Genomic DNA, 57307 nt, shown 5'->3' with positions numbered 1-57307 from the left:
TGTACGCGCTTGCGGATCAGCTTGTGATAGTCACGACCCAGGGCATAGCGCGAGATATAGGCTTTTTCCGGTTGGGCCAGCAATTGCGCCATCTGCGTGTCGCCGGGCAGGTAGTCCATGCGCAGCGAGACCACGCGCAAGGTGCCCGGTACCAGCTCGTCCGGGTGGGAGCGCTTGCTGCCATGGGCGCCCATGTACTCCATCTCGCCGTGATAACCCGCGGCGAGCCAGCGTTGCAGGTGCTGTTCATGCTCGGCCAGGTCCAGGCCGCTGATGCCGACTTGTTGAAAGCCCAGTTCGCGGCCCCAGTCTTTGATCGATTGGGCGAGGGCGGGCAGATCGGAGGTAATAGCAGGCATGAGACACGGGAAACCACGGGTGAGATGCGTATAATTCTGCCAGACATCGGAGCTTGAAGACGCATGCCGCAGACAAAACACGAAATAACCGACGTTCAGCCTTTGTTGCCCGGCCATTTGCCGCAACTGGCTGCGCGTCCTCCGCAGGCCCATAAAGGCTTGTTCGGCCACCTGCTGGTCATTGGCGGTGACCACTGCTTTGGCGGTGCTGCGCTGCTGAGTACCGAAAGCGCCTTGCGCAGTGGTGCCGGCATGGTGTCCCTGGCGACGCGGGCGGAGCATGTGCCGGCGGCGCTGGCGCGCTTGCCGGAGGTCATGACCGTCGGCGTCAGTTCGGCTAACCAATTGATGGGGTTGCTGGAAAAAATCTCGGTGATTGTCATTGGCCCTGGCCTGGGTGAGGCATCCTGGGGCAAAAGCCTGCTGTCGGCTGCCGCCAACGCCCGGCAGCCGCAAGTCTGGGATGCGGATGCGTTGAATCAACTGGCCAAGGGCGGTGTCAGTTTGCCGGTTGGCTCGGTCATCACCCCGCACCCTGGCGAAGCGGCGCGTTTGTTGGGGCTCACGACAGCCGAGGTTCAGGCCGAGCGTCTTAAGGTGGCGCGCGCTTTAAGCCAGAAATTCAATGCAGTCGCTATCCTCAAGGGGGCTGGCAGTTTGATTGCCAGCCCGGACGGTCGGGTTTCCCGCTGTGATCGTGGTCATCCGGCGATGGCCACGGCGGGGCTGGGTGATGTCCTGGCGGGCTTGGTCGGCGCCCTGCTGGCTCAAGGTATGCCGGCCTATGAGGCGGGCTGTCTGGCCGTGTGGCTGCACGCCGCGGCGGGAGAGCGCCAAGGTACCCTGGGTCGCGGGCTGGCTGCCAGTGACCTGATTCCTGCCATTCGTCAATTGCTGGAGGAGCAATCGCCGTGTCTGAAGTAACCCTGTTTCTGGCAGATGAAGACGCAATGGTCGCATTCGGCCATCGCATCGCCCAAGTGACGGCGGGCACCGGGCTGATTTTTCTTGAGGGTGACCTGGGGGCGGGCAAAACCACGCTCTCGCGCGGCATCATTCGTGGCTTGGGCCACACGGGCGCGGTTAAAAGCCCAACGTTCACGCTGGTAGAGCCCTACGAAATTGGCCAGGTGCGAGCTTTCCATTTCGACCTTTATCGCCTGGTCGATCCCGAAGAGCTGGAGTACATGGGCATCCGGGATTATTTCGACGAAGACGCGTTGTGCCTGATCGAGTGGCCAGATAAAGGCACAGGCTTTTTGCCAAAGCCGGACCTGACCATTACCATTACGCCGCATGAATCAGGACGTCAGTTGAAGTTGTTGCCCCAAAGCGTGCGCGGCCAGTCCTGGTGCGCCGCTTTGGCATTGGAATTCAAATAATTGGTGGGGTTAGGTATGCGCTTTCGCGCGTTGGTTGCTGTCGTAGGGGTATTGCTTGCGGCAATGACTGTCAATGCTCTGGCTGCTTCGCAGGTGAAAAGTGTTCGCCTGTGGCGAGCGCCGGATAACACGCGACTGGTGTTCGACCTGTCTGGCCCGGTCCAGCACAGTGTCTTTACCCTGACGGCGCCCGATCGCCTGGTGATCGACATCAATGGTGCGTCCCTAGCCGCGCCGCTCAAGGTGTCCACCGCCAACACCCCGATTACCGCCATGCGCTCGGCCCAGCGTACGCCGACCGATCTGCGTGTGGTCATCGACCTGAAAAAGGCCGTGACCCCGAAAAGCTTCTCCCTGGCGCCGAATGCCCAGTACGGCAACCGGCTGGTGGTCGATCTGTTCGACAATGCCTCCGATGCCAACCCGACGCCCGTGCCGACCCCGAGTGTTGCCACGGTACCGGCCGTGCCGGTTAACCCGTCGCAGCCGCAGGTCAAGTTGCCGCCACCCCCACCGGCCCCGCCGGGCAAGCGTGACATTATTGTGGTGATCGATGCCGGCCATGGTGGCGAAGACCCGGGCGCATCCGGCTCGCGCGGCCAGCATGAAAAAGACGTAGTGTTGGCCATCGCCCGTGAGCTGCAGCGCCAGGTCAATGCGATGAAAGGCTATCGCGCCGAGCTGACCCGTACCGGTGACTACTTCATTCCATTGCGCGGCCGTACGGAAATCGCCCGCAAGAAAGGCGCCGACCTGTTTGTGTCGATCCACGCCGACGCCGCACCCTCGTCCGCCGCCTTCGGCGCCTCGGTGTTCGCCCTGTCCGATCGCGGCGCGACTTCCGAGACTGCCCGTTGGCTGGCCGACAGCGAAAACCGTTCCGACTTGATCGGCGGGGCCGGCAACGTGTCTCTGGATGACAAGGACAAAATGCTCGCCGGCGTGCTGCTCGACCTGTCGATGACCGCTTCGCTGACCTCCAGCCTGAATGTCGGCCAGAAAGTGCTGAGCAATATCGGCCGGGTCACTTCGCTGCACAAGCAGCGTGTCGAGCAGGCTGGGTTCATGGTGTTGAAGTCGCCGGATATCCCGTCGATCCTGGTGGAAACCGGCTTTATCTCCAACTCCAACGAAGCCTCCAAGCTGGCCAGTACCAGCCACCAGCAGGCGCTGGCGCGTTCGATCAGCGCCGGTATCCGCCAGTTCTTCCAGCAGAACCCGCCGCCGGGCACTTACATTGCCTGGCTGCGCGACTCCGGGAAAATCGCCCAAGGCCCCCGTGACCACCGCGTGCAGCCCGGCGACACCCTGGCCATGCTGGCCGTGCGTTTCCAGGTTTCGCCTGCCACGTTGCGCAGTGCCAATGGCCTGAAAACCGATGAATTGAAAGTCGGCCAGGTATTGACCATTCCCGGCACTGAATTGGCGGCGCAGTAATGAGCGAATCACAGTTGAACAGCGGCGCACGCATCGAACTGCTCAGCCCGCGCCTGGCCAACCAGATTGCCGCGGGCGAGGTGGTTGAGCGTCCGGCGTCGGTGATCAAGGAGCTGCTGGAGAACAGTATCGACTCTGGCGCCAAGCGCATTGATGTCGATGTGGAGCAGGGCGGCGTCAAGCTCCTGCGCGTGCGCGACGACGGTAGCGGCATCTCCTCCGATGACCTGCCGCTGGCTCTGGCGCGTCACGCCACCAGCAAGATTCGCGACCTGGAAGACCTTGAGCGGGTGATGAGCCTGGGTTTTCGCGGTGAGGCCTTGGCCTCCATCAGCTCCGTGGCCCGCCTGACCCTGACCTCGCGGACCCGTAGTGCCGACCAGGCCTGGCAGGTAGAAACCGAAGGCCGTGACATGGCGCCTCGAGTCCAGCCGGCTGCGCACCCGGTGGGCACTTCGGTGGAAGTGCGCGACTTGTTCTTCAATACCCCGGCGCGCCGCAAGTTCCTCAAGGCTGAAAAAACCGAATTCGATCACCTGCAGGAAGTCATCAAGCGCTTGGCGTTGGCGCGTTTCGACGTGGCTTTTCATCTGCGCCACAACGGCAAGACCATCCTCAGCCTGCATGAAGCCAATGACGACGCTGCCCGTGCACGGCGTGTGGCCGCTGTTTGCGGGGCGGGTTTCCTGGAGCAGGCACTGCCGATTGAGATCGAGCGCAATGGCTTGCGCCTGTGGGGCTGGGTCGGATTGCCGACGTTCTCCCGTAGTCAGGCGGACCTGCAGTATTTCTTCGTGAATGGTCGTGCAGTACGCGATAAGTTAGTGGCCCATGCGGTGCGCCAGGCGTATCGCGACGTTCTGTTCAATGGGCGGCACCCCACGTTTGTGCTGTTTTTCGAGGTCGACCCGTCGGTGGTCGACGTCAACGTGCATCCGACCAAGCATGAAGTGCGTTTTCGTGACGGGCGCATGGTGCATGACTTCCTCTATGGCACGTTGCACCGTGCCTTGGGCGATGTGCGGCCGGATGATCAGTTGTCTGCGCCGATCGTGACGGCGGTGGTACGGCCGAGCGGTCCGGAGGCCGGCGAGTTCGGCCCACAGGGCGAAATGAGCCTGGCGGCCAATTTGTTGCAATCGCCGCAACCACAGCCGTCATACACCGCGCCGGGTTCCGGTTCGGGCGCGGGTTATCAGTACCAATACACCCCGCGTCCGCAATCGACAGTGCCGGTGGCGGAAGCCAAGGCGGCCTATCGCGAGTTTTTTGCGCCATTGCCGGGGGCCGAGCCGGGCGCCGTTGCATTGCCGGAGGGTGGGGGGGATATTCCACCGTTGGGTTATGCGTTGGCGCAACTCAAAGGCATCTACATCCTGGCGGAAAACGCCCACGGCCTGGTACTGGTCGATATGCATGCCGCCCATGAGCGGATCATGTACGAGCGCTTGAAGATCGCCATGGCCAGCGAAGGTCTCAGCGGTCAGCCGCTGTTGGTGCCCGAATCCCTGGCGGTCAGCCAGCGGGAGGCCGATTGCGCCGAAGAGCATCACGGCGTGTTCCAGAAACTGGGCTTCGAATTGCAGCGCCTTGGGCCGGAAACCCTGGCGATCCGCCAGATTCCTGCGCTGCTCAAGCAGGCTGAAGCCAACCGCCTGGTCGCTGATGTGCTGGCGGACCTGATGGAGTACGGCACCAGCGATCGTATCCAGGCGCACATCAATGAGCTGCTTGGCACCATGGCCTGTCATGGCGCCATCCGCGCCAATCGCCGCCTGGCCCTGCCGGAAATGAACGGGCTGCTGCGCGACATGGAAAACACCGAGCGCAGCGGGCAATGCAACCATGGCCGACCGACCTGGACCCAGATGGGCCTGGACGATCTGGACAAACTGTTCCTGCGCGGCCGTTGATGAGTGCCTTGCCCCCCGCCATCTTCCTGATGGGCCCCACGGCCGCCGGCAAGACCGACCTGGCCATCGAGCTGACCAAAGTGTTGCCGTGCGAGCTGATCAGTGTCGACTCTGCCCTGGTTTACCGGGACATGGACATCGGTACGGCCAAGCCCTCAAAAGCGCTATTGGCCCAATATCCGCACCGGTTGATCGACATTATCGACCCGGCCGAAAGCTATTCTGCGGCGGATTTCCGTACCGACGCTCTGGCTGCCATGGCTGAGATCACCGCGCGGGGCAATATTCCGCTGCTGGTGGGCGGTACGATGCTCTACTACAAGGCTTTGCAGGAAGGCCTGGCGGATATGCCGCCGGCTGATGCCCAGGTGCGCGCCGAGCTTGAAGAGGAGGCTGCACGCCTTGGTTGGCAAGCGCTGCACGATCAGTTGGCGGCGGTTGACCCGGTCTCTGCCGCGCGCATTCACCCCAATGACCCCCAGCGCCTCACACGCGCCCTGGAAGTCTGGCGTGTCAGCGGCCAGACCATGACTGAACACAGGCTGAAACAAACTGCGCAAAGTGCTGATGCAGACGCATCTGGACAGTCACAATTGCCCTATACTGTGGCGAATCTGGCGATTGCTCCGGCAAATCGCCAGGTGCTGCATGAACGAATTGCACAAAGATTCACAATTATGTTGGAACAGGGGTTTGTGGACGAGGTCGTAGCACTGCGTTCAAGAGGTGACCTGCATCCCGGGCTACCTTCCATACGTGCTGTAGGCTATCGCCAAGTCTGGGATCACCTGGATGGCAAGCTGACGTGGGCCGAAATGCAGGAGCGCGGCATCATCGCCACGCGCCAATTGGCCAAACGCCAGTTCACCTGGCTGCGCAGCTGGAGCGATTTGCACTGGTTGGACAGCCTGGACAGCGACAATCTGTCACGCGCCTTGAAATACTTGGGAACGGTCTCCATATTGAGCTGAGTCCTTGCAATTGCCGTCTATCCTTGGGGGTGTGACGGCCATAAGCTATCTATTTTCCGCTTTTTTATTATTGATCCTTATAGGAGTGCGACACATGTCAAAAGGGCATTCGCTACAAGACCCTTACTTGAATACTTTACGTAAAGAGAAAGTGGGGGTTTCCATCTACCTGGTGAACGGTATCAAACTGCAAGGTACGATCGAATCGTTCGACCAGTTCGTGATCCTGCTGAAGAACACCGTCAGCCAGATGGTCTACAAGCACGCTATCTCGACAGTTGTTCCAGTTCGTCCAATCCGTCTGCCTAGCGCAGCAGGTGACGATGCAGCTGACGCTGAGCCAGGTAACGCCTGATAGGAGTCTCCTTTGTTCTTTGAGCGCCACGGTGGTGGTGAGCGAGTCATTCTCGTTCACTTGGATGGACAGGACCCTGAGGCGCGCGAAGATCCGCAGGAGTTTCAGGAGTTGGCAAATTCGGCCGGCGCCGAGACCGTTGCGTTTTTTAACGTGCCGCGTCATCGGCCAACCGCCAAATTCCTGATTGGCAGCGGCAAGGTCGAGGAACTGCGCGACCTGGTGCACGCCGAAGAAGCCGATCTGGTGATCTTCAATCACGTCCTCACACCCAGTCAGGAACGTAACCTCGAACGTGTCTTCGAGTGTCGCGTGATCGACCGTACCGGTCTGATTCTCGATATCTTCGCCCAGCGCGCCCGTACCCATGAAGGCAAGCTCCAGGTTGAACTGGCCCAGCTTGACCACATGAGCACCCGGCTGGTTCGCGGCTGGACTCACCTTGAGCGCCAGGGTGGTGGTATCGGTATGCGCGGCCCGGGTGAAACCCAGCTTGAAACCGACCGACGCCTGTTGCGGGTTCGCCTGCGCCAGATCAAGGGCCGCCTGGAAAAAGTGCGTAGCCAGCGCGAACAGTCACGCCGTGGCCGTTCCCGTGCCGATATTCCTACCGTTTCCCTGGTGGGCTACACCAACGCCGGTAAATCCACGCTGTTCAATAACGTGACGAAGTCCGACGTATACGCGGCCGACCAACTGTTCGCCACCCTCGACCCGACCTTGCGCCGTCTGGACCTGGATGACCTGGGGCCGATTGTCCTGGCGGATACGGTGGGCTTTATTCGTCACTTGCCCCACAAGCTGGTCGAAGCGTTTCGGTCTACGCTCGAAGAGTCGAGCAACTCGGATCTGTTGTTGCACGTGATCGATGCGGCCGAACCGGATCGCATGTTGCAGATTGAACAGGTGATGTTGGTGCTGGGCGAGATTGGTGCACAGGACTTGCCGATCCTCGAGGTCTATAACAAACTCGATTTGCTTGAAGGCGTAGAGCCACAAATTCAACGCGACGAGAACGGCAAGCCCCAGCGGGTATGGCTGTCAGCGCGTGATGGCAGTGGTTTGGAATTGCTCGAGCAAGCCATTGCCGAGCTGTTGGGCAGCGATTTGTTTATCGGCACCTTGCGCTTGCCGCAGCGTTTTGCTCGACTGCGTGCACAGTTTTTCGAGTTGGGCGCAGTGCAGAAAGAAGAACATGACGACGAAGGTGTCAGCTTGCTGGCCGTTCGATTGCCGCGCTCGGAACTGAATCGGCTGGTCAGCCGTGAAGGCGTCGTACCGGCGGAGTTCATCGAACAACACACTTTGCAATAAAAGCCTGAGAAAGCGGTTGTGTCGCAGTAGCAGGCATTCTGTAGCATTGGTCGGCGCGCCGTGGGCGCGTCTTTGCTTTATCAGATGGAGAGCGCTATGGCTTGGAATGAGCCGGGTGGCAACTCGAATAATCAGGATCCTTGGGGTGGTAAGCGCCGCAATAACGGCGACCGCAAGGGGCCGCCGGATCTCGACGAGGCCTTCCGAAAGCTGCAGGAAAGCCTGAATGGGTTGTTCGGTGGTGGGAAAAAAAGTGGTGGTGACGACGGCGGTCGCGCAAGCAAGGGTGGCGGCTATGGCCTGCTGGGCCTGGGTCTTGTCGTGCTGGCGGCCGTATGGCTGTACAGCGCGGTCTACGTAGTCGACGAGCAGGAGCAGGCTGTCGTGCTGCGCTTCGGCAAGTACTACGAGACGGTAGGGCCGGGCCTGAACATCTACTTCCCGCCGATTGACAAGAAGTACATGGAAAACGTCACGCGTGAGCGTGCCTACACCAAGCAGGGCCAGATGCTGACCGAAGACGAGAACATCGTCGAAGTGCCGCTGACCGTGCAGTACAAGATCAGCAACCTGCAGGACTTCGTGCTGAACGTCGACCAGCCTGAGATCAGCCTGCAGCACGCAACCGAAAGCGCCCTGCGCCATGTGGTGGGGTCCACTGCGATGGACCAGGTGCTGACCGAAGGGCGTGAGTTGATGGCCAGCGAAATCAAGGAGCGCCTGCAACGGTTCCTCGATACCTATCGCACCGGTATCACCGTCACTCAGGTGAACGTGCAGAGCGCAGCGGCACCACGTGAAGTGCAGGAAGCCTTTGACGACGTTATCCGCGCCCGTGAAGACGAGCAGCGTTCGCGCAACCAGGCTGAAACCTATGCCAACGGCGTCGTGCCGGAAGCCCGTGGTCAGGCCCAGCGTATCCTTGAGGATGCCAACGGTTACCGTGACGAAGTGGTTTCCCGCGCCAAGGGTGAGGCAGATCGCTTTACCAAGCTGGTTGCCGAGTACCGCAAGGCTCCGGAAGTCACGCGTGAGCGTCTGTACCTGGACACCATGCAGGAAGTCTTCAGCAACACCAGCAAGGTTCTCGTGACCGGCAACAAAGGTGGGCAGAACAACCTGTTGTACCTGCCGCTGGACAAGATGATCGAAGGTGGCCGTAGCGGCACCAACGCGCCGTCTACCGGTTCGACGGCTGCTGCCAACGAAGCGAGCGCCCGTTCGGCCGCTGACTTGCTGCAACAGCAAACACGTACCAGGGAGAGTCGTTGATGAGCAATAAATCGCTGACCGCCCTGATTGTGGGCGTCGTCGTGGTCATCGCTGCCTGGAACTGCTTCTACATCGTGTCTCAGACCGAGCGTGCGGTGTTGCTGCAATTCGGTCGCGTGGTGCAGGCGGACGTCCAGCCAGGCCTGCATGTGAAGGTTCCTTACGTCAACCAGGTGCGCAAGTTCGACGCCCGCCTGATGACCCTGGATGCACCGACGCAACGCTTCCTGACCTTGGAAAAGAAAGCCGTGATGGTTGACGCCTATGCCAAGTGGCGCGTCAAGGATGCCGAGCGTTTCTACACTGCGACCTCCGGCCTCAAGCAGATTGCCGACGAGCGTTTGTCGCGCCGCCTGGAATCGGGCCTGCGTGACCAGTTTGGTAAGCGCACCCTGCACGAGGTGGTGTCCGGTGAACGTGATGCGCTGATGGCTGATATCACGCGCTCGTTGAACACGATGGCGGAAAAAGAGCTGGGCATTGAAGTGATCGATGTTCGGGTCAAGGCCATCGATCTGCCGAAGGAAGTGAACCGCAGCGTGTTCGAGCGCATGAGCACCGAGCGTGAGCGTGAAGCCCGCGAGCACCGTGCCAAGGGTAACGAGTTGGCCGAAGGTATCCGTGCGGATGCCGACCGTCAGCGCCGTGTACTGTTGGCGGAAGCCTATCGCGAGTCTGAAGAGGCCCGTGGTGATGGCGACGCTCAAGCCGCGGCGATCTACGCCAAGGCCTATGGGCAGGACCAGGAGTTCTACGCGTTCTACCGTAGCCTGCGTGCCTACCGTGAAAGCTTCGCAAACAAAACCGACGTCATGGTGCTGGACCCAAGTAGCGAGTTCTTCCGCTACCTGGAAAAAGCCAAGTAATCAGCGCGTTGCTGTGTAGGACTTACTCCGTCGGGCGGCTAAAACGCCTGGCGGGGTGATCCTTTCAGAAAACGGGTGTATGATGCGGCAGCCGGGAAATTCCCGGCTTTTTTGCGTCTGCATGTTTGATTCGGCAGGCGTGACAGGTTTTTCGAGGAAAGTGCCCGACGAGGCCGCTGGCAGGCCGATCGTCACGTCGCTCTTGCGCGTGGTTTATGCAGGCGGCGGGTATTTTCTGCTTCACTCAAGGCTCGGCCGAGGGCTGGCCGCCCGGATCATAGGGGAATGGCGTAATGGCAACGGTAGACCGCTGGCTGCTGCCAGATGGCATCGAAGAAGTACTGCCACCGGAAGCTGCGCGCATTGAAGTAGCGCGTCGCCAGGTGTTGGATCTGTTCCAGAGCTGGGGTTACGAGTTTGTCGTCACCCCTCATATCGAGTACCTGGAATCCCTGCTGACCGGCGCGGGCCAGGACCTGGATTTGCGCACCTTCAAGGTCATCGACCCGCAATCAGGCCGGCAAATGGGTTTCCGTGCCGACATCACGCCGCAAGTGGCGCGTATCGATGCGCACACCCTGCGTCGCGAAGGCCCGAGCCGTCTGTGTTACGCCGGTAGCGTGCTGCACGCGCAGCCTCGTGCCTTGTCGTCTTCCCGCAGCCCGATCCAGCTGGGGGCCGAGTTGTACGGCGATGCCAGCCCAAGCAGCGACGTTGAAGTGATCAGCTTGATGCTGGCCATGCTGCAACTGGCTGATGTGCCGGATGTCCACATGGACCTGGGGCATGTCGGTATCTACCGTGGCCTGGCCCGTGCGGCCGGTTTGTCCGGTGAAGTGGAACAACAGTTGTTCGATGCCCTGCAACGCAAGGCTATCGATGAAGTCATTGCCCTGACCGCTGGCGTGCCTGCCGACCTGGCCGACATGCTGCGTGCGCTGGTGAACCTGTGCGGTGGCCGTGAAGTGCTGGTGGCTGCGCGTGAGCGCCTGGCCAATGCGCCGGCGCCCGTACTGGCTGCGCTGGACGACGTGCTGGCAATTGCCGAGCAGTTGTCGGCGCGCTTCCCGGAGTTGCCGTTGTACTTCGACCTGGGTGAATTGCGCGGCTACCACTACCACACCGGTGTAGTGTTCGCCGTATTTGTCCCGGGTGTTGGCCAGGCCATCGCCCAGGGCGGTCGTTATGACGATATTGGCGCCGACTTCGGTCGCGCCCGCCCGGCGACTGGCTTTTCCACCGATTTGAAAACCCTGGTGACCCTGGGGCGTGCTGAGGTCGAGCTGCCGTCTGGTGGCATCTGGATGCCCGACAGTACGGACGCAGCACTCTGGCAGCAGGTTTGCCAGTTGCGCGGTGAGGGTCAGCGTGTCGTCCGGGCGTTGCCTGGGCAGCCATTGGCCGCCGCCCGTGAAGCGGACTGTGACCGGCAATTGATTCTGCAGAACGGGCTTTGGCAAGTATCGCCACTGGCTTCTTGAGTTTTCCTGCCGGCTATTGCCGGCACCAAGTTTGCGCGAATGAGGACAAGTGTTATGGGTAAGAATGTCGTAGTCCTGGGCACCCAGTGGGGTGATGAGGGCAAAGGCAAGATCGTTGATCTGCTGACCGAACATGCTGCCGCCGTAGTGCGCTACCAAGGTGGTCACAACGCTGGCCACACTCTGGTCATCGATGGCGAAAAAACCGTCTTGCACCTGATCCCGTCGGGCGTGCTGCGCGAAGGCGTGCAGTGCCTGATCGGCAATGGTGTGGTGGTTGCACCTGACGCCTTGCTGCGTGAGATCACCAAGCTGGAAGAGAAAGGCGTACCGGTGCGCGAGCGCCTGCGTATCAGCCCGTCCTGCCCGCTGATCCTGTCCTTCCATGTTGCGTTGGACCAGGCTCGTGAAAAGGCGCGTGGCGAGCTGAAGATCGGTACCACCGGTCGCGGTATCGGCCCGGCCTATGAAGACAAGGTCGCACGCCGTGGCCTGCGTGTGGGCGACCTGCTCAACATGCCGCGCTTTGAAGACAAGCTGCGTGAGCTGGTGGATTACCACAACTTCATGCTGGTGGGTTACTACAAAGAGCCGGCGATCGAGTTCGACAAGACCCTGGCTGAGTGCAAGGAATACGCCGAGCTGCTCAAGCCGTTGATGCTGGACGTGACTGCCGAGCTGCACGAGCTGCGTCGCGCCGGTAAAGACATCATGTTCGAAGGCGCCCAGGGTTCGCTGCTGGACATCGACCACGGTACCTATCCGTACGTGACCAGTTCCAACACCACCGCAGGTGGCGTTGCAACGGGTTCGGGCGTGGGGCCTATGTTCCTGGACTACATCCTGGGCATCACCAAGGCCTACACCACGCGTGTCGGTTCGGGTCCGTTCCCGACTGAGCTGTTCGACGAAGTCGGTGCACACCTGGCCAAGCAAGGTCACGAGTTCGGTGCGACCACCGGGCGTGCCCGTCGTTGCGGCTGGTTCGATGCCGTTATCCTGCGTCGCGCTATCGACGTGAACAGCATCTCGGGCATCTGCCTGACCAAGCTGGACGTACTCGATGGTCTGGAAACCATCAATATCTGCGTTGGCTACAAAGATGCAGATGGCAATAGCGTTGCCCCGACTGACGCCGACAGCTATGTGGGCCTGCAGCCGGTGTACGAAGAAGTGCCGGGCTGGACCGAATCGACCGTGGGTGCCAAGACCCTGGAAGAGCTGCCGGCCAATGCCCGCGCTTACATCAAGCGCGTGGAAGAGCTGATTGGCGCACCGATCGACATTATTTCGACGGGCCCTGACCGCAACGAAACCATCGTTCTGCGTCATCCGTTCGCTTAATAAGCTGTTGATGTAAAAAGCAAAGGGCTCCTTCGGGAGCCCTTTGTCGTTTGTGACGGGCGAACGGCACGGCCCTTGCTTCGCTTCTTCCTTTCGCGGCGCCATCAGATTAATGGCACCCAGGGTGGAGGGATTCTCGATGTCTGCCGTTCTCTCATTGTTACAAAGCCGTCTGTTGCGGCCGGTGTTCGTTACTCTTGGTATCGCTCTTTTGGTGCAAGTGCTGGTGGCCGTCGCTCTGACGCGGAGCACCGTCACTGCGCTTGAGGCTGATTTGGGCAATCGGCTGGGGGTCGATAGCCAGAAGCTGTCTGGCGAGTTGGCCCAGGCCGGTAAGGAAGTCACGTCCAGCCTGGACAGCTTGTCGACCAATACCCGTCAGCGCCTGACAGTGGGGCTTTCAACCCGACTGCAGGAAGAGCAGAAGCAGCTGCGTGCGACTCTGGAAAAAGACCTGAAGGACTCCGCCAATGACATGGCGCAACTGCTGGCCTCGGTGGCGCCCCGCGCCATGTGGGACAGTGACGTGCCGACGCTGTCGGAGTTCGCCCGGCGTGCCCAGCGCAATCCCAACGTACTGTTCGTGGTCTATGACGACGCGGCGGGCGAGCATTTGACCCGCTACCTCAATCGCGAAAACCCGATCAACCAGGCGCTGCTGGAAAAGGGCAAGGGTGAGCGCGCGCTGGATAAAGTGCTGGATGCGGCGAAAGATGATCCGTCAGTGTTCTATGTCGAAGCGTCCATCAGCCCCAACGGTGTGGAAATCGGCAAGGTGCGCATGGGGGTTTCCACCGCTGCAGTGGAGGCGGATCTGGCTGCGCTGGATAAGCGCTTCGCAGCCCTGATCGCCAGTGGCGACCAGTTGGTGGGCGACAGTCTCAAGGGGGCGGCGGCTGACAGCGCTGCCGCCATGGGGGCCCGCTTGCAATCCGCGCAAGCCACGGCCACCCAGATGAGCGCCAACACCGCCAGCGTTGTGCAGGACACCGCCGGCACCTTGCGCTGGCGCATCGGCATGGGCTTGGCGCTGGTTGGTTTCGGCGTGTTGCTGCTGATCGCTATCGTGCTGGGGCGTCGTGTGGTCAATCGCTTGAAGTTGCTGATTGCGGCCATGGATGACTTGGCGGCGGGCGAGGGGGATCTTACCAAACGTGTGCAAATCAATAGCCAGGACGAAATCGGCGCCATGGCCTCGGCGGTCAATCGCTTTGTCGACAAGTTGCAGCCGATTGTGCGCGAGGCGGGCGATGTGGCTCAGCGAACCGGCGTGGAAATCGGGGCCATGACCCAGCGCAATGCCGGTGCTGATGCGGCGGCTGGTTTGCAGCGCGACGAAGTGGCCGAGAGCTTGCGCGCGCTGTCGCAGATGGCGGACGAGGCTCAGGCCGAAAGCCATGCGATGCAAGCGGCGTTGCAGCAGGTAGTGGATATTCGTCAGGCCACGGATGAGAACTCGCGGACTTCCGCGCAAGTCGGCAACTTGATCGAGGCCTTGGCGGGGCAAGTGCAGGCCGGTTCCCAGGTGATCGAGCGGTTGGCGCAGCAGAGTGAGCAGATTGAGGTGGTGCTGACGGTGATCCACGGGATCGCCGAGCAGACCAATCTGTTGGCGCTCAACGCCGCAATCGAGGCGGCGCGGGCCGGAGAGACCGGACGCGGCTTTGCGGTCGTGGCAGATGAGGTGCGGGCATTGGCCAGTAAAACCCAAAGCTCCACCGGTGACATCCAGGCCCATATCGTGGCGTTGCAGCAGGGGGCGCGTGAGGCGGTGGAAACCATCGGCAAGGCCGGGCGCCAGGCCAGCGAAGGGCTGCTGGTGTTGCGCGACAGTGTGCGCTTGCAGCAGACCGTACAGGTGTCGGTTGAGCAGGTGCATGCGGCGATCGGTTTGGCGACGCGTGCGGCCGAGCACCAGGCCCAGGGTGCTCATGCGGTACGGGGGCGGGTCGAGGTGATCCATGCGCAGGCGGAGCGTGCCGCGCAGGCAGTGGTAGAAACCACCGCCAGCGGCAAGGTGCTGGACGGGTTGGCGGCGCAATTGAAGGCGAGCCTGGGGCAGTTCCGGGCCTAGTGGCTCAGGTGCATCCGGGGCGTCAGCGCAGGTGCTGGCACCCCGGCACTGGAGAATGAGCTGTTGGGAATATTTTCGAGCGTCAGAAACGAAAAAACCCGCTTTCGCGGGTTTGATCTGAATTTGGTGCCCAGGAGAAGACTCGAACTTCCACGACCGTAAGGTCACCAGCACCTGAAGCTGGCGTGTCTACCAATTTCACCACCTGGGCATTATCAGCAGCGCTTGCGCTGTTGATGGAGCGAACTATACGGAGGGCTTTTTGATCTGTAAACCCCTGATAACAAAAATATAAATCAATATTCCCGTTAAAAATCAAAGACCTGAAACGAAAAAACCCGCTTTCGCGGGTTTGATCTGAATTTGGTGCCCAGGAGAAGACTCGAACTTCCACGACCTTGCGATCACCAGCACCTGAAGCTGGCGTGTCTACCAATTTCACCACCTGGGCAGCATCAACAACGTTGCCGTCGTCGATGGCGCGCACTATACGGAGCGATTTTTTGGCTGTAAACCCCTGCGATGAAAAAAACCTGGAAAATTTCGCCAATGGTCGTGCAAGGTAGCCGTCAGGGGCTGCAAAAGGCTTTTAAACGCTTGTTGAAACCTGAAATTTCCCGTTTCAATACGCGTATGCCAAACTAACCCTCATATAGACAAGGTGAAAACTCTCTAATGGCCGATTGGCAGTCCCTCGATCCCGAGGCCGCTCGTGAAGCGGAAAAATATGAAAACCCTATTCCTAGCCGCGAACTGATCCTGGCGCATCTCGCCGATCGGGGTTCGCCTGCTAGCCGCGAGCAATTGGTTGAAGAGTTCGGTCTGACCACCGAAGACCAACTCGAAGCGCTGCGCCGCCGCCTGCGTGCCATGGAGCGCGACGCACAACTGATCTACACCCGCCGTGGTACTTACGCGCCGGTGGACAAGCTCGACCTGATCCTGGGCCGTATTGCCGGCCACCGTGACGGTTTCGGCTTTCTGATCCCGGATGACGGCAGCGACGACCTGTTCATGAGCCCGGCGCAAATGCGTCTGGTATTCGATGGCGACCGTGCCCTGGCGCGCGTGTCCGGCCTGGACCGTCGCGGTCGCCGTGAAGGCGTGATCGTCGAGGTCGTATCGCGTGCCCACGAGTCCATCGTCGGCCGTTATTTCGAAGAAGGCGGTATCGGCTTCGTTGTACCGGATAACCCGAAGGTTCAGCAGGAAGTGCTGATTACCCCGGGCCGCAATGGCGCCGCCAAGGTCGGTCAGTTCGTTGAGGTGAAAATCACCCACTGGCCAACGGCGCGCTTCCAGCCGCAGGGCGATATCGTTGAAGTGGTCGGCAACTACATGGCGCCGGGCATGGAAATCGATGTCGCGCTGCGTACCTACGATATTCCTCACGTCTGGCCTGAGGCTGTGCTCAAGGAAGCCGGCAAGCTCAAGCCTGAAGTGGAAGAAAAGGACAAAGAGAAACGCATCGATCTGCGCCATCTGCCGTTCGTGACCATCGACGGCGAAGATGCCCGCGACTTCGACGATGCGGTCTACTGCGAAGCCAAGCCCGGCAAGCTGCGTCTGTTCTCCGGCGGCTGGAAGTTGTACGTGGCGATTGCCGACGTATCCAGCTATGTGAAGATCGGCTCGGCGCTGGACAATGAAGCCCAGGTGCGCGGCAACTCGGTGTACTTCCCCGAGCGCGTGATCCCGATGCTGCCTGAGCAGCTGTCCAACGGCCTGTGCTCGCTGAATCCGAAAGTCGACCGTTTGGCCATGGTGTGCGAGATGACTATCTCGAAAACCGGCGAAATGACCGATTACCAGTTCTACGAAGCGGTGATCCATTCCCAGGCGCGCCTGACCTACAACAAGGTCAGCACCATCCTGGAAACACCGAAGACCAGCGAAGCCAAGGCCCTGCGTGCCGAATACGCTGGCGTGGTGCCGCACCTCAAGCAGCTGTATGCGCTGTACAAGGTGTTGCTGGGTGCACGTCATACCCGTGGCGCGATCGATTTTGAAACCCAGGAAACCCGGATTGTCTTCGGTTCCGAGCGCAAGATCGCCGCAATCACCCCGACCACGCGTAACGATGCGCACAAGCTGATCGAGGAATGCATGCTGGCGGCCAACGTGGCCACCGCCGAATTCCTGAAAAAGCATGAAATCCCTGCGTTGTACCGTGTGCACGATGGCCCGCCACCTGAGCGACTGGAAAAACTGCGCGCGTTCCTCGGTGAGCTAGGCCTGTCCCTGCATAAAGGCAAGGACGGCCCGACGCCGAAGGATTACCAGGCTTTGCTGGCCGGCATCAAAGATCGTCCGGATTACCATGTGATCCAGACCGTCATGCTGCGCTCGCTGAGTCAGGCGGTGTACAGCGCCGACAACCAGGGGCACTTCGGTCTGAATTACGAGGCGTACACCCACTTCACCTCGCCGATCCGCCGTTACCCGGACCTGCTGACGCACCGGGCGATCCGCAGCGTGATCCACTCCAAGCAGAACACCCCGCACGTCAAGCGCGCCGGTGCGATGACCATTCCGAAGGCGCGCATCTATCCGTACGACGAAGCGGCCCTGGAACAGTTGGGCGAGCAGTGTTCCATGAGCGAGCGTCGTGCCGATGAAGCGACCCGCGACGTGGTGAACTGGCTCAAGTGCGAGTTCATGAAGGATCGCGTTGGCGAGTCGTTCCCTGGCGTGATCACGGCCGTGACCGGTTTTGGTTTGTTCGTCGAGCTGACCGACATCTATGTCGAGGGCCTGGTGCACGTGACTGCCTTGCCGGGTGACTACTATCACTTCGATCCTGTGCATCACCGCCTGGCGGGTGAGCGTACCGGTCGCAGTTTCCGTCTGGGTGACACCGTGGAAGTGCAGGTCATGCGCGTTGATCTCGACGAGCGCAAGATCGACTTCGGCATGTCTGACAAACCCGCCGAATCACCGGGCAGTCGCAAAAAACGTGGGGGTGATACCCCGGCGCCAGCCTCCAAAGGCAAAAGTGCTCCTGCGAAAGCCGCCGAGCCTGAGTCCGCCAAGGCCGGCCGTCGTTCTTCCAGCAAGGACAAGGTCTCCGAAGCCTACCGCCCAAGCGATGCCGCGGCTAAAAACGCTGAGGTACGCAAGAGTCGCGAGTTGAAGCAGCAGTTGCTCAACGAAGCCAAAAGCGGTGGTAAACCGGCGTCGGGCGGTAAGTCGCGTGGGCCGGAAAGCTCGTCGAGCAAGACCAGTAAACATCGTAAAGGCCCGTCCAAGACGGGTTCGGCTCCTGCAAAGAACAGTGGGTCGCGCAAACCTAAGGCCAAGTCATGAGTCTGGAAAAAATCTACGGCGTGCACGCCGTAGAAGCATTGCTGCGTCACCATCCCAAGCGCGTCAAACAAGTGTGGCTGGCCGAAGGCCGCAGTGAGCCGCGTGTGCAAACGCTGGTCGAGTTGGCCAACGAAAACCGCGTCGCCATCGGCCAGGCTGAGCGTCGTGAGATGGATGCGTGGGTGGAAGGTGTGCACCAGGGTGTGGTCGCGGACGTCAGTCCGAGCCAGGTCTGGGGCGAAGCGATGCTGGATGAACTGCTCGACCGCACCGAAGGTGCGCCGCTGCTGCTGGTGCTGGACGGTGTGACCGACCCGCACAACCTCGGCGCTTGCCTGCGCTCGGCAGATGCCGCCGGTGCGCTGGCGGTGATCGTGCCTAAGGACAAGTCGGCTACCTTGACGCCGGTCGTGCGTAAAGTCGCCTGTGGCGCGGCGGAAGTTATTCCGCTGGTGGCCGTGACCAACCTGGCGCGTACCCTGGAAAAACTCCAGCAGCGTGGCCTGTGGGTGGTGGGTACGGCAGGGGAGGCCGAGGTCAGTATTTATGACCAGGACCTCACCGGCCCGACCATCTTGATCATGGGCGCCGAAGGCAAGGGCATGCGCCGCCTGACCCGTGAGCATTGCGATTACCTGGTGCATTTGCCGATGGCCGGTAGCGTCAGCAGTCTTAACGTGTCGGTCGCGACGGGTGTGTGCCTGTTCGAGGTCCAGCGTCAGCGTGGCGCGAAGGCTAAAACCAAGAAGTAATCTCGAGCCGGGCCTGGATCCAAACTGTGGGAGGGGGCTTGCTCCCCTCCTAGAGCTATTCTGGGGTGTATGGAAGATTGTTCAAATAATCACCAATCACCTTGCGCGCTTTCTCCCCCTTCTCTACAATTGCGCCCCTTGCCTTCCTGGCAGGCACCGATGTGCCTCCGTGCGGCAAGATCCATAAGTGTCATTCACTCCTTGTCTGACCGTTTTTGAGCGGCAGGCTACAACCCGTAAGGAGCATTCATGCGTCATTACGAAATCATCTTTTTGGTCCACCCGGATCAAAGCGAGCAAGTCGGCGGCATGGTTGAGCGTTACACCAAGCTGATCGAAGAAGACGGCGGCAAAATCCACCGTCTGGAAGATTGGGGCCGTCGTCAACTGGCCTACGCAATCAACAATGTTCACAAGGCTCACTACGTGATGCTGAACGTTGAGTGCACCGGCAAGGCCCTGGCCGAGCTGGAAGACAACTTCCGCTACAACGATGCAGTGATCCGTAACCTGGTCATCCGTCGCGAAGAAGCCGTTACCGGCCAATCCGAGATGCTCAAGGCTGAAGAAAACCGCAGTGAGCGCCGTGAGCGTCGCGACCGTCCTGAGCACGAAGGCGCTGATAGCGCTGACAGTGATGACAGCGACAACAGCGATAACGCTGACGAGTAATCCACGGACCTTTTAAGGAGCCTATCAAATGGCACGTTTCTTCCGTCGTCGTAAATTCTGCCGCTTCACCGCTGAAGACGTGAAAGAGATCGATTACAAAGATCTCAACACTCTGAAAGCCTACGTATCCGAGACCGGCAAAATCGTTCCAAGCCGTATCACCGGTACCAAAGCTCGTTATCAGCGTCAGCTGGCCACCGCTATCAAGCGCGCCCGCTTCCTGGCCCTGCTGGCCTACACCGACAGCCACGGCCGCTGAGACCGGGCAGTCGACAAGTAGTAAGGGATTGAATGCATGCGCGCCTTAGCTGAGTTCATCATGCGCGGCCGTGTGCAGGCCACTCTGGTAGTGGCTGGCTTTGCGGCATTGCCGTTGTTTTATTGGTTGGGTGCTGCTGCAGGCTGCCTTGTGCTCCTGCGGCGCGGTTTGAAGGACGCCGTTGGCGTTCTTGCCCTGGGATTGTTGCCGGCCTTGATCTGGTGGCTGCAATTGGGTGATCCACGGGTACTTCTGGTACTGCTGGGGTCATCGAGCCTTGCGTTGGTTTTGCGCGCAAGTGAGTCCTGGGTCCGTACGCTGCTGGTCAGCGTGGCATTGGGTTTGGTGTATTCGGTGATGCTTGGCGCGGCTTTCCGCCCACAGATCGAGGCGCTGGCACAAGAGATCGTCAAGATCCTGCCGCTGGCCCTCGGGGATATCTACCAGCAATTGTCGGTAGATGAGCGAGCGCGGTTTGTGTCACTGATTGCCCCGGTCCTGACCGGCCTGATTGCGGCATTGTTGCAGGTTGTCAGCGTTATGAGCCTGATTCTTGGGCGTTACTGGCAGGCGTTGTTGTACAACCTGGGTGGTTTTGGTCGCGAATTTCGCAGTATCAGAATCCCGACGGGGCCGGCGATGTTGCTGCTGGCGTGCATGGTTGTCGGACCGAACTTCGGTCCTCAGATGGCCTTGCTGGCGCCGATTTGCAGCGTACCGCTGGTGTTTGCCGGACTGGCCCTGATTCATGGGCTTGTTGCGCGAAAGCGCCTGGCCAGGTTCTGGCTGGTGGGGTTGTACGTCACGCTGTTGCTGTTCATGCAGCTGATCTATCCGTTACTCGTGGTCTTGGCCATTGTCGACGGCCTGATTGATTTTCGCGGTCGTCTGGCGCCGAAAGACGCCGATAACGCGAACGGTGAAGGTTAAAAGTTAGAGGATTTTCACATGCAACTGATCCTTCTGGAAAAAGTCGCCAACCTGGGCAACCTGGGCGACAAAGTGAACGTTAAGGCCGGCTACGGTCGTAACTACCTGCTGCCATACGGCAAAGCCACCGCTGCGACCGCTGCCAACCTGGCTGCGTTTGAAGAGCGTCGTGCTGAGCTGGAAAAAGCAGCAGCAGACAAAAAAGCTTCGGCTGAAACTCGCGCTGCCCAACTGGCTGAGCTGGAAGTGACTATCACTGCCACCGCCGGTGACGAAGGCAAGCTGTTCGGTTCGATCGGCACCCACGACATCGCTGATGCACTGACCGCTTCGGGCGTTGAAGTGCAGAAGAGCGAAGTTCGTCTGCCGAACGGCACCATCCGCAACGTAGGCGAATTCGACGTAGCCGTGCACCTGCACGCTGAAGTTGAAGCCACCGTACGCGTTGTCGTGGTAGCAGCTTAAGTCGCACCTAACTGGCTGGCACCTCGTGTGCCGGGCGGTTAACATCGGGCACGATCCTGTTTACAGGTCGTGCCTTTTGTTTTTCTACAGACCCCCAATTCCAAGTGGCCATGAACGATATTTCAGCTCCTGAGCAATACGATCTGCAAACCGCTGCCCTGAAGGTGCCGCCGCATTCCATCGAGGCCGAACAGGCCGTGCTCGGTGGCTTGATGCTGGACAACAACGCCTGGGAACGCGTGCTGGATCAAGTCTCGGACGGTGATTTCTATCGGCATGACCACCGCTTGATCTTCCGCGCCATCGCCAAACTGGCCGATCAGAACTCGCCGATCGACGTGGTGACCCTGGCCGAACAACTCGACAAGGAAGGCCAGACCTCCCAGGTCGGCGGCCTCGGTTACCTGGGTGAGCTGGCGAAAAACACGCCGTCCGTCGCCAACATCAAGGCCTATGCCCAGATCGTTCGCCAGCGGGCCACTCTGCGTCAATTGATCGGTATCAGCACCGAAATCGCCGACAGTGCGTTCAACCCCGAAGGGCGTACCGCCGAAGAGATCCTGGATGAGGCCGAGCGCCAGATCTTCCAGATTGCTGAGGCGCGCCCCAAGACCGGCGGCCCGGTAGGCGTCAACGAGCTGTTGACCAAGGCCATCGATCGCATCGACACCCTGTTCAACACCGATGCCGCCATTACCGGTATTTCCACCGGCTACACCGACCTCGACGAGAAAACCAGCGGCCTGCAACCGGCCGACTTGATCATCGTCGCCGGCCGTCCGTCCATGGGTAAGACCACCTTTGCGATGAACCTGGTGGAAAACGCCGTGTTGCGCAGCGACAAGACCGTCCTGGTGTATTCCCTGGAGATGCCAGGCGAATCGCTGGTCATGCGGATGCTCTCGTCGCTGGGGCGTATCGACCAGACCAAGGTACGTTCCGGCCAGCTGGAAGATGACGATTGGCCACGCCTCACCTCGGCGGTCAACCTGCTCAACGATCGCAAGCTGTTCATCGACGACACCGCGGGCATCAGCCCCTCCGAGATGCGTGCGCGTACGCGGCGCCTGGTGCGTGAACACGGTGACATCGCCCTGATCATGATCGACTACCTGCAGTTGATGCAGATCCCAGGCTCCAGCGGCGACAACCGTACCAATGAGATTTCTGAAATCTCCCGGTCCTTGAAAGCCCTGGCCAAGGAATTCAACTGCCCGGTGGTGGCGCTGTCCCAGCTCAACCGCTCCCTGGAGCAACGTCCCAACAAGCGTCCGGTGAACTCCGACTTGCGCGAATCCGGAGCGATCGAGCAGGACGCCGACGTGATCATGTTCGTCTACCGCGACGAGGTGTATCACCCGGAAACCGAGCACAAGGGCATTGCCGAGATCATCATCGGCAAGCAGCGGAACGGTCCTATCGGATTTATCCGCCTGGCGTTTATCGGCAAATACACCCGCTTCGAGAACCTCGCGCCGGGTAGCTACAATTTCGACGACGACGAATAAGCCATCTGCTCAATTCCGACCGTTATCGTCGGAATTGGTCAAAATTTGTGCTATATTTCGCGCCCGCGATTTTTCATCGCAGTTTTTTCATCTCAACACCGGTCACCGTCATGCAAACAGCCAAGCCGTTATTTGACTATCCCAAGTACTGGGCCGAGTGTTTCGGTCCAGCGCCGTTCCTGCCGATGAGCAGGGAGGAGATGGATCAGCTTGGCTGGGATTCCTGCGACATCATCATCGTCACCGGTGATGCCTACGTTGACCATCCGTCGTTCGGCATGGCGATCATCGGCCGGCTGCTGGAGTCCCAGGGCTTTCGCGTCGGGATCATTGCCCAGCCGAACTGGCAGTCCAAAGACGACTTCATGAAGCTCGGCGAGCCGAACCTGTTCTTCGGCGTCGCGGCCGGCAACATGGACTCCATGATCAACCGCTACACCGCCGACAAGAAAATCCGCTCCGACGACGCCTACACTCCCGGCGGCATGGCCGGCAAGCGCCCGGACCGTGCAAGCCTGGTGTACAGCCAGCGTTGCAAGGAAGCCTATAAGCACGTGCCGATCGTGCTCGGCGGCATTGAAGCGTCCCTGCGCCGCATCGCCCACTATGACTACTGGCAGGACCGTGTGCGCAACTCGATCCTGATCGACGCCAGCGCCGATATCCTGCTGTACGGCAACGCCGAGCGGGCGATCGTCGAGGTTGCCCAGCGCCTGTCGTGGGGCCACAAGATCGAAGACATCACCGACGTACGCGGCACCGCATTCATACGCCGTGATACACCGGCGGGCTGGTACGAAGTGGACTCCACCCGTATCGACCGTCCGGGCAAGATCGACAAGATCATCAACCCGTACGTGAACACCCAGGACACCCAGGCTTGCGCCATCGAGCAGGAAAAGGGGCCGGTTGAGGATCCGACGGAGGCCAAGGTTGTGCAGATCCTGGCCAGCCCGAAGATGACCCGCGACAAGACCGTGATCCGCCTGCCCTCGGTGGAAAAGGTGCGCAACGACGCCGTGCTCTACGCCCACGCCAACCGCGTGCTGCACCTGGAGACCAACCCGGGCAACGCCCGCGCCCTGGTGCAGAAGCACGGTGAAGTGGACGTGTGGTTCAACCCGCCGCCCATCCCGATGACCACCGAAGAAATGGACTACGTGTTCGGCATGCCTTACGCACGTATCCCGCACCCGGCGTATGGCAAGGAAAAAATCCCGGCCTACGACATGATCCGTTTCTCGGTGAACATCATGCGTGGCTGCTTCGGCGGCTGCACGTTCTGCTCGATCACCGAGCACGAAGGTCGCATCATCCAGAACCGTTCCGAAGAGTCGATCATTCGCGAGATCGAAGAGATCCGCGACAAGGTTCCCGGCTTTACCGGAGTGATCTCCGACCTCGGCGGCCCGACCGCGAACATGTACCGCATCGCCTGCAAGAGCCCGGAAATCGAATCTGCGTGCCGCAAGCCATCGTGTGTGTTCCCGGGCATCTGCCCGAACCTGAACACCGACCATTCGTCGTTGATCCAGCTGTACCGCAGCGCCCGTGCATTGCCGGGTGTGAAGAAGATCCTGATCGCCTCCGGCCTGCGTTACGACCTGGCCGTCGAGTCGCCGGAGTACGTCAAGGAGTTGGTCACCCATCACGTCGGTGGCTACCTCAAGATCGCCCCGGAGCATACCGAGGAAGGTCCGCTCAACCAGATGATGAAGCCGGGCATTGGCAGCTATGACAAGTTCAAGCGCATGTTCGAGAAGTACACCAAGGAAGCGGGCAAGGAGCAGTACCTGATTCCTTACTTCATCGCGGCTCACCCTGGCACCACCGATGAAGACATGATGAACCTGGCCCTGTGGCTCAAGGGCAACGGCTTCCGCGCCGACCAGGTGCAGGCGTTCTACCCGTCACCGATGGCCACGGCCACGGCGATGTACCACTCGGGCAAGAACCCGCTGCGCAAGGTTACCTACAAGAGCGACGCGGTGACCATCGTCAAGAGCGAGGAGCAGCGCCGCCTGCACAAGGCGTTCCTGCGTTATCACGACCCGAAAGGCTGGCCGATGCTGCGTGAGGCATTGACCCGCATGGGCCGTGCCGACCTGATCGGGCCGGGCAAGGACCAACTGATCCCGCTGCATCAACCGGCTACCGACAGCTACCAGAGCGCCCGTCGCAAGAACTCGACACCGGCAGGCAGCCACAAGGTCGCCAAGGACACCACCACCAGGGTCCTGACCCAGCACACCGGCCTGCCACCGCGTGGCAGCGACGGCAGCAACCCGTGGGACAAGCGCGAGCAAGCCAAGGCCGCAGCCCAGGCGCGCAACAAGCAAGCCGCCAAGGAGCGCACCGATGCGGCCAAGGGCAAAGGCAAGAAGCCTGCCCGCAAGCCGGTCGTGCCGCGTTGATCGCAGCTTGAAACGCAAAACGCCAGCCTCGTGCTGGCGTTTTGCTTTCTAGGCGTTGGGTAGCCTGTTTGTTAAGGTGTCGCCCATTGAGCCGTCATCGGGGGCAAGCCCCCTCCCACATTGGATCGGGTTCACACATCAAAGGGTGGGAGGGGGCTTGCCCCCGATAGCGTCAGTCCAGTCACCCCCCTCTTTTCAAGGAAGAACACCCATGGGCAACCCCCTGGCCAGCATCGGCATGGACTTCAACCGCTCCCAGTTCATGGCCCGCCAGCGCATCGAAAGCCAGATCAACCTGCCGCGCCTGTTTGCGGCCATTGACGCCGACCCCGGCATTGTCGGCGCGGGTGTCGTGTACATCGACGCCGACTTTAATGTCGTGACCCTGCGTGAATTCAAGCCCATCTGCAGCATCAAGCCCAAGCGCGTCATTATCCGTGAGGCGCAGAAGTACATCGCGCCAGCTCAGTTTGTCGAGCAGGTGAAGACCGACCCGCGAGAAGAGCGCCTGAGGAAGGAGGTGTTCGACATGGGCTTGTCCTGCGGCGCCGCCGTGATCGGCTGGATTGTGGTGTTCAGCGGTAGCGTTGCGGTGCCGTTCACGGCCGGTGCCAGCGCTTTTGTGGTCGGCATTGGCGTGACGGCGGCGCTGGCCGGCAGTGCGCAATGTGGGTTCGGTGTAGCGCGCACCTACAACGAGATTCTTGACCCCGACGCTAACGATCGCTTGGACGATACCGAGTGGTACAACGCCGTTTCCCCCGTGCTCGATGCGGTCTCATTGGTGGGTATCGGGACCGGCGCGCTCACAACCGTGAAACTGCTCAAGGCCAACAAGGCCGCCGCGCTTGGCAAGAGTTGGTACCAGTTGCTCAAGGGCTTGAGCCGTCAGGAGCGTAAAAAGCTGACCAAGGAGCTGTTAAGCCTGCGCGATCCCAGCCTCACGCCCAAGTTGCTCAAGTTGCAGCAGCGCGCGGGCAAATTGACCAAGAGCTATACGTCCACCGAAATTCGTCACGCCACCCTCACCCAGATGAAGGATGCGCTGGGCGGCCTGCTGGGTATCGTGGGCAGCTATCGCAGCGGTAACGTGGGCACCGCCAGTACCCTGGCGATCGGCTTGTACGAGGACCTGACGGAATGAGCGGCTTTCCCGACATGGCGGCCTTCCTGCGCCGCTATTTTCCGGTTTTCATGGGCACGATCTTCATGGCGATCTTTTCCGGTTCGTCTGCTGTGTCCATGGCAGGGGTGACTTATTGGCGCGACGCTGATCCGGCGCTCAAGTCCAGCTACTCCGGGCTGCTGATCCTGCTGCTGGTAGTCGTGATCGTATTCAGCAACGTCATGATTGCGCGCGGACGCACCTGGGCCACTGGCCTGGTGGCGGTTTACCTGGGCGGCTGTCTGCTGTTTGTATTGCCGATGATTCAGTATCACCTTCATGCGCTGGCTTACGGCTCGGGAGTGTTTTTCCCGCTGATGGGGTTGTTATTGCTCAACAGCAAGCGCCACCGTGAAATGCGCCAGAAGCTGGTCGAGGTCCGTCACCTGCGTGAAACCATGATCGCTCAACGCAAAACCCATTGACTGGGTAGATTCGCCACCTGTCTTCGCAGGTTCGCCACAATTATGTGCGAGCCTCGCACCACGGCACTCACCTGGGCGCCGTTTTGGTGCTGTACTGCACCGGGTCCTACGATAAAGCGCAATGACCGCTGCTCTGGCATAAGTCTTGCGCGCTTTGTTTCCATGCCCTGGCTCGCAGGAGGCCGCCGTGTCGATTCATGTCGCGTTGCACCACGTCACCCATTACCGCTACGACCGTGCGGTAGAACTCGGCCCGCAGATCGTGCGTTTGCGTCCGGCGGCCCATAGCCGCACGCGGATACTCTCCTACGCGCTGAAAGTGCTGCCCGAGCAGCATTTCATCAATTGGCAGCAAGACCCCCAGGGCAATTACCTGGCGCGGCTGGTGTTCCCGGAAAAAACTGACGAGCTGCGTATCGAAGTCGACCTGGTCGCCGAGATGGCAGTGTTCAACCCGTTCGACTTTTTCCTTGAGCCCTATGCCGAAAAAATCCCTTTCAGCTACGCCGCCGACGAGCAGCGCGAGTTGGCGCCATACCTGGAAACCCTGCCGCTGACGCCGACGTTTGCCGCCTACCTGGCCGGCATCGACCGTACGCCGCTGCCGGCGGTGGACTTCCTGGTGGCGCTCAATCAGCGGTTGGCTAGCGACATCGCTTACCTGATCCGTATGGAGCCCGGTGTGCAAACCCCGGAGTTCACCCTGGAAAACGCTTCCGGTTCGTGCCGCGACTCGGCCTGGCTGCTGGTGCAATTGCTGCGCAACCTCGGGCTGGCGGCACGATTTGTGTCCGGCTACCTGATCCAACTGACCGCCGACGTCAAAGCCCTCGACGGCCCGTCCGGCACCGACGTGGACTTCACCGACCTGCATGCTTGGTGCGAAGTGTATTTGCCCGGTGCAGGATGGATCGGCCTGGATGCCACTTCCGGGTTGTTCGCCGGTGAAGGTCATATTCCTTTGGCTTGTAGTCCCGACCCATCCTCTGCCGCGCCGATCAGTGGGCTGGTGGAACCGTGCGAGTGCGAATTCACCCATGAAATGTCGGTGGAGCGCATTTGGGAAGCGCCACGGGTGACCAAGCCCTACACCGAAGAGCAGTGGCTGGCGATCCAGGCGCTGGGCCGTCAGATCGACAGTGATCTGCTCAAGGATGACGTGCGCCTGACCATGGGCGGCGAGCCGACCTTCGTCTCTATCGACGACCCCGACGGTGCCGAGTGGAACACCGCCGCGCTGGGGCCGAATAAGCGGCGCCTGTCTGCCGAGCTGTTCCAGCGCATGCGCAAGCACTACGCGCCGACGGGGCTGGTGCACTTCGGGCAGGGCAAGTGGTACCCCGGCGAGCAACTGCCGCGCTGGTCACTCAACTGTTACTGGCGCCGCGACGGTGTGCCGATCTGGCACAACCCTGCGCTGATCGCCGATGAACAGCAGGACTACGGCGCCGACGACGCGCTGGCCGGACGCTTCCTGGCCAGCGTCGCCGAGCGCCTCAAGCTGCCTGCGCGTTTCGTGTTCCCGGCCTTTGAAGACAACTTCTATTACCTGTGGCGCGAGGGCGCGCTGCCGCAAAACGTCACCGCCCAGGATCCGCGCCTGAGCGATGAGCTGGAGCGCGAACGCCTGCGCAAAGTCTTCAGCCAGGGCCTGGATAAAGTCATCGGCCACGTGCTGCCGCTGGCGCGCACGGCGGCCAATGATCGTTGGCAGAGCGGGCGCTGGTACTTGCGCGATAACCACTGTCGGCTGGTGCCGGGGGATTCGCCGCTCGGCTACCGCCTGCCATTGGCGTCGCAGCCATGGGTGAGCGCGGCGGAGTATCCCTTCGTGCATCCGGTTGACCCCAATCAGGATCAACCGGAGCTGCCGACGCCTGCGCAACTGAAGAGTCACGGCGAGCCCGCGCCTGGCGACGAGCGCGTGCCCACAGTGGATGAGTCCGCCGATTGGCTGACCCGTACCGCGCTGTGTGCTGAAGCGCGGGGCGGGCGCCTGTACCTGTTCATGCCGCCGCTGGAGCGCGTCGAGGATTACCTGGAGCTGGTGGCCGCCATCGAAGCCACCGCCGAAGAGTTGCATTGCCCCGTACTGCTGGAAGGTTACGAGCCGCCGTTTGACATGCGCCTGAGCAACTTTCGCGTCACGCCGGACCCGGGTGTGATCGAGGTCAACGTGCAACCTTCCGCCACCTGGGACGAGTTGGTGGAGCGCACCGAATTCCTCTACGAAGAGGCGCGACAAACCCGCCTGACCACCGAAAAATTCATGATCGACGGGCGCCACACCGGCACCGGTGGCGGTAACCACTTTGTCATGGGCGGCGCAACGCCCAAGGATTCACCGTTCCTGCGCCGGCCGGATCTGCTGCGCAGCCTGATCAGCTACTGGCACAACCACCCTTCGCTGTCCTACCTGTTTTCCGGGTTGTTCATCGGCCCGACCTCCCAGGCACCGCGGGTCGACGAGGCGCGTAACGACGCGCTGTACGAGCTGGAAATCGCTTTCGCCCAAATGCCGGCGCCCGGCGAAGAGTGCGCGCCGTGGCTGGTCGATCGCCTGCTGCGCAACCTGCTGATCGACGTGACGGGTAACACCCACCGCGCGGAATTCTGCATCGACAAACTTTACTCGCCCGACGGTGCCACTGGCCGCCTGGGCCTGCTGGAGCTGCGCGCTTTTGAGATGCCGCCCCATGCGCGCATGAGCTTGACTCAGCAACTGCTGCTGCGCGCCTTGGTCGCGCGTTTCTGGCGCGAACCTTATGCGCCGCCGAAACTTGCGCGCTGGGGTACCGAGCTGCATGACCGTTTCCTGCTGCCGCACTTTATCGAGCAGGACTTTGCCGATGTGATCGTCGAGCTGAATGCCGCCGGTTATCCGCTGCGTGCCGAATGGTTTGCGGCGCATCTGGCGTTTCGTTTCCCCAAGGTCGGCGACTACGCGGTCGGTGGCATCGAGCTGGAACTGCGCCAGGCCCTCGAACCCTGGCACGTGCTGGGCGAAGAGGGCGCGGCGGGCGGTACGGTGCGCTATGTGGATTCGTCGCTGGAACGCCTGCAAGTGAAACTCACCGGGTTGGCGCCGCAACGCTACCTGCTGACCTGCAACGGTATTGCGGTGCCGCTGCAAGCCACCGGGCGTGTCGGTGAATTTGTCGCCGGCGTGCGTTACCGCGCCTGGCAACCGGCCAACTGCCTGCAACCGACCATTCCGGTGCATGCGCCGCTGGTGTTCGACCTGCTCGACACCTGGATGCAACGCTCCCTCGGCGGCTGCCAATACCATGTGGCCCACCCGGGAGGGCGGAATTACGACAGCTTGCCGGTGAACGCCAACGAAGCCGAGAGCCGGCGCATGGCGCGGTTTTTCCGTCTTGGCCATAGTCCGGGCAAGCTCCCTGTACCTCCGGTGGTCATCAACGATGAGTTACCGATGACCCTGGATTTGCGGCGTTTTCCCAATAAAAATGACTGACGCGGATCAACTATGAGACGGCGCTTGTGTGGCGAGGGAGCTTGCTCCCGCTGGAGTGCGAAGCGCTCCCGGGATCTCCGGGGCCGCTACGCAGCCCAGCGTGAGCAAGCTCCCTCGCCACACAAACCCTGTCCACATTAGACTGCGGTGACTTTGACCCCCTTTGCCCTGCCGAGCGTTCCATGTCCGACTTGCTCGACCGTTACCCGCTGACTGCGGGCACTTATCACGAACTGCTGGATGACAGCGGCGCGGTGCGTGCCCATTGGCAGCGCCTGCTCGACCACTTGCAACGCAGCACGCCTGCGCAACTGGCCCAGCGTCAGGCCCTGTTGACCCGGCAGATCCAGGAAAACGGCGTGACCTACAACGTCTACGCCGACCCCAAGGGCGCCGACCGCCCGTGGGAACTGGATCTGCTGCCCCATGTGCTGGCTGCCGATGAATGGCAGCACCTCGCTGCGGGGATCGCCCAGCGTGCACGCCTGCTCAATGCCGTGCTGGCCGATCTCTACGGCCCGCAACGCTTGATCAAGGAAGGCTTGCTGCCGGCCGAGCTGGTGTTCGGGCATAACAACTTCCTATGGCCGTGCCAGGGTATCCAGCCGCCGCAGGGGACGTTCCTGCACCTGTATGCGGTGGACCTGGCGCGTACGCCGGATGGCCGCTGGTGGGTCACCGCCGACCGCACCCAGGCGCCGTCGGGTGCGGGTTATGCCTTGGAAAACCGCACTATCGTGTCGCGTGCGTTCCCGGACCTGTACCGCGATCTGCAAGTGCAGCACCTCACCGGTTTCTTCCGCACCCTGCAGGAAACCCTGGCTCGCCAGGCGCCTGGCGATGACCAGCCGCCGCTGATTGTGTTGCTCACGCCGGGGCGCTTCAACGAAAGTTATTTCGAACATCTCTACCTTGCGCGCCAGCTGGGTTACCCGCTGGTGGAGGGCGGTGATCTCACCGTGCGTGACAGCACGGTGTTCCTCAAAACCCTCAGTGGCCTGCGCCGGGTGCACGCCATCATGCGCCGGCTGGATGACGACTTCTGCGACCCGCTGGAATTGCGCACCGACTCGGCCCTCGGCGTGCCCGGCCTGCTGGATGCGGCGCGCCAGGGCAACGTATTGGTGGCCAATGCGTTGGGCAGCGGTGTGTTGGAGTCCCCGGGCCTGCTCGGCTTCTTGCCGAAGATCAACGAGTTTTTATTTGGCGAAGCATTGATCCTGCCGTCCATCGCCACCTGGTGGTGCGGCGAGGGGCCGGTGCTCGCAAAAGCCTTGGAGAAACTCCCGGAACTGTTGATCAAACCGGCGTTTCCTTCGCAAAGTTTCACCCCGGTCTTCGGGCGTGATTTGAACGACGAACAACGCGAGGCCCTGGCCGAACGCATGCGTGCGCGACCCTATGCGTATGTCGCCCAGGAGTTGGCGCAACTGTCCCAGGCTCCGGTGTGGCATACCGTGGATGACCACCTGCAACACCGCGCCATTGGCATGCGCGTCTACGCCGTGGCGAGTGAGGAAGGTTATCGCGTGCTGCCGGGCGGGCTGACCCGCGTGGCGGCCGAGGCGGATGCCGAAGTGGTGTCGATGCAGCGCGGTGGCGCGAGCAAAGACACCTGGGTGCTCGGCGAACGCGCCGCCGGGGGCGAGCATTGGCGCGCACAGCGTGCGATCGGTGTGCATGACCTGGTGCGCCGCGATCCTTATCTGCCGTCGCGGGTGGTGGAGAACCTGTTCTGGTTTGGTCGTTATTGCGAGCGCTGTGATAACAGCGCGCGCTGGCTGCGCATCGTGTTGGCGCGCTATGTCGACGGTGACGATCCGCAGGCGTTGCAGGCGGCGGTCGAGCTGGGTGACAGCCTGCACTTGTTGCCGGAGGAGGGCGAGTTGCCTGAACGCCTGTTGGCGGCCTTGCTGGGCGATGACTGGCCGTCGAGCCTGCGCGCCAATCTGCAGCGTTTGCAGTGGGCGGCGTCCCAGGTGCGCGGTAAGTTGTCGCGGGAAAACTGGCAGGCGTTGGTGGAGCTGCAACGCGAAGCGCTGGAGTTGGAAAGCGAAGTGCCGGACTTTGGCGAGCTGCTGGACTTCCTCAACCGTTTGGTGATGTCGCTGGCGGCGCTGTCCGGGTTTGCCCTGGACGATATGACTCGCGACGAAGGCTGGCGCTTCTTGATGATGGGGCGGCGCATCGAGCGCCTGCAATTTCTGAGCAGCAGCCTCGCGGCGTTCCTGCGCGGTATGGCGGTGTTCGATCAGGCGGGGCTGGAATGGTTGCTGGAGTTGGGTAACAGCAGCATCACCTATCGCTCTCGCTACCTGGCGGTGCCGCAATTGATTCCGGTGCTCGACTTGTTGCTGCTGGATGAGCAGAACCCCCATGCCGTGCTGTTCCAGCTCAAATTGGTGAGCCGTACCCTGCGCCGTCTCAACGATGACTTCGGGGTGCCACGGGAAACCGGGCTCGGGCCTCTGGTGGAGCGCCTGACTCGTTTTGACCTGGGCTGCCTGGAGAACCCGCTGTTCGGCGAGTCCAGCGTACGCGCCGCATTGGACGGCCTGGCCGACCTGCTGCAGGCGGTGGCCGATGAGAGTGGGCAGGTGTCGGATCGCCTGGCGTTGCGTCACTTTGCCCATGTGGATGATGTCAGCCAACAAACGGTGTCGGTGTGATGAGTGCGCGCTACCAGATTTTCCATGATACGCATTACCACTATGACAGCCCGGTGTCCCTGGCCCAGCAATTGGCACACTTGTGGCCCAGGCCCTGCGCCTGGCAGCGCTGCAGTTCGCAGCAACTGGATATCAGCCCGCAGCCGTCTTCGCGGCGGGATGAGCTGGACGTGTTCGGCAACCCGATCACCCGTCTCGCATTCGAGCGGCCTCATGATGAATTGCTGGTGAATGCCGGGCTGACCGTGGAGGTGCTGGCGCGGCCGGCGCTGGACTTTGAGCAGTCACCCGCCTGGGATCAGACCCGTGACAGCCTGACCTACAGCAGCCAGCCGATGTCAGCGCCACTGATCGAAGCCTGCCGCTATCGCTTTGAATCGCCTTACGTGCACTTGAAGAAAACCTTCGTTGAGTTCTCCGAAAGCTGTTTCCCACCAGGTATGCCGTTGCTGCTGGGGACGCGAGCGTTGATGGAGAAGATCTTCAGTGAATTCACGTTCGATGCCGAAGCCACCCAGGTCGCCACGCCCCTGGTGGAAGTGCTGGAGCGCCGCCGCGGCGTCTGCCAGGACTTTGCCCACCTGATGCTCGCCTGCCTGCGCTCGCGGGGCCTGGCGGCGCGCTACATCAGCGGCTACCTGCTGACCCAGCCACCGCCGGGGCAGCCGCGTCTGATCGGCGCGGACGCGTCCCATGCCTGGGTTTCGGTGTATTGCCCGGTGTCGGGCTGGGTGGATTTCGATCCGACGAACAATGTGCAGCCGGCACTGGAGCACATCACCCTGGCCTGGGGCCGGGATTTCTCGGATGTATCGCCGTTGCGAGGGGTGATTCTGGGAGGGGGGAGCCATGACCCGGAGGTGCGGGTGACGGTGATGCCGCTGCAATGACCCTGGATTGTGGTGAGCCGGTCGGGCCTGCTCACCACAAAGCAATTTATTGCGCCGGATCCTTTGGTGTTTCAGCCTCGTCGTTCGTCTCTTCACCATCCACATCATGGTTCAGCGCGTTCGCTTCTCCTTCTGCGGCGGCTTTCTTGCGTTGCAGTTTTTCCTCTTTCTTCTGCTCCTTGGCCAAGTCTCTCTGACGTTTGGCGAAGGAGTAATTAGGTTTGGCCATGGGCGATCCTCTAGGGTCGAAGGTGAGGGTGGCGGCGCTCGGCTGCCTTGGGCTGCCATGGTAGCAGCTTAGCCGCGCGCTTGGCCTTCACTTACCGCAGGCGTAGGCCGCGAACAGGCCTTTGAACAATTGATTGAGGTGCATGGCTCGGACTCCGTTGGGTGATGGGCCGATCATAGACAGGTCGTAGTACTTTGGCTGGTAGATTGTGTTGATACGGCTGATAGCCTAAAGTTGTATACAATCTGTTGATTCAGATCATAAGAATTCCTGCCTGCTTGAGGCACCCTTGTCGCAATCCGCGTTTTTTAAACCCTGCCTTGGAGATTCACATGTTTGCCAAACTCGTTGCTGTTTCCCTGCTGACTCTGGCGAGCGGCCAGTTGCTTGCTGCAGAGTGCAAGGTCACCGTCGACTCCACTGATCAAATGTCCTTTAACACCAAGGCCATTGAAATCGACAAAAGCTGCAAGACATTCACCGTCGAGCTGACCCACTCCGGCAGCTTGCCGAAAAACGTCATGGGCCATAACTGGGTGCTGAGTTCCGCTGCCGACATGCCAGGTATCGCCAGCGACGGCATGGCCGCCGGTCTCGACAAGAACTACCTGAAAGACGGCGACACCCGCATCATCGCCCACACCAAGATCATCGGTGCCGGCGAGAAAGACTCGGTGACCTTCGATGTGTCGAAGCTGGCAGCGGGTACCGACTATGCGTTCTTCTGCTCGTTCCCGGGCCACATCTCGATGATGAAAGGCACTGTGACCGTCAAGTAAGACCGCGTCATCGTTCATCGGGGGCAAGCCCCTCCCACAGGTTGGAATGCATTCCAAGTGTGGGAGGGGGCTTGCCCCCGATGACATTCTGCAAATCAACCCAACACTATCGAGTTCGCCTCAAGGCGCAAACGGCATCACCCGCTTGTGCTCGGTCTTGCGATACGTATCGCAAATGATCTTGAACGCTTCCTCACGTACCGGCTCGCCGTGCAGGAACGCATCGATCTCGGCATAGGTCACGCCGTGGGACGCCTCGTCCGGCTTGCCCGGTGACAGGTCTTCCAGGTCGGCCGTCGGCACCTTCTCCACCAACGACTCCGGCGCGCCAAAGTGCCGCGCAATCGCTCGCACCTGATGCTTTACCAGCCCGCTCAGCGGTGCCAGGTCACAGGCCCCGTCACCGAACTTGGTGAAAAAGCCCATGACCGCTTCCGCCGCATGGTCAGTGCCGATTACCAGCCCACCCGTAGCCCCCGCGATGGTGTATTGCGCGACCATGCGCATGCGCGCCTTGGTGTTGCCCAGTACGAAATCGCGGGAGACTGCCGCCTTGCCTTCAAACGCCGCCACTTCATTGGCCAGGGATTTCACTGCCGGGCCGATGTTCACGGTGTGGCGCTCGTCCGGCTCGATAAAGTCCACCGAAGCCTGGGCATCGTGTTCGTCGAACTGGGTTTCGTAAGGCAGGCGCACGGCGATAAAGCGGTAGGCTTGGTCACCGGTGGTGGCGCGCAGCTCCTTCATCGCGCGCTGGGCCAGGAGGCCCGCGGTCAGCGAGTCGACGCCGCCGCTGATGCCCAGCACCAACGTCTTGAGCCCGGAATTGCGCAGGCAATCCTGGATAAAAGCCACGCGGCGAGCCACTTCGGCCTCAAGGGCGGCCGGGTCTTTGAACGGCGCTTGGACCTTGAGCTGCTGCGCAATCTCACGCTGTACGGCTTGCATGATTCACTCCTTGCTGGATAGGGCAGGTACTTTGAAAACGTGACGCAAATAGGCGACGAAATTCGGGTCGGTGCAATGGGTCTTGCCCGCCTCATCAGAGATCTTCGCCACCGGCTGGCCATTGCAGGCCGTCATTTTAAGCACGATGCTCATCGGCTCAACCCCTGGGATATCACAGGTCAGGTTGGTGCCGATGCCGAAGCTCACATTGATCCGACCGCGCAGCGCACGGAATATCTCCAGGGCCTTGGGCAGTGTCAGGCTGTCGGAGAACACCAGGGTCTTGCTCATCGGCTCGATACCGAGCTTGTGGTAGTGGGCGATGGCTTTCTCGGCCCACTGCACGGGGTCGCCGGAGTCGTGGCGCAGGCCGTCGAACAGCTTGGCGAAGTACAAATCGAAGTCGCCGAGGAACGCGTCGGTGGTGATGCAATCGGTCAGGGCAATGCCCAGCAGGCCACGGTATTCGCGGACCCAGCAGTCGAGCGCGGCGATCTGGCTGTCGATCAGGCGCGGGCCGAGCTGCTGATGCGCCATGATCCACTCGTGGGCCATGGTGCCCAGGGGTTTCATGCCCAGCTCGCGGGCCAGGTGCACGTTGCTGGTGCCGACGAATCGCCCGGGGAAGTCATGCTTGAGCACATTGACCACTTCTTCCTGCACCCGGTACGAGAAGCGTCGACGCGTGCCGAAGTCGGCCACCTGCAACTCCGACAGCTCGTCGCTGCTGGCGTTGTCGGTGAGCCAGTCGAACTTGCGATACAGCTGCTCGCGGGCCTGTTCCAGGATCACGGTCTGGTAGCGGTAGCGGTTACGCACTTCGCTGACGATGGCCAGCATCGGCACTTCAAACAGGATCACATGCAGCCACGGCCCGCGCAGGCGGATGAACAACTCGCCGTTCTCGATGCCGGTTTGCACGTAACGCAGGTTGAAGCGGAACAACCCGAGAAAACGCAGGAAGTCCGGCTTCATGAAGCTGATGCGCTCCAGAAAACTCAGTTGGTCAGCGCTCAGGCTCAGTTCGGCGAGACGCTCGATCTGGTAGCGGATTTCCGCCAGGTACGGGCGCAGGTCTTCGCTGTTACGGCAACGGAATTCCCATTCAACTTCCACGTTGGGGTAGTTGTGCAGCACCGCCTGCATCATGGTCAGCTTGTAGAAGTCGGTGTCGAGCAGGTTCTGCACGATGCGATCGGCAAACACACTCTCGCTCATTATGGGAATCTCCAGACGGGTCGGCGAGGGGCGCCGGCCTTTACGCACGATTAAGGAATGGCGCTAGTGGCGCATAGACCCATGGGGTTTTGCCAGTGATTTTTTCGGGTGTGACGACTGGCCTCATCGGGAGCAAGCCCCCTTCCACAGGTTGGAATGCATTCCAAGTGTGGTAGGGGGCTTGCTCCCGATTGCGGTATCCCGGGTACTAAGCCACTTGCTCCATCATCCATTTCACGAATTCGCGCACCTTGGGCACCTCTGCCGAGTGCTCGGGATAAGCCAGGTAATACGCGTCCTGGCTTGGCATCGCATGCTGCCAGGGAATCACCAGCTTGCCCTCGGCCAGCTCTTCCTCCACCAGAAACCGCGGCAGCAGCGCCACGCCACAGCCCACCTGTGCCGCACGAATGCACATATAGAAGGTGTCGAAACGCGGACCGTGGTAGCTGTGTTCGGTCTGGTAGCCTTGGCTCGCGAACCAGTCGTGCCAGCCTTGGGGGCGTGAGGCGTTTTGCAGCAGTACCAGCTCGCTCAGTTGGGTCGGATCACTGAACGGCTTGGCCGGCAGGCTCTCCGGCGCGCACACCGGCACCAATTCCTCGCTGAACAGTTTCAGGCTCTCGGTGCCGGCGCGTGAGCCCTGGCCGAAGTAAAAGGCCATGTCCGCCTTGCCTTGCAGCAGTTCATCGGGGGCCTGCTCGTTGCACAGGTCGAGGTGGATTTGCGGGTGACGCAAACGCCAGCCCTTGAGGCGTGGCACCAGCCAGCGTGCGCCAAAGGTGTACGGCGTGGACACGCGCAATACCTCGGTCTCGCCGCCGTAGGAGCGCAGGTAATGGGTGGACATCTCCACCTGCGTGAGGATCTTGCGCACTTCCACCAGGTACAGATCCCCTGCCGGCGTCATCTGCAGGCGGCGGCGTACTCGGCGGAACAGCAGGTGTTGCAGCAGTTCTTCCAGTTGCGCCACTTGCTTGCTCACCGCGCTCTGCGTGAGGTTCAACTCCTCGGCGGCGCGGGTGAAGCTCAAATGGCGGGTGGCGGCTTCGAAACACTGCAGGGCGGTGATCGAGGGCAAATGTCTTTTGTTCAGCACGGCACGCCTCTTCTGATGCTTTGCATGAATAAACGGAATGATATCTCGCCTAATCGTCGTTTGTTGGCAAGTCTTGGGCCAGCTACAAATAAGCTCTGGATCGCCGTGCTGGGTGCGGCGCGAATTTTCTGTCTGCAGATTGAAGGAGCGACCCATGGTTGCCGCATTGCTTGATCGCCTCGGGGTAGACCCGGCGTTGTACCAGTCGGGTAAACAACCCGTGCATTCGCCGATTGATGGCAGCCGGCTCGGCAGCGTGCATTGGCAAGGTGCCGCCGAGGTGGAGCAACAGGTCAGTCGCGCCGAGCATGCATTCGAAGCCTGGCGCAAGGTGCCGGCCCCGCGTCGCGGCGAGCTGGTGCGCCAGTTCGGCGACGTGCTGCGCGAATACAAGGCCGACCTGGGCGAACTGGTGTCCTGGGAAGCGGGCAAGATCACCCAGGAAGGCTTGGGTGAAGTACAGGAAATGATCGACATCTGCGATTTCGCCGTCGGCCTGTCCCGCCAGCTGTACGGCTTGACCATTGCCTCCGAGCGCCCCGGCCACCACATGCGTGAAACCTGGCACCCGCTGGGTGTGGTCGGAGTGATCAGCGCGTTCAACTTCCCGGTGGCGGTGTGGGCGTGGAACACGGCCCTGGCGTTGGTGTGCGGTAACGCGGTGATCTGGAAACCATCAGAAAAGACCCCGCTCACCGCCCTGGCCTGCCAGGCGCTGTTCGAGCGCGTCCTGAAGCATTTCAACGATGCGCCGCCGTACCTGAGCCAAGTCATCATCGGTGGCCGCGATGCTGGCGCCGCGTTGGTGGATGACCCGCGCGTGGCTCTGATCAGCGCTACCGGCAGCACCCGCATGGGCCGCGAAGTGGCGCCCAAAGTCGCCGCACGCTTTGCCCGCAGCATTCTCGAACTGGGCGGCAACAACGCGATGATCCTCGGCCCGAGCGCCGACCTGGACATGGCCGTGCGCGCCATTCTGTTCAGTGCGGTCGGCACCGCCGGCCAGCGTTGCACCACCTTGCGCCGCCTGATCGCCCATGAGTCGGTCAAGGAAGAAATCGTCACCCGCCTCAAGGCGGCCTATGCCAAAGTGCGCATCGGCCACCCGCTGGAAGGCAACCTGATCGGCCCGCTGATTGATAAACACAGCTTTGAAAATATGCAGGACGCGCTCGAGCAGGCCCTGAGCGAGGGCGGCAAGGTGTTCGGCGGCAAGCGTCAGTTGGAGGACAAGTTCCCCAACGCCTATTACGTATCGCCTGCCATCGTGGAAATGCCCGAGCAGAGCGACGTGGTGTGCAGCGAAACCTTTGCGCCAATCCTGTACGTGATCGGCTACAGCGACTTCAACGAGGCCCTGCGCCTGAACAACGCCGTGCCGCAAGGGTTGTCGTCGTGCATCTTCACCACGGATGTGCGTGAAGCCGAACAGTTCATGTCGGCGGTGGGCAGTGATTGCGGGATCGCCAACGTCAACATCGGCCCGAGCGGCGCGGAAATCGGCGGCGCGTTTGGCGGTGAGAAAGAAACCGGCGGCGGGCGTGAGTCGGGTTCGGATGCGTGGCGCGGCTATATGCGTCGCCAGACCAACACCGTGAACTACTCGCTGGAATTGCCGTTGGCACAGGGCATCACCTTCGACTGATGATGATCGTTCCCACGCTCCGCGTGGGAATGCATCCTGTGACGCTCCGCGTCACGACCTGAAGCGGGCGCGCAGCGCCCAGGGCTACATTCCCACGCAGAGCGTGGGAACGAGCGGTGGTGAATTCATCCCGGAGTCTGGCAATGGCACTACGCGAAACATGTTTATGGGAATACCTCACCCCCGGCCGGCCGGATCGTGCCGCGCTCAAGGGCGAGGTCAAGGTGGATGTGTGTGTGATCGGCGCCGGGATCACCGGTTTGTCGGCCGCCATTCACTTGCTGGAACAGGGTAAGAGCGTTGCCGTGCTGGAGGCCCATCGCACCGGCCATGGTGGTTCGGGGCGTAACGTCGGGCTGGTCAACGCCGGTTTGTGGATTCCTCCGGACGAAATCGAAGCCGGTTTCGGCGAAGCGGTAGGCAGCCAGCTCAACCGCATGCTGGGCGCAGCACCGTCCCTGGTGTTCAGCCTGGTCGACAAATACAACATCGATTGCCAATTGCGCCGCGAGGGCACCTTGCACATGGCGCACAACGCGCGTGGCGAGGCGGATTTGCGCAGTCGTGAAGAACAATGGAAGCGCCGTGGCGCGCCGGTTGAGCTGCTCACCGGGCAGGCGTGCGAGCGCGCCACGGGCACCCGCAAGATTGCCGCCGCGCTGCTGGATCGGCGTGCCGGCACCTTGAATCCAATGGCCTATACCACCGGATTGGCGAATGCCGCGGTTGGCCTGGGTGGGCAGTTGTTCGACCATTCGCCGGTCACCCAGCTCGAGCGCCAAGGTTCACACTGGTCGGTACAGACCGCGCAGGGCTCTGTGCAGGCTGCACAGGTGGTGATCGCCTCCAATGCCTACACCGAAGGTGAGTGGACTGAGCTGCGGCGCAATTTTTTCCCCGGCTACTACTATCAGGTCGCCTCCGCGCCGCTGACCGACGCCGCTGCCGAGCAGATTCTGCCCGGTGGGCAAGGTTCATGGGACACCCGCCAGGTGTTGAGCAGTATCCGCCGCGACGCCGACGGCCGCCTGTTGCTCGGCAGCCTGGGCAACGGCAATCAGAAGCCGGCGTGGTTCCTCACGGCGTGGGCCGATCGGGTGCAGCAGCATTACTTCCCGTACCTCAAATCGGTGCAGTGGGAATACACCTGGACTGGCTGCATTGCCTTCACCCCGGACCATTTGATGCGCCTGTTCGAGCCTGCGCCGGGCCTGGTGGCCGTCACGGGTTATAACGGGCGTGGCGTGACCACCGGTAGCGTGGTCGGCAAGGCGTTCGCCGACTATTTATGTCACCAGGATCCCCAGGCGTTGCCGATTCCTTTTGCGCCGATGCAGCCGTTGGTCGGGGTGGGCCTGCGCAGTTGCCTGTATGAGGCCGGATTCTCGCTGTATCACGCGGGGCAGTGCCTGCGGATCGTGATCTGATCGGCGAGATACCTGTCAAAAGCCTGCATTTTCTTAGCCTGCTACTAATCTGTATTGGTGCAAGTCGTAGCAATCGCGCACTGTAAATGTGCAGTTCCGTTACGCACGTTGTTACAGGTGTAGGAACTGTCGTTTATCCGTCTGGTTGCAGGTGCGACCTGCTCGGGTTGTACTTTTTGCGGTGAAAGGTTGCACCTCCTGACGCTAGACGGTTGCACGTCCTGGCGAAAGGCGGCGAAACGCCCGTGATAACAATGACACCGTGTCTTTTTGAAGAATAAAAACGTAATGGCACGCGCCTTGCTCTGGGCTTTCAGTGGAAAGTTTGAATGCAAGTTGTCGTGCCAAAAATCAAAAATATCGGAGCACCACTCATGTCCCAGACGTTTTACAAGAAAGGTTTCCTGGCTCTCGCCGTCGCAGCGGCGCTGGGTGTTTCTACGTTTGTTCAAGCTGATGTGAAGATTGGCGTGGCCGGCCCGATGACGGGTGCCAACGCAGCTTTCGGTGAGCAGTACATGAAGGGTGCCCAAGCGGCGGCCGATGTGATCAACAAGGCGGGCGGTATCAACGGCGAACAGATCAAGCTGGTCGCCGGTGACGACGCCTGTGAACCCAAGCAGGCCGTGGCCGTGGCCAACCGCCTGGCGGACCAGGATAAAGTGATCGGCGTGGTCGGGCACTTCTGCTCGTCCAACACCATCCCGGCCTCCGAGGTCTACGACGAAGCGGGCATCATCGCGATCACCCCAGGCTCCACCAACCCACAAGTGACCGAACGCGGCCTGGGCGCCATGTTCCGCATGTGCGGGCGGGACGACCAGCAAGGTATCGTCGCCGGCGACTACATCGTCGACGTGCTCAAGGGCAAGAAAGTCGCAGTCATCAACGACAAGGACACCTACGGCAAGGGCCTGGCCGACGCTACCTCCGCCCAGTTGACCAAGCGCGGCGTGAAGCCTGTGCTGGAAGAGGGCCTGACCCGTGGCGAGAAAGACTTCAGCGCCCTGGTGACCAAGATCCGCTCCCTGGACGCCGACGTTGTGTACTTCGGCGGCCTGCACCCGGAAGCCGGTCCTTTGGTTCGTCAGATTCGTGAAGCGGGCCTCAAAGCCAAGTTCATGTCCGATGACGGCGTAGTGACCGACGAACTGGCGAAAACAGCCGGTGGCAACCAGTACGTAGACGGCGTGCTCATGACATTCGGCGCCGATCCGCGCTTGCTGCCTGACAGCAAGGCCGTGGTGGATGAGTTCCGTAAGGCCGGTTACGAGCCTGAAGGCTACACCCTGTACGCCTATGCCTCGATCCAGGCCCTGGCCGCCGGTTTCAACGGTGCCAAGTCCAACAAGGGCGAAGACGCCGCCAAGTGGCTCAAGGCTCACCCGGTGAAAACCGTCATGGGCGAAAAAGCCTGGGATGCCAAGGGCGACCTGAAGGTCTCCGACTACGTGGTTTACGAGTGGGATAAAGACGGCAAATACCACCAGCTGGAAAAACAGAAGTAAGCATTAGCACCACAGCTCCAATGTGGGAGGGGGCTTGCTCCCGATCGCGGTGTGTCAGTCAGCCTGTTCAAACCTGATCCACCGCCATCGGGAGCAAGCCCCTCTCACAGGGGAGTGGTGTTGTCATCAAGATCTGTCTTTTCCTCCAGAAGTGCCGCACACCCACCGGTGTGCAGGTGCTCACCGCGTGAGATTGCGTTATGGATGGTATTTTCCTGCAGCAACTGGTCAACGGCCTGACCCTCGGGTCGGTCTATGGCCTGATCGCCATCGGCTACACAATGGTCTATGGCATCATTGGCATGATCAACTTCGCCCACGGCGAGGTTTATATGATTTCCGCTTACCTCGCGGCGATCAGTCTGGCACTGCTGGCTTACTTCGGCATCGAATCCTTTCCGCTGCTCATTCTCGGCACCTTGATCTTCACCGTGGTCGTCACCGGCGTGTACGGTTGGGTCATCGAGCGTGTCGCCTACAAACCCCTGCGTAACTCCACCCGCCTGGCACCGCTGATCAGCGCTATCGGCATCTCCCTGATCCTGCAGAACTACGCGCAGATCGCCCAGGGCGCCAAGCAACAAGGTATTCCGACCCTGCTGGCTGGGGCCTGGCGTGTCGACATCGGCAGCGGGTTCGTCCAGCTCACGTACACCAAGGTCTTCATCCTGGTCGCCGCCTTCGCGGGCATGGCCCTGCTGACCTATGTGATCAAGTACACCAAGCTCGGCCGCATGTGCCGCGCCACTCAGCAAGACCGCAAGATGGCCTCGATCCTGGGCATCAACACCGACCGGGTGATCTCCTACGTGTTCGTCATCGGCGCCGCCATGGCCGCGCTGGCCGGCGTGCTCATCACGCTCAATTACGGCACCTTCGACTTCTATGCCGGCTTCATCATCGGCATCAAGGCGTTCACCGCGGCGGTACTCGGCGGCATCGGCTCCCTGCCTGGGGCGATGCTGGGCGGGATCATCCTCGGTATCTCCGAGTCGTTGTTCTCGGGGTTGATCAACTCTGACTACAAAGACGTGTTCAGTTTCTCCCTGCTGGTGGTGATTCTGATTTTCCGTCCTCAGGGCCTGCTTGGTCGCCCACTTGTGGCGAAGGTGTAAACATGTCTGCTGCCAAATCTATCGATATCAAGAAAAGCGTGGTCGATACGGTCCTTGCCGGGCTGATTGCGCTGGTCGTGTTCGGCCCCATCGTCGGCGTGGTCCTCGACGGCTACAGCTTCAACCTGGAACCGGCCCGCGTGGGCTTGCTGGTCGCCATTGTGATGGTCGGCCGCTTCGCCATGAGCCTGTTCCTGCAAACCTCCAAGGGCCTGAAGATTCTGCAGGGCTTCGAGACCAGTGGTTCCGGCGTGCACGTGCTGGCGCCGGACTACAAGTCGCGGCTGCGCTGGATCATCCCGGCGCTGATCGTGATTGCCATCGTGTTCCCGATTTTCGCCAACAAGTACCTGCTGACCGTGGTGATCCTCGGGCTGATCTACGTATTGCTGGGCCTGGGCCTCAACATCGTGGTGGGCCTGGCCGGTCTGCTCGACCTGGGTTACGTGGCGTTCTACGCCATCGGTGCCTATGGCTTGGCGCTGGGTTATCAATACCTGGGGCTGGGGTTCTGGTCGGTGCTGCCACTGGCGGCTATCGCGGCGGCATTAGCGGGGTGCATTCTCGGCTTCCCGGTGTTGCGAATGCACGGCGATTACCTGGCCATCGTGACCCTGGGCTTCGGTGAAATCATTCGTCTGGTGCTGAACAACTGGCTGTCGTTCACCGGTGGCCCGAACGGCATGCCGGTGCCATCGCCGACCTTCCTTGGCCTGGAGTTCGGCCGCAAGGCGAAGGACGGCGGGGTTCCGTTCCACGAGTTTTTCGGTATCGATTACAACGCCAACATCAAGTTCATGTTCATCTACATCGTGCTGTTCCTGGTGGTGCTGGCCGTGCTGTACATCAAGCACCGCCTGACCCGCATGCCGGTCGGTCGCGCCTGGGAAGCCTTGCGCGAAGACGAGATCGCCTGCCGCTCGATGGGCCTGAACCACGTACTGGTCAAGCTCTCGGCGTTCACCATCGGTGCGTCCACGGCCGGTTTGGCCGGGGTGTTCTTTGCCAGCTACCAGGGCTTCGTCAACCCGTCGTCGTTCACCTTCTTCGAGTCGGCGCTGATCCTGGCCATCGTGGTCTTGGGCGGCATGGGCTCGACGGTGGGCGTGGTCATCGCAGCGTTCGTGCTGACGGTCGCGCCGGAGCTGCTGCGTAGCTTCTCCGAATACCGCGTGCTGCTGTTTGGCGTGTTGATGGTGGTGATGATGATCTGGCGGCCACGCGGCCTGATACGGATCAGCCGCACGGGTGTGACGCCACGCAAGGGGGTCGCACCATGAGCAAGGAAATCGTGCTGTCCGTGGAAAACCTGATGATGCACTTCGGTGGCATTAAGGCCTTGAGCGATGTGAGTCTCAAGGTCGAACGCAACTCGATCTTCGCCCTGATCGGCCCCAATGGTGCGGGCAAGACCACGGTGTTCAACTGCCTCACCGGCTTTTATAAAGCCAGTGGCGGCAAGATCGAACTCAATGTGCGTGGCAAGCAGACCAACGTCATCCAGCTGCTCGGCGAGCGCTTCCAGCCTGTCGACTTCGTATCGCCGAAAAGCTTCTTCAGCCGGGTGTACTACAAGATGTTCGGTGGCACCCACCTGGTGAACCGCGCAGGTTTGGCGCGGACTTTCCAGAACATTCGCCTGTTCAAGGAAATGTCGGTGGTGGAAAACCTGCTGGTGGCCCAGCACATGTGGGTCAACCGCAACATGCTCGCGGGCATCCTCAACACCAAGGGCTACCGCAAGGCCGAAAGCGACGCGTTGGACCATGCGTTCTACTGGCTTGAAGTGGTGGACCTGGTGGACTGCGCCAACCGCCTGGCCGGCGAACTTTCCTATGGCCAGCAGCGCCGCCTGGAAATCGCCCGCGCCATGTGCACACGGCCGCAGATCATCTGCCTGGACGAACCGGCAGCCGGCCTCAACCCCCAGGAAACCGAAGCCCTCAGCGCGATGATTCGCCTGCTGCGCGACGAACACGACCTCACGGTGGTGCTGATCGAACACGACATGGGCATGGTGATGAGCATTTCCGACCACATCGTGGTGCTCGACCACGGTAACGTGATTGCCGAAGGTGGGCCGGACGCGATCCGCAACGACCCGAAAGTGATTGCCGCCTACCTGGGCGCCGACGAGGAGGAGCTGGCATGAGCGTACCCATCCTCGAAATGAAGGACCTGGACGTCTACTACGGCCCGATCCAGGCCCTCAAGAAAGTCTCGTTGCACATCAACGAAGGCGAAACCGTGAGCCTGATCGGCTCCAACGGTGCGGGTAAATCCACACTGCTGATGTCGATCTTCGGTCAGCCACGGGCCGAGTCGGGGCAGATTCTTTATAGCGGCGTCGACATTACCCACAAGTCCTCGCACTACATTGCCTCCAACGGCATCGCACAGTCGCCGGAAGGGCGGCGGGTATTCCCCGACATGACCGTCGAGGAAAACCTGCTGATGGGCACTATCCCGATTGGCGACAAGTACGCGCAGGAAGATATGCAGCGCATGTTCGAGCTGTTCCCGCGACTCAAGGAACGCCGTAACCAGCGCGCCATGACCATGTCGGGTGGTGAACAGCAAATGCTCGCCATCGCCCGCGCCCTGATGAGCCGGCCCAAGCTGTTGCTGCTCGACGAGCCGAGCCTGGGCCTGGCGCCGATCGTGGTGAAGCAGATCTTCTCCACCCTGCGCGAGCTGGCGTCCACCGGGATGACTATCTTCCTGGTGGAGCAGAACGCCAACCATGCGTTGCGCCTGTCGGACCGGGCCTATGTGATGGTCAACGGGGAGATCCGCCTCACAGGTACCGGTAAAGAGCTGTTGGTGAACGAGGAAGTGCGCAACGCCTACCTGGGCGGGCACTGATCCTCGTCATCTGATCGTTCCCACGCTCCGCGTGGGAACGCCTCTTGTGACGCTCTGCGTCACGCTTTGGACGCGGAGCGTCTTCGGATGCATTCCCACGCAGAGCGTGGGAACGATCAGGTGTCCACAGGCACTCGACCAAATTGTGGAAAACAAATCCAGCCACCTCCCAAAGCGCGACATATAGCCGCCGCAAATCCCTGTTTTGTCACAGTTTTGACTTGTCCCCATCGGCTGTGGAACCGGCTGTGGGTAACGTGGGAGTAGCTGGCTGAAAGCCTTTAACGGCGTGGCCTGCAGCGCGTCGATTGTTTTTTGATCAGGGGCTTTTTCGCGACCGCCCAAGGGGTTTGTCAACCTGTTTAAAGACACAGGTATATGACCGTTTTGTGTTGATCAAACCTGTGGATAAGTCTGTGATTAAACTCTGGAAAGACCGCCGCAGAGGCCGAAATGACTGGCCTGGAGCCATCGCTCGAACTTTTTCCTTCAACCAGGGCCTACATACGCCTTGGCCCAGGTCAAGCAAAAAACTTTCTAAAACTCCCTGGAGCCCTTGTATTGAGCGGCCTGAGCGGTTTTTTACTTGCCCCCAAAGACTGTGGGTGCAGTTGTGGATAACCTGCGTGCATATGGCTACAGGCCACGGTTTGTAAGGGTTTGCTGGGTCTGGTTAAAAAGTGATCAGTTGTGCGTGAAGTTGTTTGCTTAATGGTTGCTGCAACGTCGGGGTAAGGGCATTCTGCTGGCAACTTTTTTCCCGATGCCCGCAAGGAGAACACCATGTCCGACACGCTGTTTATTACCGGCGCCACTTCAGGTTTTGGCGAAGCTTGTGCCCGTCGTTTTGCCGACGCCGGCTGGAAACTGGTGCTCACGGGGCGTCGTGCCGACCGCTTGAACGCGCTGGTCGAAGAGCTTTCCAAGCAGACTGAAGTACATGGCCTGGTGGTGGACGTACGGGACCGCAAGGGCATGGAAGACGCCATCGCCAATCTGCCGCCGTCGTTCGCCAAGCTGCGCGGGCTAATCAACAACGCCGGCCTGGCCGTGGGCACCGATCCTGCGCCCAAGTGCAACCTCGACGATTGGGAAACCATGGTCGACACCAACATCAAAGGCCTGTTGACCACCACCAACCTGCTGTTGCCACGCCTGATCGCCTACGGGCGTGGCGCCGGCATTATCAACCTGGGCTCCATCGCCGGTAACTACCCGTACCCCGGCAGCCATGTGTATGGCGGTTCCAAGGCATTCGTGAAGCAGTTTTCGCTGAACCTGCGCTGCGACCTGCAAGGCACTGGCGTGCGTGTGACCAACATCGAGCCGGGCCTGTGTGAGAGCGAGTTCTCGCTGGTGCGCTTCGGCGGTGACCAGGCACGGTACGACGCTACCTATGCGGGTGCCGAGCCGATCCAGCCGCAGGACATTGCCGATACCATTTTCTGGGTGTTGAACACGCCGGCGCATGTGAACATCAACCGCCTGGAGCTGATGCCGGTGAGCCAGACCTGGGCGGGTTTTGCGATTGAGCGTGGGGCCAAGTAAGGCGTCAGACCGTGTCGCGGCTATCGGGAGCAAGCCCCCTCCCACATTCGACCGAGTTCCAATTTTGAAATACGGTCAAGTGTGGGAGGGGGCTTGCCCCCGATGGCGTCAAATCGGCCAAAACACGACATAAGGTACACTCCACCCCTGAAAACCCCTCCGCACTGTGCGGTTTAAAGGTTTTGACGGGAGGAAGTGTGAGTAACCGAGGTGAGCAGGCACTGCTCAAACAATCGACCATCCTGATGTTCGCCGTTGCGATCGCCGGGATTGTCACGGGTGTGATTTCTGGCGCCCAATCCATTCTATTCGACGGCTTTTTCTCGCTGATCGCCACCGCCATCAAGGTGTTGATGCTGATCACGGCCAAGCTGATCGCGAAAAAAAGCAACGAGCGTTTCCAGTTCGGTTATTGGCACCTGGAGCCGATGGTGCTGCTGATCGAAGGCAGCTTCCTGCTGCTGATCGCCATCTACGCGTTTCTCAACGGTGTGTTCGGCATTATCAATGGCGGGCGTGAGATCGAGTTGGGGCTGGTGATCCTCTATGCGGCGGTGTTTACCGTCGTCGAGTTCGCCTACTTTTTTTACGTGCGCTATCGCAATCGCCGGCTGAAATCGTCACTGATCCAGTTCGATAACATCAGTTGGCTGGTGGACGCGATGCTGTCGGTGGGCTTGTTGATCAGCTTTCTCGCTGCCCTGTTGCTCAAGTCCCAGGGCTATGGCGAGTGGGCGGTGTATGTCGACCCATTGATTCTGATCCTGCTGGCCCTGAGCATGCTGGCCCCGGCCTTGAAGATCCTGCGCCCGGCGCTGCGCGAGGTGCTGGGGATCGCACCGGACCAGTTGGACGACACCGTGCGCGAAGTGATGGACGCGGCGCAGGCCCGACATGGTTTCGACGACTACGTGTCTTACGTACAGAAGCACGGGCGTGCACGGTTTATCGAGATTCATGTGGTACTGCCGGCGGATTACCCGGTGGATAACATCGCGACGCTGGATCGGCTGCGCGAAGAGATATCCACAGGGCTCGGCACGCCGGATGCGGCGCGCTGGCTGACGATCAGCTTTACCGCAGATCGCAAGTGGATTGCATGAGGCCCTGGTAGCAGGTCGCCAAGTGGTAGGGCGTGGTCGACGGCATGTCCCGTCGGCTCACGTCGCCCTTGGCGTCCAGGCATTCATGCCAGCCTTTGTCATGCAGGAAGCGTTGTTGCAGCGCCAGCAACTGGCGTTGCAACACTGCCTCACTGCCCGGGCGCAGGGTCAGTGCCCGCAGGTATTCGGCCTGGGCCCAGATCCGTTGGGTGCCGTCGCGCACATGGCCGTCGAGGGCAAGCATGCCGCTGACCGCGCCGCTGGCTTTATCCACACCCTTGAGTTCGGCGTAGGCAAATGCCCGCGACAACGCTGCATGCAGCGGCGTGCCGCGCAGCACGGGTGAAGACTCCAGCAAAAAGAACCATTCGAACTGGTGCCCCGGCTCAAACCAGTTATCCACAGCGCCCAGCGGTTTTTCCATCATCACGCCGTGCTGAGGATCGATAAAGCGCTTGTGCAGCGCACCTGCCAAATCCAGCAGCGCATCTTGGGTGACTGCATCTTCACGCACCGCCAGCGTCGCGAGGAAGCTTTCGGCGAGGTGCATCAGCGGGTTTTGCAACGGGCCGGATTTGAGGGATGACCAGTTGCGCTCCAAGACCGCTTCGTACAGGCCGTCGCCGGTAGCGAAACGTTCGGCGACCACTGACAGGGCGGCATCCAGCACGGATTCGACCAACGGCTCGCGCACCTTGGCCCAGTAGTGGGCGCAGGCGAAGATGATGAAGGCGTGGGTGTACAGGTCTTTGCGCTTGTCCAGCGGCTGGCCGGTCGGGTCGATGCTGTAGAACCAGCCACCGTGCTCGGCGTCATGGAAATGCCGTTGCAGGGAGCGGAACAGCGCCGCTGCACGCTCTTGGGCAAAGGCGGCGCCCGGCTCGCCGATCAGGCTGGCGAACAGGTACAACTGCCGGGCACAGGCCATGGCGCGGTAGCGTTGCGGGGGCAGTGGCCGGTGATCGGCGTCCAGCGCCTCGTAGGGCAGCGCCAGTTCGGCATTCCAGCCCGGGCCTTGCCAGAGTGGCACGATCAGGTCATGGAAGTGCGTGAGCACAGAATTCAAGGAGGGTTGGGAAGCAATGGGCATCAGCTGGCGTCGTCACGGCAGGGGTGTAGGCGCGCATGGTAGCAGGCTTGGGTTCTGTGGTGTCCGGTCTACCGCTATCGGGAGCAAGCCCCCTCCCACACTTAACGGTGTTCACAGTTGGAACCGTGTCGAGTGTGGGAGGGGGCTTGCTCCCGATAGCGCCTTTACAGGCACCGCAATATTCAGCCGGCGAGCAGCCACACCCCCGTCGCCGCCGATGCCGCACCGGCGACTCGCACCAACGGCGCGGCCGCCGCCGGCAGGAAGCGCACCACCGCATAACCGGCAGCGTGCAGGGCAGCGGTCGCACCGACGAACCCTGCCGCATACGCCCAAGGGCTGGACATATCCGGCAGTTCCAAGCCATGCGCCACGCCATGGAACAACGCAAACAGCGCCGTCGCCCCCACGGCCACGAACAATGGCGGCCGCACCGCCAGTGCAACGGCCAGGCCCAATGCCAGCACCGAGGCGGCAATCCCGCTTTCCAATGCCGGCAACTGCAGTCCTTCGAAGCCCAGCAAGCCACCTATCAGCATGGTGCCGACAAAGGTACAAGGCAGTGCCCAGCGCGCATTGCCTGTTTGCTGCGCCGCCCACAAGCCGACCGCAACCATGGCCAGCAAATGGTCGATACCGCCCAGTGGGTGGCTGATGCCGGCCACCAGGCCATTGTCGCCATGGCCCGGGTGGGCGAAGGCGAGGGCGGGCGCCAGCAGCAGGCTGGCGGCGGCGAAAAGTTTCTTGAGGCTCATATCAGGCTCCTTAAAGGGATGATCAGGCGGCGGTCAGCAAACCCTGACGCTCGATAAAGGCGACGATGTCATTCAGGCCGACGCCGGTTTTCTGGTTGCTGAACACAAAGGGTTTACCGTTGCGCATCCGTTGGGTGTCGCTGTTCATCAGCTCCAGCGAGGCGCCCACCAGTGGCGCCAGGTCTATCTTGTTGATCACCAGCAAGTCGGATTTGCAGATTCCCGGCCCGCCTTTGCGCGGCAGTTTGTCGCCGGCGGACACATCGATGACATAGATGGTCAGGTCCGACAGTTCCGGGCTGAAGGTCGCCGACAGGTTGTCGCCGCCGGACTCCACCAGGATCAGGTCCAGGCCAGGAAAGCGACGGTTGAGCTGGTCCACCGCTTCGAGGTTGATCGAGGCATCTTCACGAATCGCCGTGTGCGGGCAGCCGCCGGTTTCCACGCCGATGATGCGCTCAGGCGCCAAGGCTTGGTTGCGTACCAGGAAGTCGGCGTCTTCGCGGGTATAGATATCGTTGGTGACCACCGCCAGGTTGTAGCGGTCGCGCAGCGCGAGGCACAGGGCCAGGGTCAGCGCGGTCTTACCGGAGCCCACCGGGCCACCGATGCCGACACGCAGGGGTTGTGTGTTCATGTGTCTCTCCAAAATAAACCGCTCCTAGGAACGGAACAGGCGGCTGTACTGGCGTTCGTGGGCCATACACGCCAGGGACAGGCCGAACGCGGCGCTGCCGAAGTGGTTGGGGTCGATATGCGTGGCATCCTGCTGGGCTTGTTGCAGCAACGGCAGCAGTTCGCTGGTCAGGCGTTGAGCGGCCTGCTGCCCCAGGGGCAGGGTTTTCATCAGCACGGCTAATTGGTTTTCCAGCCAGCTCCACAGCCAGGCGGCGAGGGCGTCGTCGGGGCTGATGTGCCAGGCGCGTGCCGCCAGCGCCCAGCCCAGGGCCAGATGCGGTTCGGCGCACGGCTCAAGAAATGCACGGGCGGCGGCATCCAGCTCGGGCAGGCCGTTGAGCAGTTGTTGCAGGGAATAGCCCATCTGGCGGCTTTCCTGATACAGCTCGCGGGTCTCACGGCTGGCGCGATGTTCTTCGCATAGCTGCGTGAGGCGCGACCAATCCTGTGCGGCGGCGGCGTTGCAATGGGCGAGCAGCAGCGGCGCTTCGAAGCGGGCGAGGTTGAGCAGCAACTGGTCGCTGATCCATCGCTGGGCGCTGGCCGCATCCTTCACACGGCCATTTTCCACGGCCATTTCCAGGCCCTGGGAATAGCTGTAGCCGCCAATCGGCAATTGCGGACTGGCCAGGCGCAGCAAGGCCCAGGCTGGGTTCATGGGCGCACGCCGAACTGGTGCAGCTTGGGCGGGTAGTTGAAATCTTCATCGCCATGGCGCGAGTGGTGGTGGCCACCGCCGTAGGCGCCGTGCTCCGGCTGAAAGGGCGCTTCGATGGTTTGCGTCTGCGCCCCCAGTTGTTCGAGCATGGCCTTGAGCACGTAGTCATCGAGCAGACGCAACCAGCCGTCCCCGACCTGCAGCGCCACATGGCGGTTGCCCAGGTGGTAAGCCGCCCGCGTCAGTTCAAAGGCACTGCTGCAGGTGACGTGCAGCAGTTGTTCAGGCCTGGCGCACACGCGTACGACGCGTCCGTCTTCGGCCTGCAGGAATTCGCCATCGTGCAACGGGGGCTGGCCACGCTCCAGGAAAAGGCCGACGTCTTCACCGTCGGCACTGAAACAGCGCAGGCGGCTTTTGCTGCGCGCTTCAAAATTCAGCAGCAACTCGGCGGCCCAGAGGGCTTGGGGGGCGATTCGGCGGTGGATCACCAGCATCAGAAAGCTTCCGGCTAAGAGCGATGAAACAGCTAGAGCAAGGGGCTTGCCAACCTGGATGGGAAGTAGGAATTGCCTGTAAGTAAGTACGGCGGCGCCACCTAATAGGGCGTCGGAATATTCTGAGAATGGTCCAATTTGGTGCGTTGATAGGCTTGGCGCACCCGTTATGGGCGTTTTCGGATTTGTCCTACAGGTACTCAGGATTTGCCGTTCAAGACGTTACCGACATGATCATTAGGCTGTGCGTCGTGTTTAATCCACTGCGACGTTCATCATGTTTAGATCATTGTGTTGTTTAGTACTCATCAGCCTGTCTTTTGTCATCTCATCGGCTTCGGCTTCGTTGCAGCCCCACCCCAGCTTCAGTATCTCGCTGAAGGAAACGGCAATCGACGATATCGTCGACCGCGCTCATGAACTATTGGGCACGCCGTACAAATGGGGGGGCACGTCAGTGCAACAGGGCTTCGATTGCAGCAGTTTCCTGGTCTACCTGTTCAAGACAGAAGCCCAGATCCAGATCCCCCGCACCACGGCCGCGATGCACCGCTCCTCGGCTCCAACCATCAAACGCAACGCCCTCAAGCCTGGCGACGCGGTGTTTTTCAAAGGCAATGGGCGCGGTCAGGTCAGCCATGTCGGCCTTTATATAGGCGAGGGTAAGTTCATCCATTCGCCGCGCACCGGCAAGAACATCCGCATCGACTCGTTGAGCAACCGCTACTGGAACAAGAACTACACCACGGCCAAGCGCTTTCACTCAGCGGGCTGATGGCGTCATTCGGTGCTGCCCAGGCCTTGCCAGTGCTTCAAGCCGATAAAGATAAAGCGCAATTGCTGGGTGATTTTCGCCTGGGGCGTGAGGTGCGCGGGCAACGCATGGGCGGGTGGGTCAATGATGTCGGGCAGGGTGGCGAAGACGCTCTTGACGATCAAGTCGGCCATCACATGCAAGCCTTCGGCATCCAGGTGTTGCAGCTTGGGCATCAGGGTGAGGTCCGCCGCCAGGTCGCGGGTGATGTCTTCGCGCAGTGCGCCGATGGCTTGGCGCACGGCCAGGCAACCACCGTATTGCTCGCGTGCCAGAAACAGGAACTGTGAGCGATTGGCCGACACCACGTCCAGAAAGATACGTACCGAGGCGTCAATAATGCCGCCCATCACGAATTCGTTGTGGCGTACCAGGCGAATCGTGGCGCGGAAGGTCTGGCCCACTTCACTCACCAACACCAGGCCAAGTTGGTCCATATCGGCAAAGTGGCGGTAGAAGCCGGTAGGCACGATCCCCGCCTTCTTGGCCACTTCGCGCAGGCTCAGGCTGCCAAACCCTCGGCCACCCTCCATCAGATGGCGGGCTGCATCCATCAGGGCGAGGCGGGTCTGTTGCTTCTGTTCGGCGCGGGGCAGCATGGGCGGGAGGGCTTAAGTCGGCAAGTACAGCGACGCACTCTAGCAAAAGCGCTTTGCCGGCGTCGAACTTGGCGAGAACAATGCGTGACGCGGTCTATATAAAAGCAAAAGCCCGATCGGCTGATCGGGCTTTTTTCTGGGCCACCACGGGCTTAGCTCTGTGCTTGATGCAGTTCTTGCAGGCGGTCTGCACCACCTTCAGCAACGCCGTCGGTGTAAGCACGTTTGTTAGCTTGTTCTGCGCCGCCTTCTACCAAACCTTTCTCTTGCAGGCGATCATAGCCACCTTCAGCAACGCCTTCGGTGTAGGCGCGTTTGTTGGCGTGTTCCGAACCGTTTTCAGCAACGGCGCCTTTGGCGTAGTCGCGATTTTCGTCTTCTTGCGAACCGCTGCGGGCCAGGGTTTGGCTGGATTGCACGGCTTGGGCTTTATTCTGTGGAGTCGCTTGTTCGGCGGCTGGCAAGGCAAAAGCACTGGAAGCCAGGACGGACAGCAGTACGGTAGCGAGTATTTGGCGTTTCATGATAGTTGCTCCTTGGGAGGGCGATAAATTGGGTACAGGGCTAATGCTACTCTTGATAAGTCGATATAAAAGTTCATAAACACAATGGTAATAATCAACGGAATTGATTGTTCCGTGCAGAGGCTCTAGCGCGGGCCTCTCAAGCCCGCGCTTTTGCACCGTGGTGGGTATTTTCGACACGAACACGGGTAACAATGGTGCGCCGTTGATGATGGAAATTGCCTGTTCGGTCAGAAAAATAGCTTTTTGCGGCTAAAACCGCAGGCCGGTTAAACCCCCAGGCGGTTTGCCAGTCACAGCTTTATAAGCGGCTCCAAAGGAGCCGCCTTGCCAGTCGTATTCAGGAGTCCTGTGCAATGACGCGCACTCGTAAAATTGTGGTTTGGAGCTGCGCCAGCTTCGTTCTGTTAATCGCCGTGGTGGTAGTGGTCCTGGCATTCTTTGACTGGAACCGCATCAAGCCGCCCCTCAATGCCAAAGTCTCCGAAGAACTGCATCGCCCGTTCGCCATCAACGGCAACCTCGCGGTGGTGTGGCAGCGTGAGCCCGATGAAGGCGGTTGGCGCGCCTGGGTACCGTGGCCTCATGTGATCGCCGAAGACCTGACCCTGGGCAACCCCGACTGGTCGAAAAAGCCGCAGATGGTCACGCTCAAGAAAGTCGAGTTGCGTATTTCGCCGCTGGCGTTGCTGGTGCAGCGCGTGGTGATCCCGCGTATCGACCTCACCGAGCCGAGTGCCGACTTGCAACGCCTGGCTGACGGCCGCGCCAACTGGACGTTCAAGTTCGACCCCAAGGATCCGAATGCCGAACCTTCGAGCTGGGTGGTGGACATCGGTGCCATCGGCTTCGACAAAGGCCATGTGACCCTTGACGACCAAACCCTCAAGACCCAGCTGGACGTCATCATCGATTCGCTGGGTAAACCCATCCCTTTCGGTGAGATCGTCGGCGATGCCGATGCCAAGAAGGCCCTGGAAAAAGGCTCGGCGCCCCAGGACTATGCGTTCGGGCTCAAGGTCAAAGGCCAGTATCACGGCCAGAAACTCGACGGCACCGGCAAGATCGGCGGCCTGCTGGCGTTGCAGGACGCCGCCAAGCCATTCCCGTTGCAGGCCCAGGTGCAGGTGGCCGACACCCGTATAGCGCTGGCCGGCACCCTTACCGATCCGCTGAACCTCGGCGCCCTCGACCTGCGCCTGAAACTCTCCGGCAGCAGTTTGGGCAACCTGTACCCGTTGACCGGCGTAACCCTGCCGGACTCCCCGGCCTATTCCACCGACGGCCATCTGATCGCCAAGCTGCATGAAGCCAGCGGCGCGTCCTTTCGCTACGAAAACTTCAACGGCAAGATCGGCAACAGCGATATCCACGGCGACCTGGGCTATGTAGCCAGCCAGCCACGGCCAAAGCTCGCGGGCAATTTGCTCTCCAACCAACTGTTGATGGCCGACCTCGCGCCCTTGATCGGCGCGGACTCCAATGCCAAGCAGAAAGCCCGTGGCGGCGCGAGCAAGCAGCCGGCAACGAAGGTCCTGCCAGTGGAAGAGTTCCGCACCGATCGCTGGCACGATATGGATGCCGACGTGGAGTTCACCGGCAAACGCATCGTGCACAGTGCCGAGCTGCCCTTCACCGACCTCTATACGCACCTGGTGCTCAATGACGGCCAGCTCAGCCTCGAACCCCTGCGTTTCGGCGTGGCGGGCGGCAAGCTGGATGCGCAGATTCGCCTGAACGGCCGCACCACACCGATGGAAGGCCGCGCCAAACTCACCGCGCGCAACTTCAAGCTCAAGCAGTTGTTCCCCACCTTCGAACCGATGAAAACCAGCTTTGGTGAACTCAACGGCGACGCGGATATTGCCGGGCGCGGCAACTCCGTGGCGGCGCTGCTGGGCACCTCCAATGGCGACCTGAAGATGTTGATCAACGATGGCGCCATCAGCCGTGGCCTGATGGAGATCGCCGGGCTTAACGTGGGCAATTACGTGGTGGGTCGCTTGTTCGGCGACAAGGAAGTGAAGATCAATTGCGCGGCGGCCGATTTCGGCATCAAGACCGGCTTGGCGACCACGCGGCTGTTTGTGTTCGATACCGAGAACGCCATCATCTACATCGATGGCACGGCGAATATGGCCACGGAGCAGTTGGACCTGACCATCACGCCGGAATCGAAAGGCTTCCGCCTGTTCTCCCTGCGTTCACCGTTGTACGTCAATGGGCCGTTCATCAAGCCCAACGCCGGGGTAAAAGCCATTCCGCTGGCCTTGCGGGGTGCGGGCATGGTGGCGCTGGGTGTGATCGCAGGGCCCGCTGCGGGGCTGCTGGCGTTGGTTGCACCGAGCGGTGATGAACCCAACCAGTGCGCGCCGTTGCTGCAGCAGATGAAGGAAGGCAAGGCACCGAAAACCGTAAAAGGTTAAGGCCCCAATATCCATCCAAAATGTGGGAGGGGGCTTGCTCCCGATGGCGGTGAGTCAGTCAATTGCGATATCGACTGATTC

General features: G+C 60.9%; 48 protein-coding genes, 2 tRNA genes and 2 pseudogenes (1 of these 52 cut by a window edge). 38 read left to right on the top strand and 14 right to left on the bottom strand.

All coding sequences use genetic code 11. From position 1 onward, the window contains the following. Nucleotides 1-359: the start of a tRNA epoxyqueuosine(34) reductase QueG gene (gene queG, locus ACQRBT_RS06620; protein WP_060755110.1), read on the bottom strand. It extends 724 nt beyond the left edge of the window; only the first 359 of its 1083 coding nucleotides appear in the window; it begins with the start codon at nucleotides 357-359; its stop codon lies off the left edge, out of view. A 63-nt stretch (nucleotides 360-422) separates the two neighbouring features. Here queG and ACQRBT_RS06615 point away from each other — a divergent pair, with 63 nt between their 5' ends. The 13 genes and pseudogenes from ACQRBT_RS06615 to ACQRBT_RS06555 all read left to right on the top strand — a co-directional run. Beyond that, nucleotides 423-1283: an NAD(P)H-hydrate dehydratase gene (locus ACQRBT_RS06615; protein ID WP_412046598.1), complete on the top strand. Its 861-nt coding sequence runs from the start codon at nucleotides 423-425 to the stop codon at nucleotides 1281-1283. Then, nucleotides 1271-1741: a tRNA (adenosine(37)-N6)-threonylcarbamoyltransferase complex ATPase subunit type 1 TsaE gene (gene tsaE, locus ACQRBT_RS06610; RefSeq protein ID WP_090367145.1), complete on the top strand. Its 471-nt coding sequence runs from the start codon at nucleotides 1271-1273 to the stop codon at nucleotides 1739-1741. The genes ACQRBT_RS06615 and tsaE overlap by 13 nt, the downstream gene beginning before the upstream one ends. A 15-nt stretch (nucleotides 1742-1756) precedes the next feature. Next, nucleotides 1757-3178 carry an N-acetylmuramoyl-L-alanine amidase gene (locus tag ACQRBT_RS06605; protein ID WP_104995358.1) on the top strand — a complete coding sequence of 474 codons (1422 nt, stop codon included), beginning with the start codon at nucleotides 1757-1759 and terminating at the stop codon, nucleotides 3176-3178. After that, nucleotides 3178-5091 (top strand): DNA mismatch repair endonuclease MutL, encoded by a 1914-nt coding sequence (gene mutL, locus ACQRBT_RS06600; protein WP_412046599.1) that lies wholly within the window; start codon nucleotides 3178-3180, stop codon nucleotides 5089-5091. The genes ACQRBT_RS06605 and mutL overlap by 1 nt, the downstream gene beginning before the upstream one ends. Continuing rightward, nucleotides 5091-6062, top strand: coding sequence for a tRNA (adenosine(37)-N6)-dimethylallyltransferase MiaA (miaA, locus tag ACQRBT_RS06595; protein ID WP_104995359.1), 972 nt, complete (start codon nucleotides 5091-5093; stop codon nucleotides 6060-6062). The genes mutL and miaA overlap by 1 nt, the downstream gene beginning before the upstream one ends. Before the next feature lie 94 nt (nucleotides 6063-6156). After that, the gene (gene hfq / locus ACQRBT_RS06590; RefSeq protein WP_003171355.1) at nucleotides 6157-6417 is read left to right on the top strand and encodes an RNA chaperone Hfq; all 261 of its coding nucleotides are present in this window, start codon (nucleotides 6157-6159) and stop codon (nucleotides 6415-6417) included. Between the two features lie 12 nt (nucleotides 6418-6429). Continuing rightward, a complete protein-coding gene (gene hflX / locus ACQRBT_RS06585) occupies nucleotides 6430-7731 on the top strand; it encodes a ribosome rescue GTPase HflX (RefSeq protein WP_090367139.1) in 1302 nt (433 codons plus the stop codon). Nucleotides 7732-7827: 96 nt separating this feature from the next. Then, a complete protein-coding gene (gene hflK, locus ACQRBT_RS06580; protein ID WP_244384522.1) occupies nucleotides 7828-9003 on the top strand; it encodes an FtsH protease activity modulator HflK in 1176 nt (391 codons plus the stop codon). Then, entirely contained in the window at nucleotides 9003-9869 is an 867-nt protein-coding gene (gene hflC / locus ACQRBT_RS06575) for a protease modulator HflC (RefSeq protein WP_060755102.1), read from the top strand. Before hflK ends, hflC begins: the two co-directional genes overlap by 1 nt. Nucleotides 9870-10162: 293 nt before the next feature. Further along, entirely contained in the window at nucleotides 10163-11350 is a 1188-nt protein-coding gene (locus ACQRBT_RS06570) for an ATP phosphoribosyltransferase regulatory subunit (RefSeq protein WP_412046600.1), read from the top strand. A 54-nt stretch (nucleotides 11351-11404) separates the two neighbouring features. Next, the gene (locus tag ACQRBT_RS06565) at nucleotides 11405-12694 is read left to right on the top strand and encodes an adenylosuccinate synthase (protein WP_198760899.1); all 1290 of its coding nucleotides are present in this window, start codon (nucleotides 11405-11407) and stop codon (nucleotides 12692-12694) included. A 112-nt stretch (nucleotides 12695-12806) separates the two neighbouring features. After that, nucleotides 12807-13910, top strand: a pseudogene (locus tag ACQRBT_RS06560) (HAMP domain-containing protein); the annotation flags it as partial. Nucleotides 13911-14252: 342 nt separating this feature from the next. Beyond that, nucleotides 14253-14768, top strand: a pseudogene (locus tag ACQRBT_RS06555) (methyl-accepting chemotaxis protein); the annotation flags it as partial. Nucleotides 14769-14892: 124 nt separating this feature from the next. On the opposite strand, the gene ACQRBT_RS06550 reads toward ACQRBT_RS06555, so the two are convergent. Beyond that, a tRNA-Leu gene (locus ACQRBT_RS06550) sits at nucleotides 14893-14979 on the bottom strand. A 153-nt stretch (nucleotides 14980-15132) separates the two neighbouring features. Further along, a tRNA-Leu gene (locus tag ACQRBT_RS06545) sits at nucleotides 15133-15219 on the bottom strand. Between the two features lie 224 nt (nucleotides 15220-15443). Between ACQRBT_RS06545 and rnr the strand changes: the two genes are divergently transcribed. From rnr to ACQRBT_RS06480, 13 genes are all read left to right on the top strand, one after another. Continuing rightward, nucleotides 15444-18074 carry a ribonuclease R gene (gene rnr / locus ACQRBT_RS06540; protein ID WP_412046601.1) on the top strand — a complete coding sequence of 877 codons (2631 nt, stop codon included), beginning with the start codon at nucleotides 15444-15446 and terminating at the stop codon, nucleotides 18072-18074. After that, nucleotides 18071-18826: a 23S rRNA (guanosine(2251)-2'-O)-methyltransferase RlmB gene (gene rlmB, locus ACQRBT_RS06535; protein WP_412046602.1), complete on the top strand. Its 756-nt coding sequence runs from the start codon at nucleotides 18071-18073 to the stop codon at nucleotides 18824-18826. The genes rnr and rlmB overlap by 4 nt, the downstream gene beginning before the upstream one ends. Nucleotides 18827-19075: 249 nt before the next feature. Then, a complete protein-coding gene (rpsF, locus tag ACQRBT_RS06530) occupies nucleotides 19076-19498 on the top strand; it encodes a 30S ribosomal protein S6 (protein WP_003236224.1) in 423 nt (140 codons plus the stop codon). Between the two features lie 28 nt (nucleotides 19499-19526). Next, complete coding sequence (gene rpsR / locus ACQRBT_RS06525; protein ID WP_002551829.1) at nucleotides 19527-19757, top strand: 30S ribosomal protein S18; 231 nt, start codon at nucleotides 19527-19529, stop codon at nucleotides 19755-19757. Between the two features lie 36 nt (nucleotides 19758-19793). After that, nucleotides 19794-20687: a hypothetical protein gene (locus ACQRBT_RS06520; RefSeq protein WP_412046603.1), complete on the top strand. Its 894-nt coding sequence runs from the start codon at nucleotides 19794-19796 to the stop codon at nucleotides 20685-20687. Between the two features lie 18 nt (nucleotides 20688-20705). Continuing rightward, nucleotides 20706-21152, top strand: coding sequence for a 50S ribosomal protein L9 (gene rplI, locus ACQRBT_RS06515; RefSeq protein WP_003171376.1), 447 nt, complete (start codon nucleotides 20706-20708; stop codon nucleotides 21150-21152). 110 nt (nucleotides 21153-21262) lie between these two features. After that, nucleotides 21263-22660, top strand: a complete 1398-nt coding sequence (dnaB, locus tag ACQRBT_RS06510) for a replicative DNA helicase (protein ID WP_060755095.1) — start codon at nucleotides 21263-21265, stop codon at nucleotides 22658-22660. 110 nt (nucleotides 22661-22770) lie between these two features. After that, nucleotides 22771-25074, top strand: coding sequence for a YgiQ family radical SAM protein (locus ACQRBT_RS06505; RefSeq protein ID WP_060755094.1), 2304 nt, complete (start codon nucleotides 22771-22773; stop codon nucleotides 25072-25074). Between the two features lie 211 nt (nucleotides 25075-25285). Next, the gene (locus ACQRBT_RS06500; RefSeq protein ID WP_060755093.1) at nucleotides 25286-26218 is read left to right on the top strand and encodes a hypothetical protein; all 933 of its coding nucleotides are present in this window, start codon (nucleotides 25286-25288) and stop codon (nucleotides 26216-26218) included. Then, nucleotides 26215-26664 carry a hypothetical protein gene (locus tag ACQRBT_RS06495; protein WP_060755092.1) on the top strand — a complete coding sequence of 150 codons (450 nt, stop codon included), beginning with the start codon at nucleotides 26215-26217 and terminating at the stop codon, nucleotides 26662-26664. The genes ACQRBT_RS06500 and ACQRBT_RS06495 overlap by 4 nt, the downstream gene beginning before the upstream one ends. A 187-nt stretch (nucleotides 26665-26851) precedes the next feature. Further along, nucleotides 26852-30142, top strand: a complete 3291-nt coding sequence (locus ACQRBT_RS06490; protein ID WP_412046604.1) for a DUF2126 domain-containing protein — start codon at nucleotides 26852-26854, stop codon at nucleotides 30140-30142. Nucleotides 30143-30324: 182 nt separating this feature from the next. Continuing rightward, a complete protein-coding gene (locus ACQRBT_RS06485; RefSeq protein WP_104995363.1) occupies nucleotides 30325-32811 on the top strand; it encodes a circularly permuted type 2 ATP-grasp protein in 2487 nt (828 codons plus the stop codon). Then, nucleotides 32811-33701 (top strand): transglutaminase family protein, encoded by an 891-nt coding sequence (locus ACQRBT_RS06480; RefSeq protein ID WP_412046605.1) that lies wholly within the window; start codon nucleotides 32811-32813, stop codon nucleotides 33699-33701. The genes ACQRBT_RS06485 and ACQRBT_RS06480 overlap by 1 nt, the downstream gene beginning before the upstream one ends. Nucleotides 33702-33747: 46 nt before the next feature. Here ACQRBT_RS06480 and ACQRBT_RS06475 read toward each other — a convergent pair whose 3' ends face one another. Next, the gene (locus ACQRBT_RS06475; protein WP_060755088.1) at nucleotides 33748-33930 is read right to left on the bottom strand and encodes a hypothetical protein; all 183 of its coding nucleotides are present in this window, start codon (nucleotides 33928-33930) and stop codon (nucleotides 33748-33750) included. Nucleotides 33931-34262: 332 nt separating this feature from the next. Here ACQRBT_RS06475 and azu point away from each other — a divergent pair, with 332 nt between their 5' ends. Continuing rightward, the gene (gene azu, locus ACQRBT_RS06470; protein WP_060755087.1) at nucleotides 34263-34709 is read left to right on the top strand and encodes an azurin; all 447 of its coding nucleotides are present in this window, start codon (nucleotides 34263-34265) and stop codon (nucleotides 34707-34709) included. Between the two features lie 120 nt (nucleotides 34710-34829). Here azu and nadE read toward each other — a convergent pair whose 3' ends face one another. The 3 genes from nadE to ACQRBT_RS06455 form a co-directional block, all read right to left on the bottom strand. Further along, nucleotides 34830-35657: an ammonia-dependent NAD(+) synthetase gene (nadE, locus tag ACQRBT_RS06465; protein ID WP_090367120.1), complete on the bottom strand. Its 828-nt coding sequence runs from the start codon at nucleotides 35655-35657 to the stop codon at nucleotides 34830-34832. Nucleotides 35658-35660: 3 nt separating this feature from the next. Continuing rightward, a complete protein-coding gene (gene pncB / locus ACQRBT_RS06460; RefSeq protein WP_060755085.1) occupies nucleotides 35661-36875 on the bottom strand; it encodes a nicotinate phosphoribosyltransferase in 1215 nt (404 codons plus the stop codon). Between the two features lie 208 nt (nucleotides 36876-37083). Next, nucleotides 37084-37974, bottom strand: a complete 891-nt coding sequence (locus ACQRBT_RS06455) for a LysR family transcriptional regulator (protein ID WP_060755084.1) — start codon at nucleotides 37972-37974, stop codon at nucleotides 37084-37086. A gap of 154 nt (nucleotides 37975-38128) precedes the next feature. On the opposite strand from ACQRBT_RS06455, the gene amaB reads away from it, so the two are divergent. From amaB to ACQRBT_RS06410, 9 genes are all read left to right on the top strand, one after another. Beyond that, complete coding sequence (gene amaB, locus ACQRBT_RS06450) at nucleotides 38129-39619, top strand: L-piperidine-6-carboxylate dehydrogenase (protein WP_060755083.1); 1491 nt, start codon at nucleotides 38129-38131, stop codon at nucleotides 39617-39619. A gap of 143 nt (nucleotides 39620-39762) precedes the next feature. Continuing rightward, nucleotides 39763-41046 (top strand): L-pipecolate oxidase, encoded by a 1284-nt coding sequence (amaA, locus tag ACQRBT_RS06445; protein WP_412046606.1) that lies wholly within the window; start codon nucleotides 39763-39765, stop codon nucleotides 41044-41046. 374 nt (nucleotides 41047-41420) lie between these two features. Beyond that, nucleotides 41421-42554, top strand: a complete 1134-nt coding sequence (locus ACQRBT_RS06440; RefSeq protein ID WP_161547778.1) for a branched-chain amino acid ABC transporter substrate-binding protein — start codon at nucleotides 41421-41423, stop codon at nucleotides 42552-42554. A 200-nt stretch (nucleotides 42555-42754) separates the two neighbouring features. Continuing rightward, nucleotides 42755-43669 carry an ABC transporter permease subunit gene (locus ACQRBT_RS06435; RefSeq protein WP_010213575.1) on the top strand — a complete coding sequence of 305 codons (915 nt, stop codon included), beginning with the start codon at nucleotides 42755-42757 and terminating at the stop codon, nucleotides 43667-43669. A gap of 2 nt (nucleotides 43670-43671) precedes the next feature. Next, nucleotides 43672-44949: a high-affinity branched-chain amino acid ABC transporter permease LivM gene (livM, locus tag ACQRBT_RS06430; protein WP_060755081.1), complete on the top strand. Its 1278-nt coding sequence runs from the start codon at nucleotides 43672-43674 to the stop codon at nucleotides 44947-44949. After that, nucleotides 44946-45821 carry an ABC transporter ATP-binding protein gene (locus ACQRBT_RS06425; RefSeq protein WP_060755080.1) on the top strand — a complete coding sequence of 292 codons (876 nt, stop codon included), beginning with the start codon at nucleotides 44946-44948 and terminating at the stop codon, nucleotides 45819-45821. Before livM ends, ACQRBT_RS06425 begins: the two co-directional genes overlap by 4 nt. Then, nucleotides 45818-46534, top strand: coding sequence for an ABC transporter ATP-binding protein (locus ACQRBT_RS06420; RefSeq protein WP_412046607.1), 717 nt, complete (start codon nucleotides 45818-45820; stop codon nucleotides 46532-46534). Before ACQRBT_RS06425 ends, ACQRBT_RS06420 begins: the two co-directional genes overlap by 4 nt. 783 nt (nucleotides 46535-47317) lie before the next feature. Continuing rightward, nucleotides 47318-48082 carry an SDR family oxidoreductase gene (locus tag ACQRBT_RS06415; RefSeq protein ID WP_090367112.1) on the top strand — a complete coding sequence of 255 codons (765 nt, stop codon included), beginning with the start codon at nucleotides 47318-47320 and terminating at the stop codon, nucleotides 48080-48082. Between the two features lie 197 nt (nucleotides 48083-48279). After that, nucleotides 48280-49185 carry a cation diffusion facilitator family transporter gene (locus ACQRBT_RS06410; protein ID WP_060755077.1) on the top strand — a complete coding sequence of 302 codons (906 nt, stop codon included), beginning with the start codon at nucleotides 48280-48282 and terminating at the stop codon, nucleotides 49183-49185. Here ACQRBT_RS06410 and ACQRBT_RS06405 read toward each other — a convergent pair. The 5 genes from ACQRBT_RS06405 to ureE all read right to left on the bottom strand — a co-directional run bounded on the left by ACQRBT_RS06405 (nucleotide 49157) and on the right by ureE (nucleotide 52863). Further along, nucleotides 49157-50275: an AGE family epimerase/isomerase gene (locus ACQRBT_RS06405; RefSeq protein WP_412046608.1), complete on the bottom strand. Its 1119-nt coding sequence runs from the start codon at nucleotides 50273-50275 to the stop codon at nucleotides 49157-49159. The genes ACQRBT_RS06410 and ACQRBT_RS06405 overlap by 29 nt on opposite strands. Nucleotides 50276-50457: 182 nt before the next feature. Then, nucleotides 50458-51030 (bottom strand): HupE/UreJ family protein, encoded by a 573-nt coding sequence (locus ACQRBT_RS06400; protein ID WP_104995367.1) that lies wholly within the window; start codon nucleotides 51028-51030, stop codon nucleotides 50458-50460. A 22-nt stretch (nucleotides 51031-51052) separates the two neighbouring features. After that, nucleotides 51053-51667, bottom strand: coding sequence for an urease accessory protein UreG (gene ureG / locus ACQRBT_RS06395; RefSeq protein WP_412046609.1), 615 nt, complete (start codon nucleotides 51665-51667; stop codon nucleotides 51053-51055). A gap of 24 nt (nucleotides 51668-51691) precedes the next feature. Continuing rightward, nucleotides 51692-52366, bottom strand: coding sequence for an urease accessory protein UreF (locus ACQRBT_RS06390; protein ID WP_412046610.1), 675 nt, complete (start codon nucleotides 52364-52366; stop codon nucleotides 51692-51694). Beyond that, nucleotides 52363-52863 carry an urease accessory protein UreE gene (gene ureE, locus ACQRBT_RS06385; protein ID WP_060755073.1) on the bottom strand — a complete coding sequence of 167 codons (501 nt, stop codon included), beginning with the start codon at nucleotides 52861-52863 and terminating at the stop codon, nucleotides 52363-52365. Before ureE ends, ACQRBT_RS06390 begins: the two co-directional genes overlap by 4 nt. Nucleotides 52864-53140: 277 nt before the next feature. On the opposite strand from ureE, the gene ACQRBT_RS06380 reads away from it, so the two are divergent. Next, nucleotides 53141-53638: a C40 family peptidase gene (locus ACQRBT_RS06380; protein ID WP_412046611.1), complete on the top strand. Its 498-nt coding sequence runs from the start codon at nucleotides 53141-53143 to the stop codon at nucleotides 53636-53638. Nucleotides 53639-53643: 5 nt separating this feature from the next. On the opposite strand, the gene ACQRBT_RS06375 is transcribed toward ACQRBT_RS06380, so the two are convergent. Further along, entirely contained in the window at nucleotides 53644-54276 is a 633-nt protein-coding gene (locus tag ACQRBT_RS06375; protein ID WP_090367101.1) for a TetR family transcriptional regulator, read from the bottom strand. Between the two features lie 152 nt (nucleotides 54277-54428). Next, a complete protein-coding gene (locus ACQRBT_RS06370) occupies nucleotides 54429-54800 on the bottom strand; it encodes a hypothetical protein (protein ID WP_060755070.1) in 372 nt (123 codons plus the stop codon). A 356-nt stretch (nucleotides 54801-55156) separates the two neighbouring features. Between ACQRBT_RS06370 and ACQRBT_RS06365 the strand changes: the two genes are divergently transcribed. After that, the gene (locus ACQRBT_RS06365; protein ID WP_412046612.1) at nucleotides 55157-57226 is read left to right on the top strand and encodes an AsmA family protein; all 2070 of its coding nucleotides are present in this window, start codon (nucleotides 55157-55159) and stop codon (nucleotides 57224-57226) included. Nucleotides 57227-57307 lie beyond the last annotated feature (81 nt).

The sequence above is a fragment of the Pseudomonas sp. R19M genome (genome assembly GCF_050312585.1).
Classification (GTDB): domain Bacteria; phylum Pseudomonadota; class Gammaproteobacteria; order Pseudomonadales; family Pseudomonadaceae; genus Aquipseudomonas; species Aquipseudomonas palleroniana.
Note: the sequence above shows the minus strand (reverse complement) of the source record. Positions and strands in the feature narration are given on the sequence as shown.

Excerpts from the sequence above, each read along its gene's own strand:
- ACQRBT_RS06615 (WP_412046598.1), top strand. The coding sequence starts at position 423 with ATGCCGCAGACAAAACACGAAATAACCGACGTTCAGCCTTTGTTGCCC.
- ACQRBT_RS06605 (WP_104995358.1), top strand. The coding sequence starts at position 1,757 with ATGCGCTTTCGCGCGTTGGTTGCTGTCGTAGGGGTATTGCTTGCGGCA.
- mutL (WP_412046599.1), top strand. The coding sequence starts at position 3,178 with ATGAGCGAATCACAGTTGAACAGCGGCGCACGCATCGAACTGCTCAGC.
- miaA (WP_104995359.1), top strand. The coding sequence starts at position 5,091 with ATGAGTGCCTTGCCCCCCGCCATCTTCCTGATGGGCCCCACGGCCGCC.
- hfq (WP_003171355.1), top strand. The coding sequence starts at position 6,157 with ATGTCAAAAGGGCATTCGCTACAAGACCCTTACTTGAATACTTTACGT.
- hflK (WP_244384522.1), top strand. The coding sequence starts at position 7,828 with ATGGCTTGGAATGAGCCGGGTGGCAACTCGAATAATCAGGATCCTTGG.
- hflC (WP_060755102.1), top strand. The coding sequence starts at position 9,003 with ATGAGCAATAAATCGCTGACCGCCCTGATTGTGGGCGTCGTCGTGGTC.
- ACQRBT_RS06570 (WP_412046600.1), top strand. The coding sequence starts at position 10,163 with ATGGCAACGGTAGACCGCTGGCTGCTGCCAGATGGCATCGAAGAAGTA.
- ACQRBT_RS06565 (WP_198760899.1), top strand. The coding sequence starts at position 11,405 with ATGGGTAAGAATGTCGTAGTCCTGGGCACCCAGTGGGGTGATGAGGGC.
- rnr (WP_412046601.1), top strand. The coding sequence starts at position 15,444 with ATGGCCGATTGGCAGTCCCTCGATCCCGAGGCCGCTCGTGAAGCGGAA.
- rlmB (WP_412046602.1), top strand. The coding sequence starts at position 18,071 with ATGAGTCTGGAAAAAATCTACGGCGTGCACGCCGTAGAAGCATTGCTG.
- rpsF (WP_003236224.1), top strand. The coding sequence starts at position 19,076 with ATGCGTCATTACGAAATCATCTTTTTGGTCCACCCGGATCAAAGCGAG.
- rpsR (WP_002551829.1), top strand. The coding sequence starts at position 19,527 with ATGGCACGTTTCTTCCGTCGTCGTAAATTCTGCCGCTTCACCGCTGAA.
- ACQRBT_RS06520 (WP_412046603.1), top strand. The coding sequence starts at position 19,794 with ATGCGCGCCTTAGCTGAGTTCATCATGCGCGGCCGTGTGCAGGCCACT.
- rplI (WP_003171376.1), top strand. The coding sequence starts at position 20,706 with ATGCAACTGATCCTTCTGGAAAAAGTCGCCAACCTGGGCAACCTGGGC.
- dnaB (WP_060755095.1), top strand. The coding sequence starts at position 21,263 with ATGAACGATATTTCAGCTCCTGAGCAATACGATCTGCAAACCGCTGCC.
- ACQRBT_RS06505 (WP_060755094.1), top strand. The coding sequence starts at position 22,771 with ATGCAAACAGCCAAGCCGTTATTTGACTATCCCAAGTACTGGGCCGAG.
- ACQRBT_RS06500 (WP_060755093.1), top strand. The coding sequence starts at position 25,286 with ATGGGCAACCCCCTGGCCAGCATCGGCATGGACTTCAACCGCTCCCAG.
- ACQRBT_RS06495 (WP_060755092.1), top strand. The coding sequence starts at position 26,215 with ATGAGCGGCTTTCCCGACATGGCGGCCTTCCTGCGCCGCTATTTTCCG.
- ACQRBT_RS06485 (WP_104995363.1), top strand. The coding sequence starts at position 30,325 with ATGTCCGACTTGCTCGACCGTTACCCGCTGACTGCGGGCACTTATCAC.
- ACQRBT_RS06480 (WP_412046605.1), top strand. The coding sequence starts at position 32,811 with ATGAGTGCGCGCTACCAGATTTTCCATGATACGCATTACCACTATGAC.
- ACQRBT_RS06475 (WP_060755088.1), bottom strand. The coding sequence starts at position 33,930 with ATGGCCAAACCTAATTACTCCTTCGCCAAACGTCAGAGAGACTTGGCC.
- azu (WP_060755087.1), top strand. The coding sequence starts at position 34,263 with ATGTTTGCCAAACTCGTTGCTGTTTCCCTGCTGACTCTGGCGAGCGGC.
- nadE (WP_090367120.1), bottom strand. The coding sequence starts at position 35,657 with ATGCAAGCCGTACAGCGTGAGATTGCGCAGCAGCTCAAGGTCCAAGCG.
- pncB (WP_060755085.1), bottom strand. The coding sequence starts at position 36,875 with ATGAGCGAGAGTGTGTTTGCCGATCGCATCGTGCAGAACCTGCTCGAC.
- amaB (WP_060755083.1), top strand. The coding sequence starts at position 38,129 with ATGGTTGCCGCATTGCTTGATCGCCTCGGGGTAGACCCGGCGTTGTAC.
- amaA (WP_412046606.1), top strand. The coding sequence starts at position 39,763 with ATGGCACTACGCGAAACATGTTTATGGGAATACCTCACCCCCGGCCGG.
- ACQRBT_RS06440 (WP_161547778.1), top strand. The coding sequence starts at position 41,421 with ATGTCCCAGACGTTTTACAAGAAAGGTTTCCTGGCTCTCGCCGTCGCA.
- ACQRBT_RS06435 (WP_010213575.1), top strand. The coding sequence starts at position 42,755 with ATGGATGGTATTTTCCTGCAGCAACTGGTCAACGGCCTGACCCTCGGG.
- livM (WP_060755081.1), top strand. The coding sequence starts at position 43,672 with ATGTCTGCTGCCAAATCTATCGATATCAAGAAAAGCGTGGTCGATACG.
- ACQRBT_RS06425 (WP_060755080.1), top strand. The coding sequence starts at position 44,946 with ATGAGCAAGGAAATCGTGCTGTCCGTGGAAAACCTGATGATGCACTTC.
- ACQRBT_RS06420 (WP_412046607.1), top strand. The coding sequence starts at position 45,818 with ATGAGCGTACCCATCCTCGAAATGAAGGACCTGGACGTCTACTACGGC.
- ACQRBT_RS06415 (WP_090367112.1), top strand. The coding sequence starts at position 47,318 with ATGTCCGACACGCTGTTTATTACCGGCGCCACTTCAGGTTTTGGCGAA.
- ACQRBT_RS06405 (WP_412046608.1), bottom strand. The coding sequence starts at position 50,275 with ATGCCCATTGCTTCCCAACCCTCCTTGAATTCTGTGCTCACGCACTTC.
- ACQRBT_RS06400 (WP_104995367.1), bottom strand. The coding sequence starts at position 51,030 with ATGAGCCTCAAGAAACTTTTCGCCGCCGCCAGCCTGCTGCTGGCGCCC.
- ureG (WP_412046609.1), bottom strand. The coding sequence starts at position 51,667 with ATGAACACACAACCCCTGCGTGTCGGCATCGGTGGCCCGGTGGGCTCC.
- ACQRBT_RS06390 (WP_412046610.1), bottom strand. The coding sequence starts at position 52,366 with ATGAACCCAGCCTGGGCCTTGCTGCGCCTGGCCAGTCCGCAATTGCCG.
- ureE (WP_060755073.1), bottom strand. The coding sequence starts at position 52,863 with ATGCTGGTGATCCACCGCCGAATCGCCCCCCAAGCCCTCTGGGCCGCC.
- ACQRBT_RS06380 (WP_412046611.1), top strand. The coding sequence starts at position 53,141 with ATGTTTAGATCATTGTGTTGTTTAGTACTCATCAGCCTGTCTTTTGTC.
- ACQRBT_RS06375 (WP_090367101.1), bottom strand. The coding sequence starts at position 54,276 with ATGCTGCCCCGCGCCGAACAGAAGCAACAGACCCGCCTCGCCCTGATG.
- ACQRBT_RS06370 (WP_060755070.1), bottom strand. The coding sequence starts at position 54,800 with ATGAAACGCCAAATACTCGCTACCGTACTGCTGTCCGTCCTGGCTTCC.
- ACQRBT_RS06365 (WP_412046612.1), top strand. The coding sequence starts at position 55,157 with ATGACGCGCACTCGTAAAATTGTGGTTTGGAGCTGCGCCAGCTTCGTT.